General features: G+C 50.0%; 64 protein-coding genes, 2 tRNA genes and 1 other annotated feature (1 of these 67 only partly in view). Of the genes, 65 read left to right on the top strand and 1 reads right to left on the bottom strand.

Annotated features, from left to right (window positions below):
• The 49 genes from B2633_RS02745 to disA form a co-directional block, all read left to right on the top strand.
• Positions 1 to 388 carry the end of a lipid II:glycine glycyltransferase FemX gene (locus B2633_RS02745; protein WP_483169004.1) on the top strand. Its footprint begins 689 nt before the window's first position, so 388 of the gene's 1,077 nt are visible here — the last part of the coding sequence; its start codon lies beyond the left edge, outside the window; it ends in the stop codon at positions 386 to 388.
• A 7-nt stretch (positions 389 to 395) separates the two neighbouring features.
• On the top strand, positions 396 to 1,550 hold the full coding sequence (gene alr, locus B2633_RS02740; RefSeq protein WP_483169002.1) for an alanine racemase: 1,155 nt from the start codon (positions 396 to 398) through the stop codon (positions 1,548 to 1,550).
• 16 nt (positions 1,551 to 1,566) lie between these two features.
• Complete coding sequence (sppA, locus tag B2633_RS02735) at positions 1,567 to 2,457, top strand: signal peptide peptidase SppA (RefSeq protein ID WP_481041743.1); 891 nt, start codon at positions 1,567 to 1,569, stop codon at positions 2,455 to 2,457.
• Between the two features lie 15 nt (positions 2,458 to 2,472).
• On the top strand, positions 2,473 to 3,054 hold the full coding sequence (locus B2633_RS02730; RefSeq protein WP_481041741.1) for a YIP1 family protein: 582 nt from the start codon (positions 2,473 to 2,475) through the stop codon (positions 3,052 to 3,054).
• 64 nt (positions 3,055 to 3,118) lie between these two features.
• A complete protein-coding gene (locus tag B2633_RS02725; protein WP_481041739.1) occupies positions 3,119 to 3,493 on the top strand; it encodes a response regulator in 375 nt (124 codons plus the stop codon).
• Positions 3,494 to 3,513: 20 nt separating this feature from the next.
• Positions 3,514 to 4,368 carry a class II fructose-1,6-bisphosphate aldolase gene (locus B2633_RS02720; RefSeq protein ID WP_483169101.1) on the top strand — a complete coding sequence of 285 codons (855 nt, stop codon included), beginning with the start codon at positions 3,514 to 3,516 and terminating at the stop codon, positions 4,366 to 4,368.
• 15 nt (positions 4,369 to 4,383) lie between these two features.
• Positions 4,384 to 5,025, top strand: coding sequence for a fructose-6-phosphate aldolase (gene fsa, locus B2633_RS02715; protein ID WP_483168999.1), 642 nt, complete (start codon positions 4,384 to 4,386; stop codon positions 5,023 to 5,025).
• A gap of 24 nt (positions 5,026 to 5,049) precedes the next feature.
• On the top strand, positions 5,050 to 6,045 hold the full coding sequence (glpX, locus tag B2633_RS02710) for a class II fructose-bisphosphatase (RefSeq protein WP_483168997.1): 996 nt from the start codon (positions 5,050 to 5,052) through the stop codon (positions 6,043 to 6,045).
• A 274-nt stretch (positions 6,046 to 6,319) separates the two neighbouring features.
• A complete protein-coding gene (rho, locus tag B2633_RS02705) occupies positions 6,320 to 7,624 on the top strand; it encodes a transcription termination factor Rho (RefSeq protein WP_483168996.1) in 1,305 nt (434 codons plus the stop codon).
• A 117-nt stretch (positions 7,625 to 7,741) separates the two neighbouring features.
• Positions 7,742 to 8,599 (top strand): peptidoglycan DD-metalloendopeptidase family protein, encoded by an 858-nt coding sequence (locus B2633_RS02700; protein WP_483168995.1) that lies wholly within the window; start codon positions 7,742 to 7,744, stop codon positions 8,597 to 8,599.
• A gap of 115 nt (positions 8,600 to 8,714) precedes the next feature.
• Entirely contained in the window at positions 8,715 to 9,962 is a 1,248-nt protein-coding gene (locus B2633_RS02695; RefSeq protein ID WP_483168994.1) for a radical SAM family protein, read from the top strand.
• Between the two features lie 3 nt (positions 9,963 to 9,965).
• Entirely contained in the window at positions 9,966 to 10,991 is a 1,026-nt protein-coding gene (locus B2633_RS02690; RefSeq protein WP_483168992.1) for a 3'-5' exoribonuclease YhaM family protein, read from the top strand.
• 103 nt (positions 10,992 to 11,094) lie between these two features.
• Entirely contained in the window at positions 11,095 to 11,298 is a 204-nt protein-coding gene (gene rpmE / locus B2633_RS02685) for a 50S ribosomal protein L31 (protein WP_481041725.1), read from the top strand.
• A 99-nt stretch (positions 11,299 to 11,397) separates the two neighbouring features.
• Positions 11,398 to 12,309: a DUF1385 domain-containing protein gene (locus tag B2633_RS02680; protein WP_481041723.1), complete on the top strand. Its 912-nt coding sequence runs from the start codon at positions 11,398 to 11,400 to the stop codon at positions 12,307 to 12,309.
• Positions 12,310 to 12,529: 220 nt separating this feature from the next.
• Positions 12,530 to 13,597, top strand: a complete 1,068-nt coding sequence (prfA, locus tag B2633_RS02675) for a peptide chain release factor 1 (RefSeq protein WP_483168989.1) — start codon at positions 12,530 to 12,532, stop codon at positions 13,595 to 13,597.
• Positions 13,598 to 14,476, top strand: coding sequence for a peptide chain release factor N(5)-glutamine methyltransferase (prmC, locus tag B2633_RS02670; protein WP_483168987.1), 879 nt, complete (start codon positions 13,598 to 13,600; stop codon positions 14,474 to 14,476).
• The gene (locus B2633_RS02665; protein WP_483168986.1) at positions 14,448 to 15,422 is read left to right on the top strand and encodes an L-threonylcarbamoyladenylate synthase; all 975 of its coding nucleotides are present in this window, start codon (positions 14,448 to 14,450) and stop codon (positions 15,420 to 15,422) included. Before prmC ends, B2633_RS02665 begins: the two co-directional genes overlap by 29 nt.
• Positions 15,423 to 15,452: 30 nt before the next feature.
• Positions 15,453 to 16,034, top strand: coding sequence for a manganese efflux pump MntP (locus B2633_RS02660; protein WP_483168985.1), 582 nt, complete (start codon positions 15,453 to 15,455; stop codon positions 16,032 to 16,034).
• A gap of 13 nt (positions 16,035 to 16,047) precedes the next feature.
• Positions 16,048 to 16,518, top strand: a complete 471-nt coding sequence (locus B2633_RS02655) for a low molecular weight protein arginine phosphatase (RefSeq protein WP_483168984.1) — start codon at positions 16,048 to 16,050, stop codon at positions 16,516 to 16,518.
• 19 nt (positions 16,519 to 16,537) lie between these two features.
• A complete protein-coding gene (rpiB, locus tag B2633_RS02650) occupies positions 16,538 to 16,990 on the top strand; it encodes a ribose 5-phosphate isomerase B (protein ID WP_483168983.1) in 453 nt (150 codons plus the stop codon).
• 6 nt (positions 16,991 to 16,996) lie between these two features.
• The gene (locus B2633_RS02645; RefSeq protein ID WP_483168982.1) at positions 16,997 to 18,244 is read left to right on the top strand and encodes a serine hydroxymethyltransferase; all 1,248 of its coding nucleotides are present in this window, start codon (positions 16,997 to 16,999) and stop codon (positions 18,242 to 18,244) included.
• Between the two features lie 17 nt (positions 18,245 to 18,261).
• On the top strand, positions 18,262 to 18,573 hold the full coding sequence (locus B2633_RS02640) for a MazG-like family protein (RefSeq protein WP_481041707.1): 312 nt from the start codon (positions 18,262 to 18,264) through the stop codon (positions 18,571 to 18,573).
• A gap of 258 nt (positions 18,574 to 18,831) precedes the next feature.
• Positions 18,832 to 19,092, top strand: coding sequence for an AtpZ/AtpI family protein (locus B2633_RS02635; protein ID WP_483168981.1), 261 nt, complete (start codon positions 18,832 to 18,834; stop codon positions 19,090 to 19,092).
• A gap of 193 nt (positions 19,093 to 19,285) precedes the next feature.
• Complete coding sequence (gene atpB / locus B2633_RS02630) at positions 19,286 to 19,969, top strand: F0F1 ATP synthase subunit A (RefSeq protein WP_483168980.1); 684 nt, start codon at positions 19,286 to 19,288, stop codon at positions 19,967 to 19,969.
• Positions 19,970 to 20,018: 49 nt separating this feature from the next.
• Positions 20,019 to 20,243: an ATP synthase F0 subunit C gene (gene atpE, locus B2633_RS02625; protein WP_481041701.1), complete on the top strand. Its 225-nt coding sequence runs from the start codon at positions 20,019 to 20,021 to the stop codon at positions 20,241 to 20,243.
• Positions 20,244 to 20,350: 107 nt separating this feature from the next.
• Positions 20,351 to 20,974, top strand: coding sequence for a F0F1 ATP synthase subunit B (gene atpF, locus B2633_RS02620; RefSeq protein WP_483168979.1), 624 nt, complete (start codon positions 20,351 to 20,353; stop codon positions 20,972 to 20,974).
• Positions 20,968 to 21,516: a F0F1 ATP synthase subunit delta gene (locus tag B2633_RS02615; protein WP_483168978.1), complete on the top strand. Its 549-nt coding sequence runs from the start codon at positions 20,968 to 20,970 to the stop codon at positions 21,514 to 21,516. Before atpF ends, B2633_RS02615 begins: the two co-directional genes overlap by 7 nt.
• Before the next feature lie 21 nt (positions 21,517 to 21,537).
• Positions 21,538 to 23,052, top strand: coding sequence for a F0F1 ATP synthase subunit alpha (gene atpA / locus B2633_RS02610; RefSeq protein WP_483168977.1), 1,515 nt, complete (start codon positions 21,538 to 21,540; stop codon positions 23,050 to 23,052).
• 13 nt (positions 23,053 to 23,065) lie between these two features.
• Positions 23,066 to 23,950: an ATP synthase F1 subunit gamma gene (gene atpG / locus B2633_RS02605; protein ID WP_483168976.1), complete on the top strand. Its 885-nt coding sequence runs from the start codon at positions 23,066 to 23,068 to the stop codon at positions 23,948 to 23,950.
• 3 nt (positions 23,951 to 23,953) lie between these two features.
• A complete protein-coding gene (gene atpD / locus B2633_RS02600; RefSeq protein WP_483168975.1) occupies positions 23,954 to 25,384 on the top strand; it encodes a F0F1 ATP synthase subunit beta in 1,431 nt (476 codons plus the stop codon).
• A gap of 3 nt (positions 25,385 to 25,387) precedes the next feature.
• Positions 25,388 to 25,804, top strand: a complete 417-nt coding sequence (locus B2633_RS02595) for a F0F1 ATP synthase subunit epsilon (protein ID WP_483168974.1) — start codon at positions 25,388 to 25,390, stop codon at positions 25,802 to 25,804.
• A gap of 149 nt (positions 25,805 to 25,953) precedes the next feature.
• A complete protein-coding gene (locus B2633_RS02590) occupies positions 25,954 to 26,145 on the top strand; it encodes a hypothetical protein (protein WP_481041687.1) in 192 nt (63 codons plus the stop codon).
• Between the two features lie 39 nt (positions 26,146 to 26,184).
• Positions 26,185 to 26,418 carry a hypothetical protein gene (locus B2633_RS02585; protein WP_483168973.1) on the top strand — a complete coding sequence of 78 codons (234 nt, stop codon included), beginning with the start codon at positions 26,185 to 26,187 and terminating at the stop codon, positions 26,416 to 26,418.
• Between the two features lie 91 nt (positions 26,419 to 26,509).
• The gene (locus B2633_RS02580; RefSeq protein ID WP_483168972.1) at positions 26,510 to 27,259 is read left to right on the top strand and encodes a hypothetical protein; all 750 of its coding nucleotides are present in this window, start codon (positions 26,510 to 26,512) and stop codon (positions 27,257 to 27,259) included.
• A 40-nt stretch (positions 27,260 to 27,299) separates the two neighbouring features.
• Positions 27,300 to 27,701, top strand: coding sequence for a secondary thiamine-phosphate synthase enzyme YjbQ (locus tag B2633_RS02575; protein ID WP_483168971.1), 402 nt, complete (start codon positions 27,300 to 27,302; stop codon positions 27,699 to 27,701).
• Between the two features lie 308 nt (positions 27,702 to 28,009).
• A complete protein-coding gene (locus tag B2633_RS02570; protein ID WP_483168970.1) occupies positions 28,010 to 28,744 on the top strand; it encodes a YwmB family TATA-box binding protein in 735 nt (244 codons plus the stop codon).
• A 33-nt stretch (positions 28,745 to 28,777) separates the two neighbouring features.
• Positions 28,778 to 30,019, top strand: a complete 1,242-nt coding sequence (gene murA, locus B2633_RS02565) for a UDP-N-acetylglucosamine 1-carboxyvinyltransferase (protein ID WP_481041677.1) — start codon at positions 28,778 to 28,780, stop codon at positions 30,017 to 30,019.
• 176 nt (positions 30,020 to 30,195) lie between these two features.
• Positions 30,196 to 31,056, top strand: a complete 861-nt coding sequence (gene spoIID, locus B2633_RS02560; protein WP_483168969.1) for a stage II sporulation protein D — start codon at positions 30,196 to 30,198, stop codon at positions 31,054 to 31,056.
• Between the two features lie 87 nt (positions 31,057 to 31,143).
• Positions 31,144 to 31,404, top strand: a complete 261-nt coding sequence (gene spoIIID / locus B2633_RS02555) for a sporulation transcriptional regulator SpoIIID (protein WP_481041673.1) — start codon at positions 31,144 to 31,146, stop codon at positions 31,402 to 31,404.
• A gap of 82 nt (positions 31,405 to 31,486) precedes the next feature.
• Positions 31,487 to 32,518, top strand: a complete 1,032-nt coding sequence (gene mreB, locus B2633_RS02550) for a rod shape-determining protein MreB (protein WP_481041671.1) — start codon at positions 31,487 to 31,489, stop codon at positions 32,516 to 32,518.
• Between the two features lie 81 nt (positions 32,519 to 32,599).
• Complete coding sequence (gene flgF / locus B2633_RS02545; RefSeq protein WP_483168968.1) at positions 32,600 to 33,352, top strand: flagellar basal-body rod protein FlgF; 753 nt, start codon at positions 32,600 to 32,602, stop codon at positions 33,350 to 33,352.
• A gap of 115 nt (positions 33,353 to 33,467) precedes the next feature.
• Positions 33,468 to 34,217 carry a WecB/TagA/CpsF family glycosyltransferase gene (locus B2633_RS02540; protein WP_483168967.1) on the top strand — a complete coding sequence of 250 codons (750 nt, stop codon included), beginning with the start codon at positions 33,468 to 33,470 and terminating at the stop codon, positions 34,215 to 34,217.
• 24 nt (positions 34,218 to 34,241) lie between these two features.
• Positions 34,242 to 36,377, top strand: a complete 2,136-nt coding sequence (gene pilM / locus B2633_RS02535; RefSeq protein ID WP_483168966.1) for a pilus assembly protein PilM — start codon at positions 34,242 to 34,244, stop codon at positions 36,375 to 36,377.
• Positions 36,378 to 36,816: 439 nt separating this feature from the next.
• Positions 36,817 to 37,254, top strand: a complete 438-nt coding sequence (locus B2633_RS02530) for a CtsR family transcriptional regulator (protein WP_483168965.1) — start codon at positions 36,817 to 36,819, stop codon at positions 37,252 to 37,254.
• Positions 37,255 to 37,267: 13 nt separating this feature from the next.
• Positions 37,268 to 37,780 carry a UvrB/UvrC motif-containing protein gene (locus B2633_RS02525; RefSeq protein WP_483168964.1) on the top strand — a complete coding sequence of 171 codons (513 nt, stop codon included), beginning with the start codon at positions 37,268 to 37,270 and terminating at the stop codon, positions 37,778 to 37,780.
• Positions 37,761 to 38,861 (top strand): protein arginine kinase, encoded by a 1,101-nt coding sequence (locus B2633_RS02520; protein WP_483168963.1) that lies wholly within the window; start codon positions 37,761 to 37,763, stop codon positions 38,859 to 38,861. Before B2633_RS02525 ends, B2633_RS02520 begins: the two co-directional genes overlap by 20 nt.
• Before the next feature lie 39 nt (positions 38,862 to 38,900).
• Positions 38,901 to 41,444 (top strand): ATP-dependent Clp protease ATP-binding subunit, encoded by a 2,544-nt coding sequence (locus B2633_RS02515; protein WP_483168962.1) that lies wholly within the window; start codon positions 38,901 to 38,903, stop codon positions 41,442 to 41,444.
• A gap of 314 nt (positions 41,445 to 41,758) precedes the next feature.
• A complete protein-coding gene (gene radA, locus B2633_RS02510; protein ID WP_483168961.1) occupies positions 41,759 to 43,105 on the top strand; it encodes a DNA repair protein RadA in 1,347 nt (448 codons plus the stop codon).
• Positions 43,102 to 44,181 carry a DNA integrity scanning diadenylate cyclase DisA gene (gene disA, locus B2633_RS02505; protein ID WP_483168960.1) on the top strand — a complete coding sequence of 360 codons (1,080 nt, stop codon included), beginning with the start codon at positions 43,102 to 43,104 and terminating at the stop codon, positions 44,179 to 44,181. Before radA ends, disA begins: the two co-directional genes overlap by 4 nt.
• 143 nt (positions 44,182 to 44,324) lie before the next feature.
• Here disA and B2633_RS02500 read toward each other — a convergent pair whose 3' ends face one another.
• Positions 44,325 to 44,723 (bottom strand): nucleoside triphosphate pyrophosphohydrolase family protein, encoded by a 399-nt coding sequence (locus B2633_RS02500; protein WP_481041649.1) that lies wholly within the window; start codon positions 44,721 to 44,723, stop codon positions 44,325 to 44,327.
• A 172-nt stretch (positions 44,724 to 44,895) separates the two neighbouring features.
• Between B2633_RS02500 and B2633_RS02495 the strand changes: the two genes are divergently transcribed.
• From B2633_RS02495 to B2633_RS02420, 16 genes are all read left to right on the top strand, one after another.
• A complete protein-coding gene (locus B2633_RS02495; RefSeq protein ID WP_483168959.1) occupies positions 44,896 to 46,011 on the top strand; it encodes a PIN/TRAM domain-containing protein in 1,116 nt (371 codons plus the stop codon).
• Positions 46,004 to 46,702 (top strand): 2-C-methyl-D-erythritol 4-phosphate cytidylyltransferase, encoded by a 699-nt coding sequence (ispD, locus tag B2633_RS02490; protein WP_483168958.1) that lies wholly within the window; start codon positions 46,004 to 46,006, stop codon positions 46,700 to 46,702. The genes B2633_RS02495 and ispD overlap by 8 nt, the downstream gene beginning before the upstream one ends.
• A 20-nt stretch (positions 46,703 to 46,722) precedes the next feature.
• Positions 46,723 to 47,196, top strand: a complete 474-nt coding sequence (ispF, locus tag B2633_RS02485; protein ID WP_483168956.1) for a 2-C-methyl-D-erythritol 2,4-cyclodiphosphate synthase — start codon at positions 46,723 to 46,725, stop codon at positions 47,194 to 47,196.
• Positions 47,197 to 47,248: 52 nt separating this feature from the next.
• The gene (locus tag B2633_RS02480) at positions 47,249 to 48,154 is read left to right on the top strand and encodes a DUF1002 domain-containing protein (RefSeq protein ID WP_483168954.1); all 906 of its coding nucleotides are present in this window, start codon (positions 47,249 to 47,251) and stop codon (positions 48,152 to 48,154) included.
• 40 nt (positions 48,155 to 48,194) lie between these two features.
• Positions 48,195 to 49,646, top strand: coding sequence for a glutamate--tRNA ligase (gltX, locus tag B2633_RS02475; RefSeq protein ID WP_483168953.1), 1,452 nt, complete (start codon positions 48,195 to 48,197; stop codon positions 49,644 to 49,646).
• A gap of 72 nt (positions 49,647 to 49,718) precedes the next feature.
• Positions 49,719 to 49,941 (top strand) — a binding site (T-box leader).
• A 35-nt stretch (positions 49,942 to 49,976) separates the two neighbouring features.
• Positions 49,977 to 50,684, top strand: a complete 708-nt coding sequence (cysE, locus tag B2633_RS02470; protein WP_483168952.1) for a serine O-acetyltransferase — start codon at positions 49,977 to 49,979, stop codon at positions 50,682 to 50,684.
• Entirely contained in the window at positions 50,623 to 52,215 is a 1,593-nt protein-coding gene (cysS, locus tag B2633_RS02465) for a cysteine--tRNA ligase (RefSeq protein WP_483168951.1), read from the top strand. The genes cysE and cysS overlap by 62 nt, the downstream gene beginning before the upstream one ends.
• Complete coding sequence (locus tag B2633_RS02460) at positions 52,208 to 52,609, top strand: Mini-ribonuclease 3 (protein ID WP_483168949.1); 402 nt, start codon at positions 52,208 to 52,210, stop codon at positions 52,607 to 52,609. The genes cysS and B2633_RS02460 overlap by 8 nt, the downstream gene beginning before the upstream one ends.
• 85 nt (positions 52,610 to 52,694) lie before the next feature.
• Positions 52,695 to 53,396 (top strand): FAD-dependent thymidylate synthase, encoded by a 702-nt coding sequence (gene thyX / locus B2633_RS02455; protein WP_483168948.1) that lies wholly within the window; start codon positions 52,695 to 52,697, stop codon positions 53,394 to 53,396.
• A 175-nt stretch (positions 53,397 to 53,571) separates the two neighbouring features.
• Positions 53,572 to 54,090: a CBO0543 family protein gene (locus B2633_RS02450; RefSeq protein WP_483168947.1), complete on the top strand. Its 519-nt coding sequence runs from the start codon at positions 53,572 to 53,574 to the stop codon at positions 54,088 to 54,090.
• A gap of 21 nt (positions 54,091 to 54,111) precedes the next feature.
• A complete protein-coding gene (locus tag B2633_RS02445) occupies positions 54,112 to 54,924 on the top strand; it encodes a phosphate ABC transporter substrate-binding protein (RefSeq protein ID WP_483168945.1) in 813 nt (270 codons plus the stop codon).
• A 28-nt stretch (positions 54,925 to 54,952) separates the two neighbouring features.
• Positions 54,953 to 55,471 (top strand): CBO0543 family protein, encoded by a 519-nt coding sequence (locus B2633_RS02440; RefSeq protein WP_481041625.1) that lies wholly within the window; start codon positions 54,953 to 54,955, stop codon positions 55,469 to 55,471.
• Positions 55,472 to 55,504: 33 nt separating this feature from the next.
• Positions 55,505 to 56,272 carry a 23S rRNA (guanosine(2251)-2'-O)-methyltransferase RlmB gene (gene rlmB, locus B2633_RS02435; RefSeq protein WP_483168944.1) on the top strand — a complete coding sequence of 256 codons (768 nt, stop codon included), beginning with the start codon at positions 55,505 to 55,507 and terminating at the stop codon, positions 56,270 to 56,272.
• 129 nt (positions 56,273 to 56,401) lie between these two features.
• Positions 56,402 to 57,052: an RNA polymerase sporulation sigma factor SigH gene (gene sigH, locus B2633_RS02430; RefSeq protein ID WP_481041621.1), complete on the top strand. Its 651-nt coding sequence runs from the start codon at positions 56,402 to 56,404 to the stop codon at positions 57,050 to 57,052.
• 109 nt (positions 57,053 to 57,161) lie between these two features.
• Positions 57,162 to 57,236: transfer RNA gene (locus tag B2633_RS02425), tRNA-Thr, on the top strand.
• A 14-nt stretch (positions 57,237 to 57,250) separates the two neighbouring features.
• Positions 57,251 to 57,335, top strand: a tRNA-Tyr gene (locus B2633_RS02420).
• Positions 57,336 to 57,351: the final 16 nt, after the last annotated feature.

Here is a 57,351-nt window from a genome sequence, read left to right as displayed (position 1 = left end):
CCGCATATTTCTGGCCCATTATCAGGGGGAAATCGTGGCCGGAACCCTGGCCTTTATTCTGGGCGACAAGGCCTGGTATCTTTATGGCGCGTCCAGCAACCGCCACCGCAATGTAATGCCAAATTACCTTTTGCAGTGGGAAATGATCCGCTGGGCCAAAGCGCAAGGATGCACAGTGTATGATTTTCGAGGGGTATCCGGCGATTTGGATGAAGAGAACCCCTTATACGGCCTGTATCGTTTTAAAAAAGGATTTAACGGGGTATTAACTGAATTTGTAGGTGAATGGGATTTCGTCTACCGGCCTGTTTGGTATTGGCTGTGGACCCGGATGCTGCCGGTTTATTTAGGGCGCAGACGCGGTCTTGCAGGCCAGGGGGGCGACTGATACAGCTATGCACGACAAATGGGTAGAGATTGATGATGATGCCATACTCCATAATCTAACCGGAGTGCGATCGCTGCTGTCAGAACAGACCAGACTGATTGCAGTGGTAAAAGCCAATGCTTACGGGCATGGCATGGTGGAAACCGCCAGCCTCCTGGCAGATAACGGGGTTGAGTATTTTGCGGTCACCTTTTTGGATGAAGCCCTGCAGTTGCGTGAAGCTGGATTAGAGGAAGCCATATTGCTGCTCAGTCCGCTGGCGGACCAGGTCTCACTGCAAAAGGCTATCAGGGCACAGATTACGGTGATGATTTCCGGCCCGGATGACGCTGTCCTGGCCGATCAGGTCAGCCAGACTGAACAAATCATGCTGTCGGTTCACCTTAAGCTTGAAACCGGTCTGAACCGTTTTGGCCTGTCTCATGAGGAGGTCATTAAGGTTTGTGAGGCATTAAGTCGCAATCCCTACATATACATTGAAGGGATATATACTCACATGGCTCACGCAGGTGCCAGCGACCCTAGTTTTACTTTAAAGCAGTATGAGTGTTTTATGCAAACCGTCAGAAGCCTGGAGGAAAGGGGTTATAATATTCCCATAAAGCATTGTGCCAACAGTGCGGCAACACTGCGATTTCCGGAGATGCACCTGGACGCGGTGCGCATTGGAACACTGCTCTCGGGACAGTATCCGGTCGGTAAGATGCCTAAACCGATCACGCTCCGGGATCCGTTTCAGTACAAGACCCGCATCATTTCCCTCAATGAGCGCCCGGCGGGCAGTTATATGGGATACTTCAGAACTTATCGCCTGCGGAGAGCGGCCCGTATTGCAGTTTTGCCGGCAGGATTCATTGACGGGGTGGCGGTAGATGTGTCCAATCCGCCGGCAGGGGGGCTAGACGCCTTAAAAAGAGCCATAAAGATGCTGTTGGCCTGGCTGCGTTTCTCCAGGTTCACCGCCCGGGTGTATATACAGGGCCATCCCTGTGCGGTGGCCGGCAAAGTATTCATGCAGCTTACGCTGGTGGAACTGCCCGCTGATCTGGAAGCCGGGGTGGGAACGGAAGTATCCCTGCCGGCCAAAAAATCCCTGGTTTCACCGGCAATTAAACGCATTCATAGCAGAGTACAGTATAAGGCTACAGTCAACGGTCATTGAGAAGAGGAGGTTGACGGTGAAGAAGAGGATTGTGATAGGATTAATACTGGTTTTTCTGCTTATCCTGTTGATTATGGCAGTTCAGAGCATCAGCCAGCCCCAGGCCGGTTTAAAAAGCATTGGCAAAATCGGGGTTATTGAGGTTTCCGGCACCATTACCGGTACCAGCACGTCAAATCTCCTGCAGGGCACTACTGCCAGCGCCCGAGACATTATGGCTATCATCCGCCAGGCAGCAGCCCGTCAGGATATCAAAGCGGTAGTGCTTAGAGTCGACAGCCCCGGAGGAACCTCTGTAGCCTCACAAGAAATCGGGGTGGAGCTTGATAAGCTCAGGGCGACCGGAAAACCGGTTATAACCTCGATGGGGGATGTGTGCGCCTCTGGCGGTTATTGGATCGCCTGCAGCACGGACCATATCATGGCCAACCCCGCCACTTTGACAGGCAGCATCGGGGTTATTATGCAGATGCAGAACATCGAAGGACTGTACGAAAAGCTTGGGGTTAAAGAGGTGGTCATCAAAAGCGGCCAGCATAAGGATATCGGATCTCCTTTCCGCGATCTTTCTCCAGAAGAACAACAAATATTGCAGGGTATTGTACAGGACTCCTATCAGCAGTTTATTGATCAAGTGGTGAAAGGCCGCGAGGGCAAAATTACCCGTGAACAATTGATGCCCCTGGCCGACGGGAGGATTTTCACCGGAGCCCAGGCCAGAGATTTGGGGTTAGTAGACAGTTTGGGAGATTACTATGATGCGATCGAGCAGGCCAAAGTCATGGCAGGTATACAGGGAGAAGTTCCTATTGAGGTGCTCAACCAGCAGGACATGTGGAAGCGCCTGGTTACCAGCCTGGAGAGCACCTTCCTGGGTAATCAGCCAACTACCAGGTTATATTATTAACTAGGGGGACTGGGTTTGACCATATTGGATGTGCTTTACGGATTAATCTTTCAACCGCAGGGCACCATGCGGGAATTAGCCCGCACACGGCCTTTGTTGGCGGGCTTCCTGGTTTTTATAGGGGTATATTTCGCCAATTATCTTTTGCAGGAGGCCAGCAGCGCCATCAGTCAGAACGGATTAGGATTGCCAGGATACGCTTCATGGATGCTGGCGAGCCTGGGGGCCGTTACGGCAGTTGTGATATGGTTTGTTTCCGCAGGTCTGTTTTCCCTGCTGGCAGAGATTATTTACGGGTACGGCAATGGCAAAGCGGTTTTGAGCTGCCTGGGCTTTGCGGTTTTTCCCGGCATTTTGGGCCCGGCTTTATATTATGCCGCAATTTTATTGGACCTGCCCGGCGTGGGCGCATTGTTGTATCTCCTGTCCGGTTTATGGGTGATAGGATTGCAGGTTCTGGCAGTGCGTGAGGCCTTAACCTTGACTACCGGGCAGGCGGTCTTGATATATTTGTTGCCGATGGCATCATTTCTCTTGATCGGGGCGTTATTGCTGATCATCGGCGGCCTGGCTTTGAGTTCTTTACCTCTGCTTTAGAAGGATGTTCATCATCGATGCAGAATTGTAAATATATGTTCATGTAGGGGGAGGGGTAGCTGAAATGCGCCATGAAATATTGATCGTGGATGACCAAAAGGGAGTGCGCCGCTTATTAGAAGAACTATTCAAGAAGGACGACTGGATTGTCCATACGGCCTCCGATGGGTTAGAAGCCATTGCCAAGATTGACAGTATAACACCCCATATTATCTTAATGGATATGAAAATGCCTAATATGAACGGCCTGGAAGCCTCGCAAAAAATCCTTGAAAATCACCCTGAATTGACCATCGTTATGATGACCGCCTACGGGGAGATGGACGTTATTAAAAAAGCTCTTGATGCCGGGGTAAAAAGGTGTATTACCAAGCCTTTTGACATAATGAATCTACGTCAGGTAGTGCAGCAAATGGTAAGTGCAGAACAGGTTCAATAATTTACAACGAGGTGATTAATATGCCGCTGGTGGGGGTTGATACCCTGTTGGAGCATGCCCAGAAGGAAGGCTATGCGGTAGGTGCTTTTAATGCCAATAACATGGAGATCGTTCAAGCCATAATCCAGGCTGCGGAGCTGGAGAGATCTCCGGTAATCATGCAGGCCAGCCAGGGCGCCATCAAGTATGCCGGCCTGGATTATATTACCGGAATGGTCAAAATTGCCGCCGAGAAGAGTCCGGTTCCGGTAGCCCTGCACCTTGATCACGGCACCGACTTCGATCAGGTAATAAGATGCATCCGCAGCGGGTTCAGTTCGGTGATGTATGACGGCTCCAAGTTGAGCCTTGAGGATAATATCGCTACCACCAAAAAAATACTGGAGATCGCCAACCCCATAGGGGTATCCGTAGAGGCTGAATTGGGGAAAATAGGCGGAACCGAGGATGACATTCATGTAAGCATGCGTGAAGCCGCCTACACCGATCCCGAGGAAGCCCGCTATTTTGTAGAACAGACCGGCGTAAAAAGCCTGGCTATAGCCATCGGCACCGCTCATGGGCAATACAAAGGCGAGCCCAAGCTTGATTTTGAGCGCCTGGTCACCATTCAAGGCCTGGTGAACATCCCCATAGTCTTGCACGGGTCTTCCGGGGTGCCGGATGAGGCAGTGCGCCAGGCCATCTCATTGGGGGTGCGCAAGGTTAACATCGATACCAATATCCGAGAAGCCTTCGTAGGGGCGATGAGAAAGGTTATCGAAAATAAACCGGATGAAATCGATCCCCGCCAGATCCTGGGCCCGGCTCGCGAAGCGGCTGTAAACATTATCCGCGATAAAATGAGGGTCTTTGGAAGCAGTGGCAGGATCTAGAAAAAGGAGGCGCAAGTGCGAATATTTATCGATTCAGCGAATATCGCCGAAATACGCGAAATACATTCCCTGGGATTTCTTGATGGAGTCACCACCAATCCAACCCTGGTAGCCAAGGAAGGACGCGATTACCATCAGGTGATCAGCGAGATCTGTAATCTGGTGGATGGTCCCATCAGCGCCGAGGTCATCGCTCTGGACTATCCGGGCATGATGCAGGAAGCGCGGCAGTTGGCTGAGATACATCCCAATGTGGTGGTGAAGATCCCTCTCACTGAAGCTGGGCTCAGGGCCATATCCAGCCTGAACAAAGAAGGGATTAACACCAACGCCACCCTGGTCTTTTCGTGCAACCAGGCCATACTGGCGGCTCGTGCCGGGGCCAGTTATGTGAGCCCGTTTATAGGGCGGGTCGATGATATCAGTTATGATGGGATGGCATTGCTGAAGGACTTGATCGAGATTCTGGATCAATACATGTTAGACACCGAGGTTATAGCAGCCAGTATCAGGCATCCCATGCATGTTACCGCTTCAGCCCGCGCCGGCTGCCATATAGCAACGGTTCCTTATGCGGTGATCAAACAGATGATCAGGCACCCGCTGACCGATGCCGGTATTGAAAAGTTTATGAACGATTGGAAACAGGTTTTTTAGAACCTGAGGCAGGGGGTAAAGATTGTGGAGAGGGAATTAGCATTGGAATTTGCCCGGGTCACCGAGGCTGCCGCCCTGGCAGCTTCCCGCTGGGTGGGCAAAGGCAATAAAGAAGCCGCTGATGATGCTGCAGTAACCGCTATGCGGGTTATGTTTGATACTGTTGCTATTGACGGCATTGTCAAGATCGGCGAAGGGGAGATGGACGAGGCTCCCATGCTGTACATAGGCGAGCGGGTAGGAATGGGTGTGCCTCCTGAAGTTGACATAGCCGTGGATCCCCTGGAAGGGACAACTATCGTAGCCAAAGGCGGCGTCGGAGCGATTGCAGTCCTGGCGGCGGCTCCCCGGGGATCTTTATTGCACGCCCCTGACATGTATATGGACAAAATAGCGGTGGGACCGGAATGCAAAGGTCGAGTTCACCTGGACGCGCCGGTCAAGGAGAATCTGAAAGAAGTGGCCCGGGCACTGCATAAACTGATCAGCGAAGTAACCGTGGTTATTCTGGACCGTCCCCGTCATGAACACATCGTAGAACAGGTTCGCCAGGCCGGAGCCCGCATTCGCCTGATCACCGACGGTGATATCTCGCCGGCTGTAGCTGCGGCCTATGAAGATTCCGGAGTCGATATCCTGCTGGGCATCGGCGGAGCGCCGGAAGGGGTGATCAGCGCGGCCGCGCTCAAGTGTCTGGGCGGCGATTTTCAGGCCCGCTTAACGCCTGAGGGCCCCGAAGCCGCTGAAGAGATCCGGCGCTGCAAGGAAATGGGCATAGAGGATATCAACACCGTGTTTACCATTGACGACCTGGTCAAATCAGAGGACGTTATTTTTGTAGCCACCGGTATAACCGGATCGTTTTTGCTCAAAGGAGTGCGCTACCACAAGCGGCGGGCCACTACCGATACGCTGGTGATGAGGAGCCTGTCAGGAACCATTCGCCGTATTATTGCCGAGCATCATCTTGATAAAAAACCATTATTCAGAGATAATCGTATTAAGCTGAGGATGGACTAAGCCGGTAAATTTTGCGATTTATTGGATTATCCGTTTAAATTTATGGGATAATATCTGGCAGAGGCTTATCAAAAGTGCTATCTTAACCTTCGCCCAGTGTGACGTGCTGGGGCTTCAATCTGATGAACAAACCCTCATAATATCATGTCGGTTGGTCCAACTGTAGATAATCAGATCGGAACATTTACTTGTGATGGCTATAATTGAGTTTTCAGGGACTTATTATTGGTGTTGACCGATAAGTAGTAGATTATGTAAATGAAAGGATGTTGGTATGAAGGGAGGACAACGGGAAGAAAAGGTGAATATCTCCGAACTGGACAACAAAAATATGTTGGAGTTATACCAGATTGCCCGGGATTTGAACCTGGCCGGATATTCCAAGCTGCGTAAGAAGGAATTGGTATTCGAAATTACCAAAGCCTTAACCCATTCCGACCAGCTCTTGCAGGCCCAGGGAATTCTGGAGATCATGCCCGATGGATATGGATTCCTGAGGCCTTTTGGGTACTTGCCCAGTCAGGACGATATTTATGTTTCACCTTCCCAGATAAGGAAATTTGAATTGCGTACCGGCGACCATGTAAGTGGTCAGGTACGATCTCCCAAAGACAATGAGCGGTTTTTTGCCTTGCTCAAGGTGGAGGGTGTTAACGGCTTTCCTCCAGAGGAATCTATCAAAAGAATCCATTTTGATGCCTTAACCCCCCTGTATCCGACCGAAAAGCTGAACCTGGAGACCGTACAGCGCGAGCTGTCCACCCGCATCATCGACCTGATTGCGCCAATCGGCAAGGGACAGCGCGGTCTGATTGTGGCTCCTCCTAAAGCCGGCAAGACCATCCTGCTGCAGAAAATTGCCCAGGGCATCAGCGAAAATCATCCTGATGTCGTATTGATCATACTGCTGGTAGATGAACGCCCTGAGGAAGTTACGGATATGCAGCGCTCAACCAAAGCGGAGGTGGTGTCCTCCACCTTTGACGAGCCTCCGGAAAACCACGTGAAAGTAACCGACATGGTTCTGGAACGGGCCAAACGGCTGGTGGAACATAAAAAAGACGTGGTTATTCTCATGGACAGTGTCACCAGGCTGGCACGAGCCCACAACCTGGTGGTGCCTCCCAGCGGCCGGACACTATCCGGCGGCATTGACCCGGCCTCGCTTGATAAGCCCAAACGCTTCTTCGGGGCGGCGCGCAATATCGAAGAGGGAGGCAGCCTGACCATCTGCGCCACTGCTCTGGTTGAAACCGGTTCGAGGATGGATGAGGTCATTTTTGAGGAATTTAAGGGACGGGGCAATATGGAGCTGGTACTGGAAAGAAAGCTGGCCGAGAGGCGTATATTCCCGGCCATCGATGTCAAACGATCCGGCACCAGAAAAGAAGAGCTCTTGCTGAGCGGCGAAGAATTAGAACTGATGTGGAATCTGCGCAACATGTTCAGTGATTATAATCCAGTTGAAACCATGCAGATGATATTAGATACCATGAAGAAAACCAAGACCAATAAGGACTTGTTGCGAGCGGCTCCGTTGGTTTTTGGAAAAACCGACCATGCCCGAAAATCCTACTAAAATAAGGAAAAAATCCCATCTGAGTAGTTGTTTCTCAAATATGGATGAATAAATGCCTGCGCTTATGTGGAGACTATGGTATATGTTGACTATTGGTCTTCAAAAGCGAGGTGTACTATGAAAAGGAAATGGATTAGCTCACTGCTGGTTGGCATTATCTTTCTGGGCAGTGTAGTGGGCCCGGTTGCGGCTGCACTCTGTCCGGGGGATTTCCTACCGTGGATGTCTGCAGCTACCGCAGAGCCTGAAACCGGGCTCAGTACCGGCAGGGATCATGTGGTAAGAAATGGCGATACCCTGTGGGCATTATCCAGGGAATATCATGTTGATTTAGATGCGCTCTTATTGATGAACAATCTTGATGAGAATGATTTGCTGACTGTAGGCAGAACCTTGAAGATACCGATTTCGACCTGCACAGTGAAGAAAGGGGACACCTTATCTTCGCTGGCCTCCAGGTATCAGGTGAGTGTAGAGGCTCTAGCCATGGCCAACCAGGGCAAAGATCCTTACCAGCTAGAGGTCGGAGATGTATTGATTATCCCCGGCTTCGAGGCAGACAGCATTGCTGCCAGCAGTACTCCCTCCCGGGGCTATAGCATCGATCTTGCCGCCTTTGGATGGCCGGTAAGCGGTGCGGTCACTTCAGCGTATGGTTGGAGAAAATCAGGATTTCATCATGGCGTGGATATTGCTCAGGAAACCGGCGCCCCCATCAAAGCGGCTGCTGATGGAATCGTTATTTTCAGCGGCGCCAAACCCATCTACGGAAAAACCGTGATTATCAGCCATAATGATGGCAGGGAGACCCTCTATGCACATGCTCAGAGTATTCTGGTTCATAAAAATCAGAGGGTTCGCAAAGGACAGATTATTGCCCTGGTAGGCACCACCGGACGAACTACCGGACCCCATGTGCATTTTGAGGTTAAACTTAACGGAAAAACGGTTAATCCGCTGAGCCAACTGCGTTAACTGCGTTAAATATCACGCCCCCATATGGGGGCTTTTTTTATGGGTAGATTTGAGATAGGCTATTACTAGTTATAGTCAGCCGGAGAGGAAATTCGCAACCAATATGTATTATGTAATGTACAGCAATGAGAATGGGGAATGGATGGAGCACCCTGATTTGGCCATGTTAGGGCGGAGCGGAAACAGCTGGGTGATTCCGGAGCAGAGTGAAATGATTCCGCTTCCTTCCGGGTCATCCCTGGTAAATATACCCGGTTATTTCCCGGTGGGCCTGGAAAATGACAACCAGGCCATGTGCCTTAACAGTGATCCCGGCTGCCCCGGGAAAAGAGCAGGCGTTGTGGCCGCATTGCTCCCGCAAGGCTTCACCCGCACCCTGCTGCCGGCCTGTATACCCCGGGCCCAAGGAGGAGGCATTCCTCTTCTGGGGTATACTGCCGTAGGTTTTCGGGGTGATAAGGTCTATGCGGCGGCAGTGCAGAGCGACCGCCATCATTCCTGGCACCCGCGGTATTATAACACCGAACAGCTCAGCCAGCGTATCCACCGCATGCTGAGGAGATTTCCCCATAATCGCATCCTGCGTCAATTGGCCAAATGTTCCCTGCAATATGGATGCTTCACCGCACAGAATATGTTTTACCAGCGTTGGGAGGCGGGCATTCCGAGCACCCCGGCCTGCAATGCCAATTGCCTGGGCTGCATATCGGAGCAGCATGGTGAGGCCGATTCGCCTCAGCATCGCCTGGGTTTTGTGCCCACCGTTGATGAGATTGTGGAACTGGGAGTCAATCACCTCAAAAACGCGCCCCGGGCCATAATCAGCTTTGGGCAGGGGTGCGAAGGCGAACCCTCCCTCAATGCCGACTTGATAGCCCCGGCCATTGGCCGCATGCGTCTCCAAACCCCGGGTGGCACCATTAATATCAATTCACATGGCGGCAATCATAAACAGCTCCAGAAGATATTTAAGGCCGGCCTGGATGCCATCAGGGTGACCATATTCTCCCTGGTGGAAGAAAACTATAATCTTTACCATCGCCCCCAGAACTATAAACTGGGGCAGGTGTTCAACTCCATTAAAGCCGCCCTGGATCAAAACATTCAGGTTTCGCTTAATCTTTTGGTCCTGCCGGGGTTTACCGATCAGCCTCAGGAAGTTGAGGCCTTGCTTGGTTTTCTGGAGGAGAATCCGGTTGACATGATTCAAATGCGCAACCTCAATATCGACCCGGACGTGATCGATCAGCATATGGGGTTTAAGAGCGCCGGAATAGGCATAACCTCTATGATTGCGACCTTGCAAAGGGAAGCCCCTGCAGTAAGGCTGGGATCTTATACCCATGAGGTTGACAAATATTAGAAATTGAAAGCGAGGGATTACTGCATGAGCATCCCCGGGCCATATACCAGCAAAGAGGTCACCAGTTTAGCATCCGGAGCGCAGTTCTGGGGCAAATACATGGTTGCCGAGAAAAATCAGCGTAAAACCAGAAACGGCCGGGATATTATCAACCTGCGGCTGGCGGACAGCTCGGGCTCGATCGAGGTGGTGGTGTGGGACAATTGCCAGGTGCAAGGAGATTTGCATAAAGGAGTGGTGATCGGTATGCAAGCCGATACCAGCCTGTACAACAACCGTCAGCAGATTACCGCCAAACGCATCAAGATTCTCGATGAGAATCCTTCCGCTTACCTTTTGGCGGCCCCCGTTCCCCGTGAAACCTTGATGGCAGAATTGGAACAGGCGGTGGAATCTATTGCCGACCCGCATTTATCCTTTTTGCTTCAGACGATATTAACCCCGCAATGCATCGCCGACTTCAGCACCACGCCAGCGGCCAAACGCATCCATCACAACTATATGGGCGGACTGTTGGAACACACTCTGGCTGTGGTCAAGCTGTGTCAGCACGCCGCTCAACTCTATCCAGAACTGAATCGGGATCTGCTGGTTGCCGGCGCCATTCTTCACGACATCGGCAAGATGAAAGAGTATGAGCTGCAGGTGGTGCCGGAATATACCCTGGAGGGTAAACTGCTGGGACATATCGTCATGGGATATCAACTGGTAGACCAGGCCGTTCAAAAGATTCGAGCAGAGGGTTATGATTTTCCGCTTATGCTGGAAAACATGATCAAGCACCTCGTCCTCAGTCACCATGGCAGCCTGGAATATGGCTCCCCGGTCAAACCGCTCTTCCCGGAAGCCTTCCTGCTGCATGTTATGGATAACTTGGACGCCAAGATGTTCGTCTATTTCGAAAAGATGGCTCAAACCGAAAATGTGGAGCAATATGTCACCCCTTATGACAGCTTCCATCAGCAGCAGTTCTTCACTTATCGCTATAGACAGGAAATGCCGCCCGACCGTGACGGCAAGCCGGAATGAGCATTTAGTTGCCGCTTGTGTTTTACAATCAGAATTGATATAATCGTTACTGCAGCTATTATGGCTGCAATTATCAGGAAGCAACCCGAAGCGAGGTGAAACCATGAAAGAAAAGATTCATCCCCAGTATTCCAAAACCACGGCTAGGTGTGCTTGTGGCAATGAATTCGAAGTAGGCTCCACCAAATCCGGCATTCGCGTGGAGATTTGCTCCAAGTGCCATCCTTTTTATACTGGCAATAAGAGCCGGGTGGTTGATACCACCGGCAGAGTGGATAAATTTAAAAAGAAGTATGGTTTAGGGTAATAACAAGCAGCAGAGACGGGGTTCTCTGCTCTTTTCTATGCAACATCAGAGCCGTTTTCAGGCTCTGATTCTGTTCTCGGCATTGCCAGGTGGTGAAAAATGCAAAAAAAATTCCCTTATGGGGGTATGGCGGTAATCGAAGGTGTCATGATGCGCGGTCCCGCCAGAACCTCTATTGCTGTAAGGAAAAGCGACGGCACCATACAGGTGGACGAACAGCCCAACAATGATTGGGCCAAGCGATTTCCATTTCTTAAATGGCCATTTATTCGCGGCACCTTCGTCTTAATCGAATCGCTGGTGGTCGGGATAAAAATGCTCAATCATTCGGCTAACCTGGCTTTGGATGAGGATGAGGATGAACTCAGTTTTTGGGAAATCCTGATCACTATGGTGGTCGCTTTTGGACTGGCCATACTGTTGTTTATGGTCCTGCCAACTGCCATTGTACACTACTTGCAGGACTTTTTGGCCGGGCCCTGGGCGCAGAACCTGGTCGAGGGGTTTATTCGTATCGCCTTTTTCTTTCTGTATGTGATCGCAATCTCACGCATGCCCGATATAGCACGGGTCTTCATGTATCATGGGGCCGAACATAAAACCATTTTCGCCTATGAAGCGGGCGAACCGCTCACTGTGGATAATGTGAAGCGGCATTCATCCTTGCACCCCCGGTGCGGCACCTCTTTTTTATTGATAGTGATGATTATATCGATTGTGGTTTTTGCCCTGCTGGGTGAAGGCAGCCTGTGGTACCGGATATGGTCCCGCCTGGCTGTGCTTCCCATTGTAGCAGGATTGGGATATGAATTCTTAAAACTGAGCGGGCGATACTATGGAAAGGGCTGGCTGAATTTTTTAATAGCCCCCGGATTATGGATGCAGCGTTTAACCACCCGGGAACCCGACCATGATCAAATGGAGGTGGCCATTGCGGCCTTGCAGCGCCTCCTGGATGATGAAACCAAAAACCCGCCGGCAGAGCCCCAGGTCGAGCAGGCCACCGGATAATCTGCCCAGAGCTTTATTAAACGCCCCTAAGACCCCGACCTCTGTAGGTGGATGGGATAAACATAATTGTCTTCAGTAGTGAGTCGGATCTCCTACTGAAGGGGCGTTTGATAAAACGCTCGCAGCGCGATGTACACGCAATGCGTAAGGAAGGCGGCTATGCCGCCCGCATTTCGGCGCACAATTCGCGCAAGCGCTCATTGAATCAGGAGGGATATCAGTGCTTTCCAAGCTGGACAACCTGGAAGACAAATATAATGAGCTGACCGAGCTTTTGAGCCGCCCGGAGACCATTTCCGACCAGCAAAAATATCAAAAGGTCGCCAAAGCACATGCAGATCTAACCGAGATTGTTGCTCAATACCGGCGCTATAAAACCATCAACTCACAGCTCCAGGAGGTTCAGGAGCTATTGAAAGAAGAACACGACCAGGAATTTCAGTCTCTGCTCGAGACTGAACTGGAGGATCTTAAAGCCGCCCGCGATGAACTGGAAGCTGTATTGAGGGTATTGCTCCTGCCCCGGGACCCCAATGATGACAAAAGCGTTATCATGGAAATCCGCGCCGGTACCGGCGGGGATGAGGCCGCGTTATTCGCTAACGACCTCTTCCGCATGTACAGCCGCTACGCTGAGGAGCAGGGCTGGAAGATAGACATTATGGATTCGCATTATACCGACATCGGCGGTATCAAAGAATTGATCTTCGTCATCGACGGGCAGGGGGCCTACAGCAAATTGAAATATGAATCCGGAGTGCATCGCGTACAAAGGGTTCCCACCACCGAATCGGGAGGCCGGATTCATACTTCGGCCGCTACTGTAGCCGTGCTTCCTGAGGCTGAAGAGGTTGAGGTTAACATCGACCCGGCCGAGATCAGAGTGGACGTCTATTGTTCCAGCGGACCAGGCGGGCAATCGGTCAACACCACCCAATCCGCGGTGCGCCTCACCCATCTTCCCACCGGGCTGGTGGTGACCTGTCAGGATGAAAAATCACAACACAAGAACAAAGCCAAGGCTTTGCGAGTCCTGCGGGCCAGGCTGAAAGAAATGCTGGAAGAAGAGAAAAACGCCGAATACGCCGGCACCCGCAAGAACCAAGTGGGGAGCGGGGATCGCAGTGAACGTATTCGCACCTATAATTTCCCTCAGGGCAGGGTAACTGATCATCGTATTAACCTGACCCTGCATAAGCTGGATGTTATTCTGCAAGGACAGCTTAAAGAGATTATTGAGGCCTTGATCGCTCACGACCAGGCAGAACGCTTGAAACAGGTGGAGTAAGTGGCCCAGGATTGGACGATAAAGGAATTAATATCTTGGACGACCCGGTATTTTCAGGACCGAGGCATCGCCGCAGCTCGCCTGGAGGCGGAGATAATGCTGGCCTATGCCCTGGAGGAAGACCGGGTTTTTTTGTACACTTATTTCGATAAGCCGGTTAATCAGCAGGAGAGGGCAAGATTCCGCGGCCTTATCCAGAGAAGGGCCAGGCAGGAGCCGTTAGCCTACATCACCGGTGAGAAAGAGTTTATGTCCCTGAGCTTTGAGGTCAGCCCCCAGGTATTAATCCCCCGGCCGGAGACCGAACTCCTGGTAGAGACGGCTCTGGATTTGTGTCTTGCCAGGAAACTCCGCATTTGTGATATGGGGACCGGAAGCGGGGCTATTGCAGTCAGTTTAGCCTATTATTCAGCCGGGGGAAAGGTCACCGCCGTAGACGTATCCCTGCCGGCTATCGAGGTTGCCAGGCGCAATGCCGAGCGGCATGGAGTGCAGATAGAGTTTTGCCAGAGCGACCTTTTCGCCGAGGTCGATCCGGCTCAGGAGTACGATCTCATCACAGCCAACCTGCCGTATATAACGGCGGCAGAGTATGAGACCCTGGATGCGGGTATCCGCCGATATGAGCCCGAGCTAGCCCTGCTGGCCGGCGGAGACGGCCTGGATGTTTATAGAAGGTTCTTGCCAGAAGCGATGAAACGGCTCAGTCCGGGCGGACATCTGCTGCTGGAGATCGGGGCTGGGCAGGGCCAGGCCGCTCTGGATATGGCCCGCCCGTATGGCTGCAGCCAGTTAGTGTCTGATCTGGCAGGCAAAGACCGCTTGATTGTCATCAGGGAGGAAAGCCAGGATGAGTACCGTCCGCTGGAAGATCGATAGAGAAAAGCCGCAAAAAGAACTGATCGAAGAGGCCGCAGCCTTGCTGAAGCGCGGTGAACTGGTGGCTTTTCCTACCGAAACGGTTTACGGCCTGGGGGCTGATGTTTATAGTCCCGAGGCGGTGCAGAGGATTTTCGAGGTAAAAGGACGCATATCCCAGAGCCCGCTCCTGGTCCATGTCAGCGATCTCGATCAGGTTAATCGGCTGGTCACGGTTATTTCCCCCCTGGCCCGGCTGTTGATGGAGAGCTTCTGGCCGGGTCCCCTGGCTTTGATCTTGCCAGCCTCACCCCGGGTCCCCAAAGTTGTTTTAGGGGGAAAAGACAGTGTGGGCTTGCGAATGCCGGCTCATCCCGTAGCCCTGGCCTTGATAGAAAAATCCGGCCCTATAGCGGCCCCCAGCGCCAATCTGAGCGGTCGCCCCAGCCCGGTATCGGCCGGGCATGTAATGGATGATTTGGATGGGCAGATTGCTGCCATACTGGATGCAGGACCAACCGATGTCGGCCTGGAGTCAACCATCGTGGATCTGAGCCGGGAAAAGCCCGAAATCCTGCGCCAGGGAGGCGTGCCTTTAGAGGAATTGGAAGCGATTCTGGGCTGTCGCCTGGAAGCCTTCACAAGGCCTAAACAGGCTTATAAAACCGGGGACTTAAGCATCGAACTCTATGAGGATCGGGGACAGCTTCTGACTGCTCTTTCGGCCTGTCCGCATGGCACGGCAGCCCTGGTTCATTATGGGGAGCATCCCGCTCCGGGTATGGTTGATAGTCTTAAAGCATATACATTGAACTTAAAGGTGCAAGGCGGGGATTTATTCTCAATCATTCGCGAGGCCGAAACACAGGGTTTGCAGAGACTGATTTTTGCCCCGCTGCCGGCTGATTTGACCGGTTGGGGCCGGTCGCTGGCAGACCGCATCAGACGGGCCGCAGGGGTCAGTTGAATTATTTTACATAAGGAATCTTTTATCATTATGGGTGAACAATTTGTCACAGTAGCTATAATTGCAGTAGTCCTGGGAATGGATGCCTTTTCCCTGGCTCTTGGATTGGGCCTGAAAGGGGTATCCTATCGTTATGAAATAAAATTTTCCGGCCTGGTTGCCTTATTTCATGTTTTTATGCCCTTGATGGGCCTGTATCTAGGGGTCGTGTCGGGGAGGTTTTTAGGGGTATGGGCACAGCGGCTGGGTGCGGTTGTGCTGATATATATCGGGGTTAGCTTTTTGTTAAAAGGCTTGAAGGATATCCGCCCCCGCAGCTATTCATTTGCTGAAGCAGCTCAGCGGCGGGCTGCGTCAAGACCCCAGACCCTGAACAATATCTGGCTCTTGAGCTGTTCGGTGAGTATGGATGCTCTGGCGGTAGGATTTGGACTGGGTACTTTTCAGATGCCCCTTTTAGTCACAGTATTGACTATGGGGACTATAGCCGGTTTGTTGACCTGGTTCGGCTTCTTGGGAGGCCGCCTGTTGAACCGGCTGGTGGGCAGTTACGCGCAGATGATCGGAGGCCTGGTGTTGATTGCACTGGCTGTGAAACTGTTATGGTTCTAGAGGTGATCAATCTATGAAAATCCTTTTGGTTTGCACCGGCAATACCTGCAGAAGCCCTATGGCTGCAGCCATGTTGAGCAAAATCCTGCAGGACAAAGGGGCTGATTTCGAGCAATACCATATTGTCAGCGCTGGTCTTGCGGCCGGTTCGGGCTGGCCGGCCTCCCCCGGGGCGGTATACGCTATGCAGCTGCAAGGCCTGGACATCAGCGGGCATCGTTCCCAACCCTTACATCAGGATCTGGTGGAGAAAGCGGATATAATATTGACAATGACAGCGACGCAGCGTGAGTACATGTTGGACAAATATCCGGACCACATGCGAAAAATTGATACCCTGGCGGGTATGGCCGGAGAAATCGGCCGGGATATACTCGACCCTTTTGGAATGGATGCGGTAAAATATGTGGAGAGTGCCAGTGAAATTAAGAGACTGATGATCAGGGTAGCAGATAAGCTGATTAGCAGGCTTGATGAGCAATGATTTTACAGGAGATGAAGTCATGAAGGTTGTTATAGGCAGCGACCACGCCGGAGTGGATTTGAAAGCTGATCTGATGGACATGCTCGGCGCCGGCGGGGTTGAAACATATGACTGCGGCACTTACAGCGGCGCATCAGTGGATTATCCCGACATTGCCGAGCTGGCAGCCGCCAAAGTGCTTGATTTAAAATGTCCGGGAATACTGATTTGCGGAACCGGGATCGGGATTGCCATTGCCGCCAATAAAATACCTGGAATAAGGGCCGCTGTTTGCCTCACCCCGGAAATGGCCCGATTGGCTCGTGAGCATAATGACGCTAATATCGTATCCATCGGGGCTCGTCTGCTGAAAGAAGAAACCGCCCGGGAAATAGTGAAAACATTTTTGTATACCGAATTTCTAGCAGGTAGACACCAGGCCCGGGTAGAAAAATTAAAGATGCTAGAAAAAAAATGTCGAGAGAGGGGTTAATTAAAATTGGATTATATCGAGCAGTACGTTAGAGAAGTCGACCCTGAGATCGCGGAAGCCATAGCCCTGGAAGAAAACCGCCAGGATCAGAAACTGGAGTTAATAGCATCTGAGAATTTTGTTTCGCGAGCAGTTATGGCAGCGCAAGGCTGCGTCATGACAAATAAATACGCTGAGGGTTACCCCGGCAAGAGATATTACGGGGGATGTGAATTTGTCGATGTAGCTGAGAATCTGGCCAGGGAGAGACTAAAAACACTACTCGGCTGTGAGCACGCCAATGTACAGCCCCATTCAGGAGCACAGGCCAACACCGCCGTCTATTTCGCAGCGTTAAAACCCGGAGACACGGTGATGGGTATGAACCTCAACCATGGCGGGCATCTGACCCATGGCAGTCCGGTCAATCTTTCCGGGAAATATTTCCGTTTCGTGGATTACGGTGTATCTCCGCAAACTGAGACCATCGATTATGATCAGGTGAGAGATGTAGCCAAAGAATGCCAGCCCAAAATGATTGTAGCCGGCGCCAGTGCGTACCCGCGCTTCCTTGATTTCGCCAAATTCCGCGAAATCGCCGACGAAGTGGGGGCATTTCTTTTTGTGGATATGGCTCACATCGCCGGCCTGGTTGCGGCAGGGCTGCACCCCTCTCCCGTCCCTTACGCTCATTTCGTAACTACCACCACGCATAAAACCCTGCGCGGCCCCCGGGGCGGTGTCATTTTGTGCGGAAAGGATTGGGCACAGAAGGTGGATAGCGCGGTATTTCCCGGAATTCAGGGGGGGCCTTTGATGCATGTTATCGCTGCCAAAGCAGTATGTTTTAAGGAAGCCCTGAGCGATGATTTCAAAAAATATCAGGAGCAGATTGTTAAGAACGCGGCAGTTCTGGCCGCTGCCCTTTCCGAGCATGGGCTGCGCTTGGTTTCCGGTGGCACCGACAACCATTTAATGCTGGTTGATGTACGCCCCAAACAGTTGACCGGCAAGGCCGCCCAAGCCATTTTGGAAACAGTGAACATTACCGTGAACAAGAACACCATACCTTTCGACCCGGAAAAACCGATGGTGACCAGCGGGATCCGCATAGGCACGCCGGCTGTTACCAGCCGCGGGATGAACAGTGATGATATGAAACTGGTCGCCAGGGCCATCGCCATGGCCCTGGAAAACCCGGAAAAAGAAACAACACTGAACGAGGCTCGAGAAATAGTAGCTGGATTATGCAATAAATATCCGCTATACAAATAAACCGGGGAGCTAAACAGATGGATGCCAAAACATTATCCTTGCCAAAACTCAATCAGCTCAAGCCGACCCTGGAATCCACCGCATTGAAACTGATGGAGGAAGCCGGAGAACTGGCGCAGGTTATCGGTAAGTACCGGGGTTTGTCGGGGGAACAGGTTCACCTTGATGAGAAGACCATCGTCAACCAGATCGCCAAAGAGCTTTTAGACGTGGCTCAGACAGCAGTAACCATGATGTTTGTAATGGAGGAGCAATTCGGTCTCAACATCGAAACCCTCCTCCAGGAACACTGGCAGAAGATGGAAGATAAGGGCTACTTGATGCGCTGAATCGGGAAAAAATTTTAATAAATCAGAAAGATAATATATTGGGGAGGATTTTGTATTAAGCTTCTCGAATTAAATGCGTACCTACCCAATACACAGATAGATTAAAAGATGTTAAAAAGTCCATTTCTGCTGATATAACTGTATAAAATCGAGTTGGCTATCCATCTGGATAAAATTAAAAATGAAAAAGGAATTTGCCTGTTTATGACGAATAGAGAAAAGGGATAGTTCGTCTATGTAGGCGATAGAGGAAAGCAGATGACAGACAAACCCAAGCTTGGATGGGTCCGCGGACTTAGTGACGCGGTCAACCTGGCGACTACAGCGGCAGCTTCAGTTGGCATTTGCCTGTTTGCCGGATGGTGGCTGGACCGGCGCTTTGATACCGAGCCCTGGTTCATAGCCCTGGGAGCCCTGATAGGAATGGCAACTGCCATCAAAGCAATGTGGGACAAGATGATGGGACAATCGAAACGCCGCCAGAAGGTAGAGAAAAAAGATCCCGATAGAGAGAACTAAGACAGTTCATAGATATAGAGACTAGTCTTAGAAAAAGATTCCTCAATATATAGAGAGAGAAATAGAACTCCTCTGCAAGCCAACATACAGCTATCACTATATTTATATGAGTTTTAAGTTTTTGAACCTGGCTGATCAATTGAACGGCTGTCAAAAACTCGACAAATTAATAAGGGAAGGGGGGAAATAGAGAATGTTATTTGGAATGTGGGATAGTGTCTTTTTTCATCTCGGACCTATTCCGGTTGATCATCTGGTGGTAACCGAGTGGGCCATTATAGCCCTGGTCGGTATTATTTCCTTTTTAGCTACCAGGAAAATGCAGTTGATTCCGACTGGCCTGCAAAACGGCTTTGAAGCTGTCATATTGTTTACCTACGACTTTTTTACACAATTGATGGACGAAGAGCATGTGGCCAAGAAGTGGGCGCCTTTGCTTACTTCGTTTTTCCTGTTTATCCTGATCAGCAACTATAGCGGACTGATACCGGGCGCGGCTCATGTGGAAGGTTTTCAGCCGCCAACCAGTAACTGGAATGTTACCATGACCCTTGCTATTATCACCTTCTTTTCTGTTCATATCGCCGGGTTCTCCGAACATGGAGGACATTATCTTCACCACTTCGTCAGTCCAAGCCCATTAATGCTGCCGTTAAACCTTGTCGAAGAGGTAGCTCATCCGTTATCCCTGACAGTCCGTCTTTTCGGCAATATATTTGGGGAAGAAATGGTTATAGCTTTCCTGTTATTCATGGCGCCATTTATAATCCCAACGGCCATTATGGGTTTGAGCCTGCTGCTGGGAGCAATCCAAGCAGTGGTTTTCACTCTGCTGTCAGCCAGTTACATAGGGGCGGCAGCAGGCAAAGGGCACTAAAAATGCTCAAATGTAAATATCATTAGAGCTCGAAAGGAGGGAAAATGTAATGGATATGTTAGCATTAGGTGCTGGTCTTGCCGTATCAATCTCCGGTATCGGTGGTGGTATTGGTATGGGTATCGCCGGTGGCAAAGCGTTCGAAGCTATTGCACGGCAGCCCGAGGTAGGTGGGGACGTAAGAACTCTGCTCTTCATCACCTTGGCCTTTATTGAAACCCTGACCATTTACGGTCTACTGATTGCATTCATGTTAGTTAGTAAAATTCAGTAATTATACGGTGGACTCAGATTTGCGGGCGGTGGAGCTTCATTAATTAAATACAATGGCTTCATCGCCCCAAAAACTATTTGCTCTAAGAGATTGGAGGTAGCACATCCGTGATTAGGAACAGAAGGTATACGTCATTAATCCTCCTTTTTGCCATTTTTATGGTAATGGGATTTGCCACCTTCTGCATGGCCTCTAGTGAAGGACCGGCAGTGCCGGTTCCGGCACCGACCGGAACGACGCCTGAGTTTGGAAAGTGGTATGTTATTGGCTGGACAGCAGTCAACTTCTTGATTCTGCTGTCTTTGCTCTATAAATTCGGTTACGGTCCTATTAATGCCATGCTAGAAGAACGTTCAGCAACCATTGAAGGCTCCCTCAAACATGCCGAGGAAGTTAAAACCGAAGTAGAACAAATGCGTAAAGAAGCCCAGGCCAATTTGCAGGAGTCCCGCAAAGAATCACAGGAAATCGTGGCCCGGGCCACCAAAGCGGCTGAAGATGTCAAGAATGAGATGATGGCCAAGGCCCAGGAAGAAGCCACCAATGTGAAGAACAAAGCTCACGCCGAAATCGCAGCGGCTACCGAACAGGCCAAGGTACAGTTGAAAGACTCGGCGGTTGCTTTAGCCATTTCCGCAGCTGAAAAGGTTTTAGGCCGAGCCATCAATGAAGATGATCACAAGCGTATGGTTAAAGATTTTGTCAATGAGGCGGGCGATCTATTATGTTAAATAAGAGCGTCGCTAGGCGCTATGCTGAAGCATTTTTCAGTATTGCCCGGGAGGCTGGAAAGGTTGACGAGTATCAGCAGGAGTTAGAGCTGGTGGTACGTACCGTTGACGAGTCCGAACTCTTAAAAGAATATTTCGCTCATTTGCTAATCCCTGCCAAAGAGAAAAAAGAAGTTGCCCATAAGATATTTGCAGGGCAAATTTCTCAGACTACTCTCAATTTCGTATGCATGATTCTTGACAAGAAGCGTGAAACCTATCTGGCCTTGATTACCGAAGAATATACGGATATGGCCGATGAACAGAGGAATATTCTCAAGGCGGAGATGTACTCGGCTCGTGAGATCCCGGAAAGCGATGTCAATGATCTAGCTAAAAAGCTCTCTGCATCAACCGGGAAAACGGTGCAGTTGAAGCCTATGGTTGATCCGGGTCTATTAGGGGGAATAAAGGTCAGAATTGGCGACCAGATCGTTGACGCCACAGTCGCCAAAAAACTAGAGATGTTAAAAAGTTCCATGAAACAAACCAAGATAAGTTAAATCGATAGGGGTGACACATAAATGAGTATTAGACCGGAAGAGATTAGCGCAATTCTAAAGCAACAGATCGAGCGCTACCAATCCGAGGTCGAGGTCAGCAATGTGGGCTCTGTAATATTTGTCGGTGACGGTATCTCCCGTGTATACGGACTACAGGGCGCAATGGCTGGCGAGTTGTTGGAATTCCCGGGTGGGACCATGGGTATGGTTCTGAACCTTGAAGAAGATAATGTCGGCGCGGTGTTGCTGGGCGAATACAATCACATCAAAGAAGGCGACGTCGTTAAAGCCACCGGAAGAATCATGGAGGTTCCCGCAGGCAACGCTATGCTGGGCCGCGTAGTAAACGCTCTGGGACAGCCTATCGACGGCAAAGGGCCCATCGAGCCCGACGCTTACAGGCCTATGGAGAAGGTTGCCCACGGGGTTGTAACCCGTTCGCCGGTTGACACTCCCATGCAGACCGGGCTCAAGGCTATCGACTCCATGGTGCCCATCGGCCGCGGGCAGCGCGAATTGATCATCGGCGACCGCCAGGTGGGTAAGACCGCCATCGCTCTGGACGCCATCATCAACCAGAGAGACAAAAAAGACATGATCTGCATATATGTGGCTATCGGCCAGAAGCAGTCCAGTATTGCAGGCATTGCCGCCAAGTTTGAGGAAATGGGCGCTATGGATTACACCGTAATCGTAGCCGCAACTGCCGCCGAGCCGGCACCGCTGCTCTATATATCCCCCTATGCCGGTGTTGCCATAGCTGAAGAGTTCATGGAAGCACAGAACAAAGACGTTCTGATCATCTATGACGACCTGTCCAAGCACGCCGTAGCATACCGCGAAATGTCACTGCTGCTGCGCCGTCCTCCCGGACGTGAAGCATATCCCGGCGACGTTTTCTATCTGCACTCCCGCTTGCTGGAGAGGGCTTGCAAACTGAATAAGAAAATGGGCGGAGGTTCGATCACCGCGCTGCCTATCATTGAAACTCAGGCCGGCGACGTTTCCGCCTACATCCCCACCAACGTTATATCCATCACCGACGGCCAGATCTATCTGGAAACCGACCTGTTCTACGCTGGCCAACGCCCGGCCATAAACGCCGGTTTGTCAGTCAGCCGAGTCGGCGGTGCTGCTCAGACCAAAGCCATGAAGTCAGTTGCAGGGCAGCTGCGCCTGGATTTGGCGCAATATCGCGAACTGGCAGCTTTCGCACAGTTCGGTTCCGATTTGGATAAGGCTACCCTGGCACGTCTGATACGCGGCGAGCGGGTAACCGAGGTATTGAAACAGGGACAGTACAAACCAATGTCGATGGAAGAACAAGTTATTTCGATTTACAGCGGCGTAAACGGATATCTGGACGAACTGCCCAAAGACCGGGTCTTGGAATTTGAAGCCGATTTCCTGCAATATGTCCGCAGCAATTATAGTGAAATTCCGGCATCTATCAGAGATTCAGGCAAGATCGACAGTGCTATAGAAGAGAAACTGATCAAGGCGATAAATGAATTCAAGTCCACGTTTGCAGTTTAGGGTGGTGAAATAAATGGCAGGAGCAGGTATAAGAGAATTCAAGCGCAGAATTCGCAGCGTCAAAAACACCCAGCAAATCACCAAAGCGATGAAAATGGTTTCCGCTGCCAAACTGCGCCGGGCTCAAGAAGCCGCCGAAGCATCACGCCCTTATAATGAAACTTTAAGGGATACCCTGGCCAGACTGGCAGCAGTCACTTTCGATGTAAGGCATCCTCTCTTGGCAAAAAGGGAAGACGTCAAGAAAGTGGGCTATGTTGTTATAACTGCCGACCGGGGGTTATGTGGCGCATATAATACCAACATTATTCGCGCAGCTAATACAGCTATCGAGAACGACGAAAGAAAAATTGAGAATGGTATTGTGGCAGTAGGCAGAAAAGCCAGGGATTTCTATCGGAAACGTTCTGGCCTGGATGCCGAGTTTATCAACCTGGGAGACAATATCTCCTACGCAGATGCCAGAGAAATCGGCCAATATGTGGTTAATGCCTATGAGAACGAAGAAGTGGATGAAGTGTATCTGATTTACGCCAAATTCATCAACGTTCTCCGTCAGGTGCCTACGGTTACTCAATTGCTTCCTATCGAGCCTCCGGAAAAGGATGAGGAGGAAAAGGACATTGTGATTGACTACCTGTATGAACCCAGCGCCGATGAGATCCTTCTGGCCCTGTTGCCGAGATACATTGGAAGCCAGATATTCAACGCATTACTTGAAAGTAAAGCCAGTGAGCACGGAGCTAGAATGACAGCAATGGGCAACGCCACACAAAATGCGGGCGAGATCATTGATAGCCTTACTCTGGCCATGAACAAGGCCAGACAGGCTGCCATAACCGACGAAATACTGGATATCGTCGGCGGCGCCGAAGCTCTCAATAAAGGAGGAAAATAGAGGATGGCGAATGTAACATTTGGAGAGGTAACCCAGGTTATAGGCGCTGTTGTTGACGTTCGCTTTAAACCCGGTGAACTCCCTGACTTGATGAGTGCTATCACCATCAAAGCCTCAGAACAGGAGGCTAATTATAAGGGATCAGAACAGATCAATGTAACTATGGAAGCGATGCAGCACCTGGGCAATGATACTGTCAGATGCGTGGCCTTAAACCCCACTGACGGTGTTTCCCGGGGAATGAAAGCCGTCAACACTGGAGCCGCTATCAAAATACCGGTAGGCGACAATTGCCTGGGTAGAATACTCAACGTCTTGGGCGAACCGGTTGATGAAGCCGGTCCGGTCGATGCCGCCGACTATTGGGAAATCCATCGCAGACCCCCGGAACTGGTTGACCAGCTTCCGGCTACCACCATACTTGAAACCGGTATCAAGGTTACCGACCTGGTTTGCCCCTATGCTAAAGGTGGTAAGATCGGCCTGTTCGGTGGCGCCGGTGTTGGCAAGACCGTTATCATCCAGGAACTTATACGCAACATAGCATATGTCCATGGCGGATATTCAGTATTCACCGGTGTTGGTGAGAGAACCCGCGAAGGCAATGACCTCTGGGGTGAAATGGTGGAATCAGGCGTTATCGAAAAGTGCGCTCTGATTTTCGGCCAGATGAACGAACCTCCGGGAGCAAGGCTTAGGGTCGGTTTGACCGGACTGACGGTCGCTGAGTATTTCCGTGACATTGGAGGACAGGACGTTCTGATATTCATCGACAACATCTTCCGTTTTGCCCAGGCCGGCAACGAGGTGTCCGCACTCTTGGGCCGCATGCCTTCCGCGGTTGGTTATCAGCCTACACTGGCAACTGACATGGGTAATCTGCAGGAGCGCATCACCACCACCCGCAAAGGTTCGATTACCTCCGCACAGGCGGTATATGTCCCTGCTGACGACTTGACCGACCCTGCGCCGGCAACCACTTTCGCTCATTTGGATGCGACCCTGGTTCTGGCCCGGTCCATTGCTGAAAAGGGCATTTATCCTGCGGTGGACCCCCTGGATTCAACCTCCCGTATCTTGGATCCGCAGATCTTGGGTGATAAGCATTATTACACCGCCCGCGGGGTTCAGCAGATACTGCAAAGGTATAAAGAATTACAGGATATCATCGCCATACTGGGTATGGACGAACTGAGTGACGAGGATAAGATCATCGTTGCCCGGGCGAGAAAACTTGAAAGGTTCCTGTCTCAGCCCTTCCACGTGGCAGAGCAGTTTACAGGCCAGCCCGGTATCTATGTACCGGTTAAGGATACTGTAGCCTCTTTCGCTGAAGTGCTGGAAGGCAGACATGACAATCTACCTGAAGCAGCCTTCCTGATGGTGGGGAGCGTTGAAGGAGCGGTGGAAAAAGCTAGAAGACTGGAGGTTTAGTCTATGGCAGACAACACCTACATGCTGGAGGTAGTTACTCCTGAACGCGTGCTTCAATCCAATGAGGTTTCGTTTACAGTTGTTCCCGCCATTGATGGTGAGCTGGGTGTTATGAAAAACCATGCTCCCCTGGTGGCAGCGTTAAACATCGGGGTTTTGCGCTATGTGGATGCGGCTGGGAGCGAGAAAAGCATCGCTATTAGCGGCGGCTTTATTGAAGTCCTGGATAATGAAGGCCGGGTTCTTGCAGAAACCGCCGAGCACGGTCATGAAATTGACGTGCTCCGTGCTAAAGCGGCGCGCGAGAGGGCTGAAAGACGGCTTGAGCAGCGTGCTGAGAATATTAATTACACTCGCGCTGAACAGGCTTTAAAACGGGCTATTGCCCGCCTTAAAGCGGCAGGCGCATACTCTGACTAATACCAGTAAAATAGCGACTGGTAAAAGCCGGAAGGCATTATTTAGTGCTTTCCGGCTTATATCTTAATATTCGCTAAAGATATTAGTAAGCATTTTGTATAAAATAGAATTATATAGCTGTAAGGGGTTTCAGTATTGAGGGTGCCGTCATGAACGAGATGATCAGGATATTAATCATAATAGTTTTGATTTACTATCTGGTGAAGGGCTTACTATATCTTTTGTTCTGGCAGGCTGCTGTCCGGTCGGAAGCCCGTGGCCTGGAAATGAAAAGGAAACGTATGGAAATGAGAGAGCGTAAAAAACAGCGGCGGGCCCAGGAAAGAAATAAGGAAGAATAACTCATCCCCAATGGTGGTTTGCAAAAAGGGGGTGTCAGGGTGTATAAGGCACTGCTAATTATTATTATCATAGTTTTTGTGTTAACCATCGCGTTTGCTTTCCTGATATGGTTTCAATTGGGAAGGTTTGCAGAGAAAGCCTTGGCCGCAAAAAGGCGGCAGGAAGAGTATTTGGCAGAGTTGACCGCCAAAGATCCATCTCATCCGGCAGTCATCAGAACGGAAACAGGGGGGGATGACCCTGATGATGACGACCGCTACAGTTGGATTTAACGGATCGCAAATCGAAAGGAAGCCTGATCGGCTTCCTTTTAAAATAAAATCGACATCATCAACCACGGCAATGACCGGTAACAGGGATATTATGAAGGATATTATCTTGACCACGTACCCCTGCGGGGAAATCAAAAGAAAAAGAGAGCAGGTGCGAAGCTTTCTGCTGCAGAGATCAACTGTTATAAAAGGCGTCGATTTGGCGCAGCTCAGCAGTAATGATCTGGAATTAATGTTCGAGCTTTATGATCAAGTCTTTTTTGAAGGCTGGATTCAACGGAATTATTCGGGCAGAATGCAATTCTCCATATCCCGGAAAATGACCAATAGTGCCGGGAAAACCGTATGTTTAAGGAACGATTCCTCTAAACCGGACAGTACTGTCATCGAGGTGAGAATCAGCCAGCAGATTCTCTCCAATTATGGCATGGTTGAGGGCGCCGATATGGTCGGAGGGATCAAGACCGGGAGCAGACTCGAAGCCCTGCAGTTAATTTTCGAACACGAGCTGATCCATGTGATAGAATTCATCTGTTTTGGGGAATCAAGTTGCAAACAAAGCCGTTTTAAGACTATGGCTGATAATCTGTTCGGACATAAGGAAAACTACCATCAACTGCCTACCAACAAGCAAATAGCCCAACAAAGGCTGGGGCTGTCACCGGGCTCCGCGGTCGCCTTTCCCTACCAGGACCGCAAGCTGGAAGGTATTTTATGCAGTATCAGAAAAAGGGCCAGCGTCATGGTTAGTGATAAAAATGGTCGTTACTGTGATAAAGAGGGCCAGAGGTATAGCAAATATCTGGTGCCTTTACAGCTATTGGAAGCACCCCGCAAATAATCCGGCGGTAAACCGCCGATTCAGTGTATGAGGTGATAATATGCTCTACAAAATGGATCTGCATACCCGGCAGCACACCCAGATGATTGATATTTCAGCCCAATTAAAAGAGCTCTTAAACAAATCCGGGATAAAGGACGGACTGCTCCTGGTGTACTGCCCGCATACCACCGCAGGCGTGACCATCAATGAAAATGCTGACCCAAAGGTTATTCATGATGTTCTAATGCGGCTGGAGGAAATGGCGCCCTGGGAGCACAAGCGCGACCGTCATGGAGAGGGCAATTCCGCTGCCCACCTCAAGGCGAGCCTGATAGGCTTCTCCCAGTATATCCCGGTCTGCGGAGGCCGTTTGCTTCTGGGAACCTGGCAAGGCGTCTACTTCTGCGAATTTGACGGCCCCAGGCAACGCTCTTATTACGTTTACATCAAGAGTGACTGAAAATACAGATTTGCTCCCGCAAATATACTATGGTAGAGCACAATTTATTTATAGCCTAAAAATGGTCCAGGTTTTGACTGATATCAGTGACCTGGGCTTTTTATGTTGGTATGAAAATCACCGCAATTGCTGTTTGTCCAGGAATAACCTGGGGAAATCCCGTTATGTCCGAAGTCCCTAAAAAACATGGACATCTTTCAGGCATGTCAGTAAATCGAAGACCCTCCTTATCCTGGATAAAGGAATAAAAGCCAGGTTGGGAGGCAAGAATCATGATACCGGACATCATTCCTGGTGAGGTGAGATGAATGAAAAAAATTTTGATGTATGTGATAATTTTTGCCTTATGTGTAGCTATTTGTGAGCAGCGTATCGATTATACCAATGGCAACGTAACCGCAGTGCATTCTCCAATTGCACTATCTTTTGCATCAATCGGTGCAATTTCCTTCGAATCTCGCCTGGACAGTTGGGCCAAAATAAATTCAGCAGCCACTCCTCAGGAACTCGACCAGATCGCTGAAACCGTCTTGGCCAGCCTTGATTTGACTGACATCCCGGTTAAAGGTGAGGCTTCTGAAGGGACAGCGCGCCGAGAATGCAAAATTGAACAAAAAAACAGCTATCTGAAAGTTGTAATCCAAGCAGACTATCAAACCGACAGCACTAACATCATCTTTACCTATTATACCAGGGAGGCAGAGACTGATACGGGAGATTGGGTGCATAAACTGGAAAACATAGCCGGTTGGGATTGGCATCATTACTATTTATTCAGTGCATATCTACCTGAACCAACCGACAGCGAAACGCAGGAGCAGCTGCTGCAGGCAGTTATGAAGGATTTGGAAGCTAAAACCAAAGAAGTGTATGTTGATGACCGGGTGATGAGTTTGTCGGGATACAGCCAAATCCTGAGTGATATGGTCATACCCGAATGGGTCGGGAATCATCACATAAATGTACAGACAGTAATCCGCAACCAAACTGACGGAAAGTCTGTAATCATGATCGGCAGCCCTTTTATTCTTGGAGATTATTAATCGCTATGACAAGCTAATTCGGAGGTTAATGCCTTGAAAATATTGGTTTCTGGATCAACTCGCCTGAAAGGCCAAATTATGGTTAACGCCTCGAAAAACGCCATACTCCCGATACTGGCCGCCAGCATATTGAGCAGCGGCACCGTTGTCATCAGGCAAGTACCTCTTATTCGCGATGTTCATATTATCTCGGCTTTGATACATCAGATGGGTCTTAAAGTGGAATACAGTCAGGATAAACTGATTATTAGCGGCATCCCGCAACATAATGTCCCTGATTACGAATTATCCCGGCAGATCAGGGCCTCATTTCTGCTCATGGGACCCTTGCTGGCCAGGCGCGGGCAGGTGCGAATATCTCTGCCGGGGGGCTGTGCGATAGGGACCCGTCCGATCGATCTTCATCTAAAGGGTTTCGAGGCTCTGGGCGCGTCGATAAAAATGACCGGCGGGTGTGTTATCGCTACCGCTCGCCGGCTTCAAGGGACGCATATCTATCTAGACTTTCCCAGTGTAGGAGCGACGGAAAATATTATGATGGCGGCCGCTTTAGCCAGGGGCACCACCTACATAGAAAATGCTGCCCTTGAACCAGAGGTAGTCGATCTGGCCGGTTTTATCAACTGCATGGGAGGCAGAGTCAGTTCCGCCGGCAGTAATGTCATAAAAGTGGAAGGAGTGGACTCCCTGGCAGGAACCACTTACACGCCAATCCCAGACCGCATTGAAGCCGGAACCTATATGGTGGCTGCAGCCGCCAGCGGCGGTGATGTCATAATCAATAATGTAATCCCGGAACACCTCAAGGCCACTACAGCTAAATTGATTGAGAGCGGCGCTCAGGTCGAAGAACAAGCCGATGCTATACATGTTTCCCGCTGGCAGGAAATAAGACCGGTTTATATTAAAACCCTGCCTTACCCGGGATTCCCCACCGATATGCAAGCCCAATTTATGGCTTATCTATGCGCAGCCCGGGGCAGCAGCATCGTGACCGAATCAGTATTTGAAAACCGCTTCATGCATGTCAATCAACTCCTGCGCATGGGAGCACAGATTACCACTGAAGGCAGGACCGCGGTAATAAGAGGAATACCGCAATTAAGCGGAGCTACCGTTAAAGCTACCGATCTGCGCGCCGGGGCGGCTTTACTCATAGCCGCTATGACTGCCAACGGTCAGACTATAATTGAAGAAAGTGAACACATAGACAGAGGCTACGAAAACATCGTGGTTAAACTCAACAGCCTGGGAGCAAACATATATCATATGTAAAACCTCTTAGGCATTGTCCCGCCATGGATCAAGCCACCTCGCCAAAATATAAGTGAAGTCATATCTTAGTTTTGATCCCATATAAATACAGTATGAGAATACGCAGTTTTAGGAACAAATCAAAACTAATTTTTTTTGCTGTCTTAATCCTGTCAGTTATTTTGGGATCAATCCTCATGATCCAAAAGTTCAAAACTCCCAAAATCACGCAAGAACCTGTAATAAAACTTTATTTATCAGGTGAGGATCGGGTGATCGAACTGGCCTTGGAAGAATATCTGGCGGGAACGGTGGCCGCGGAAATGCCGGCCGGATTTGGCCCGGAAGCACTTAAAGCTCAGGCAGTTTGCGCGCGAACTTATGCGGTCCGCAAGATCATCGAAGGACGCAGCTATCCCAGGGGGGCTCACTTATCTGACGATATCAACAGCTGTCAAGCCTACATCGGGGCTGAAGAGTTTGCCAGGCGAAATCCTTCTAATTATCGGGAGTTATGGTCCAAAATCGAGAAGGCGGTGGAAACTACCAGGGGAATTATCATGGTTTATGAAAATCAGCCCATAGACGCCCTATATCATTCCACTTGCGGCGGGAAAACCGAAAGCGCCCTGGCAACCACGGGGAGGGACATACCCTATCTAAGATCAGTTGAATGCAATTATTGTCAGGCCTCGCGCTATTACGAATCACAGCAGGTATTCAGCCCCCAGGATTTAAAAAACCTTATAAAGACATCCCCCAATAATAAAATAAGCTTAAAGATCACATCCCGCACTGAAGCCGGCCGGGTATTCCGATTGGAGTTGAATGGGCAGTCTCTTTATGCCGAGACTTTTCGCCGCTCGCTGGGTTTGCCGTCCACCTGGTGGAGCCTCTCTCTTGACAATGGCAGTTTAATTGTCAACAGCCGGGGATACGGGCATGGCTTGGGGCTGTGTCAGTATGGGGCCGGCGGAATGGCGGCTGCCAAAAAAGACTACAAACAAATTCTACAGCACTACTATCAACAAATTGAAGTCTTATCATTAAATTATTGACACGGTATCATTTTAACCGTTGTCCTTTGTTCTCGACCTCTGGACTAGTGAATATACTGTAACAATTCTCTAGTCGGGAGGTTTGAAATGCAAAACTACATTAGAAAGAGAGCGGTCAAGATAGCGCAATACATTCTCCAAACTTCCAGCACAGTCCGGCAAGCAGCAGAAGTGTTCGGGATTAGTAAAAGCACGGTGCATAAAGACGTAGCCGAAAGACTACCGCGGATTGACGAAAAGCTGGCTGATCAAGTGAAAGGAGTTCTCGACAAAAACAAGGCTGAAAGGCATATTCGCGGTGGAGAAGCCACCCGGCAAAAATATGCCTCGACGCATATAAGCAGCTGATTCTCCAAAACCATAGCAATCCCCCGGGATAACAGTTACAATGTTTATAATCAATATTTACCATAGGAGGGTCTTGCTTTTCATGCTGTTCGCCGGAGAGGATATCGGAATAGACTTGGGTACCGCCAGTGTTCTGGTTTTTAAAAAAGGTAAAGGGATCGTACTTCACGAGCCTTCAGTAGTAGCCATAGATAAAAACACCAATCGCATCATTGCCGTCGGAGAAGAAGCACGCCAGATGTTGGGCAGGACGCCTGGTCATATCGTCGCTATCCGGCCACTGAAAGATGGAGTTATCGCTGATTATGATACGACCGAAAAGATGCTTACTTATTTTATCCGCAAGGTTATCGGACGCAAGTTGTTCTTTAAACCTAGGGTAATCGTGTGCATCCCCACCGGGGCCACTGATGTGGAAGAACGTGCTGCCAGTCAGGCTACTCTGTCGGCAGGGGCCAAACAGGCCTATATCGTTGAGGAACCACTGGCCGCAGCCCTGGGAGCCGGGGTCAATATATCAGACGCCACCGGCAATATGGTAGTTGATATCGGAGGTGGCACCTCGGATATCGCGGTTTTGTCATTGGGCGGAATCGTTTGCGACACTTCCCTGCGGGTGGGAGGAGATAAGTTTGACGAGGCCATTATCCGTTTCGTCAGGCGTGAACACAACCTGCTCATTGGGGACCGCACCGCTGAAGACATCAAAATCCAGGTGGGAACTGCCTGCGTCACCCCGCAGAATCGGGAAAGGTCTATTGAAGTGCGGGGGCGCGACCTTTTGACCGGCCTGCCTAAAAATATTAAGATCACCTCAGCAGAATGTTTCAAAGCTTTACAGGAACCCATTGAGGCCATCGTCGACGGGGTTAAAAAGGTTTTGGAAATCACCCCGCCGGAACTGGCTGCGGATATAGTTAATAACGGCATAGTCATGACCGGGGGGGGCTCGCTCCTGGACGGTTTGGATGAACTCCTTACACGGGAAACCAATCTGCCCGTACATATCGCTGATGACGCCATATCCTGTGTGGCCCGCGGCACTGGCAAGGCTTTGGAAGAGATGTCTGCATTAAAAGGTTCCAAGAGAAAAGGACCAAAACGTTTGTTATAGTAAAGTTGCTTCCCCCCAATGCCGATACTATATTAAAGTGTGTCAATACATGGGACCAGTATGGGAGCGGAGGGATCATTTGTGGTTAAAGGGATGTATAATGCGGCCTCTGGAATGATGCTGCAGCTGACCAAACAGGATATCGTCGCCAACAACATCGCCAACAGCAACACCAACGGTTTTAAACGCCAATTGGCGGTATCCTCCGCCTACCCGGTAATGGAGATCACCCGGCAGGAAGGCGCGAACCCCCGCTCAATGCCGCAGAGCATTGGCCAACTCGGCAGCGGCGCGCTGATCAGCGGAGTATATACCGATTTCAGTACCGGCAGTATGACACAGACCGGTAATCCTTCTGATTTGGCCCTGGGTGAGGAGATTTATTTTGTGGTCGAAACCCCCCGGGGGGAACGCTTCACCCGCAACGGCAACTTCAAAGTCAATTTTGACGGTCTGCTTTCCACCAGCCAGGGATACCCGCTATTGGACCACAATGGGGACTACGTTTTTGTTGAATCCGGTTTTGCCGTGGATAGCCAGGGCAATGTAACTGTCAACGGCGCCACTCTCCATACCCTGCAGCTGGTCGTCTTTGACGATCCTGAAAGCCTGGCGAAAGACGGTGAAAACCTGTATTCTGCTGAAAGTGCCTATCGGGCTGCTGAGGATCCCCGGTTGATGCAGGGATATCTGGAGCAATCCAATGTCAATGCCGTCAAAGAAATGGTTACATTGCTGGAGGCAGTCAGGTCTTATGAAATGCTGCAGAAGGTAGTGCAGGCTGAAGATGAACTGACCCAGGCCGCCATTGATAAAGTCGGTGCTCTGGGATAGAAGCTGATGACATCCCGCCTTTTGAGGCGGGATTTTCTGTTTATATCCATAAGCAGGAGAATGTTTCACCTTTCGCTAAATACATTAATGGGTAAGATCATAATGGTGGTGAAGTATGACGCTTTCCCAGATTAATATATTAGGAAGCAAACTGCATCCGGTCAGTATGGCCCAATGCCTGGAGATAATTGCCCGGGGTATTCAAATCAACCAGGCTATGCATGTGATTACCCTAAATGCTGAGATTGTTTATCAGGCCAGAAAAAATCAGTATTTACAGCGGGTGATCAGCCAGGCCGACCTGGTTACCGCAGACGGCATCGGTGTGGTTTGGGGAGCCCGCTATCTGGGCTATCAGGTTCCGGAGCGTGTTACCGGGATTGACCTGATGCTGAAATTGACCGAAAAGGCCGCAAAGATGGGCTGGCCGATTTATCTTTTGGGAGCTGCTCCGGGGGTAGCCCTTGAAGCATCCCGGGCACTCGGCCAACGCTGTCCCGGCCTGAAAATAGCAGGCTGTCACGACGGGTATTTTACTGCACAGGAAGTTCCGGGCATTGTGGAGGATATAAACAGCTCTTCAGCCCGGATATTATTCGTAGCCCTGGGTGCGCCCAAACAGGAGTTTTGGATCAGGGAGCATTTTGGGGAACTCCAGATCCCGGTCAGGATCGGGGTTGGAGGCAGCCTGGACGTAATTGCGGGGATAAAAAAACGGGCTCCAGGGTTTTTCATCAGGTTTAACCTGGAATGGCTGTATCGTTTGCTTACTGAACCCAGCCGTTTCAAGCGGCAGTTGACCCTGCCCTTATTTGCTATCAGTATTCTGGTCGAAGGTTTAAAAAGAAACAGATTCTTGTCCTGATTGGTACGGATAAGGGGGTTTGAGGTGGAACATCAGACTATATATGCCCTGGACATTGGAACCAGAAAAATCGTGGGCCTGGTTATGCAAAAGCAAGAAGATCATTTGCAGGTTCTGGATAGTGAAATGATTGAACACAAGACCCGGGCCATGATGGATGGTCAGATTCATGATGTAGATGCAGTAGCGGAAACCATTCGCAGGATAACCAGGATCCTGGAGGAAAGACTGCAGATCCCGCTCACCGCTGCCGCGGTGGCAGCTGCGGGAAGGGCCCTCAAAACCTCGGTAGGCAAGGCCGAGGCCAAACGCGGCTTGCTGCACGAAATCAGCCTTGATGAAGTCCGGGCGCTGGAAATCGAAGCCGTACAGCAAGCCCGCATCGCATTGTTGCAGGATCAAACTCAGCAATCAGGAGACGCACAATATTTTTGCGCGGGATACAGCGTAGTCTATTACCGCCTTGAAGATCAATATATTCAAAACCTGGTGGGGCAAGTGGGCGGATTTATAGAAGTTGAGGCAATAGCAACCTTTCTGCCCCGGGTGGTGGTAGACAGTTTGTTTTCCGCCTTAAAGCGCGCCGGCCTGGAGCTGTTGAGCATGACCCTGGAACCAATCGCGGCCCTATCCGTAGCAATTCCCCCCGGTTTACGCCTGTTGAACCTGGCTCTGGTCGATATAGGAGCCGGCACCTCCGACATCGCTGTGGTGAAAGAAGGCAATATTACCGCATATGCCATGGTTCCGATGGGCGGAGATGAACTCACCGAAACCCTGGCCTCGCATTATCTGTTGGATTTTCATCATGCCGAAGATGTAAAGCGTCAAATAGCTCTTGGGGAAACCATAGAGATTAAAGATATACTCAAGAATAGCGGCATGGTAGACAGTAAGGCTATGCTGGCCCAACTGCAGCCAATGATCAACGATATTAGCGGCAAGATTGCAGGGCATATACTGGATTTAAACCAAAAACCACCGGATGCGGTGGTCTGTGTAGGTGGGGGCAGCCTGACCCCTTCGCTGATTGCGACCCTGGCGGATCAATTGGAACTGCCCCATAACAGAGTGGGAATACGTACTGCAGAGGGCTTCGAGGCCATTCGCTGTCAGCACCCCAACCTGCAGGGGCCTCAGGGGGTGACGCCGCTGGGTATTGCTTACCACTCCTTCATATTTCCCCCGCTGCCCTTCATTACTGTTACATTGAATCAGGCTAACCTGATGCTGTGGAATGTGGGGGAAATGACCGTAGGCAATGCCCTGCTGAGCTCGGGCACATCTTTAGCCAGCATATACGGCAGGCCAGGTTTGGGCAAGACAGTAACTATTAATGGCAAGATAAAGGCATTCCCGGGAACGCTAGGAACCGCGCCAATAGTGCAGGTCAATGGCCAGGCAGCAACTCTTGACACCCCTTTGAATCATGGCGATCAGATCGAATTCGTACCCGGCTGCAGCGGTCAGGATGCCCGGGTAGCCTTATCAGACCTGTTTGACCTTGGAGCCGGGGAGGTTAAGGTGAACGGCCGGCAATTGCGCATCAAACCGTTGATAACTGTTAATGGCCGGGAAGTTGCCAGTCCCGGATTCGAAATCCCCGACCGTGCCCGGGTGGATTTTCAACCAGCCAACTCCCTGAAATACATTTTGCAGGAAGCCGGGGTTCCAGAATACCAGCTGCAGTCGAGGTCTTATGCTTTTGTCCTGGGGAACGAAGATAAGCAAATAGTATGGCTTCCCATCAAGGTGGAAGTCAATGGTCAACCTGCTCAGCTCGATGATGTGGTTCCCTGGGAGGCTGAGGTGACGTACACTCTCTTACCGCCCCATCCGATTCTGCAAGAGATCCTGGAAGATACTGATGCATGCCGGTTGCGGGTTTACGTCAATGATGAGGAACTGGTGATAAACGCCCCGGGAGCCGGCATACTGATGGACGGAAAACCGGTCCCTACAACCGCGGAGTTGATCGACGGAAGCACCATCAGTCTGGATCACAGCATCAGCAGTGCCATTTTGAGCGATATATTTCAGGTTTATGGCTTGAATCCTAACCTCAACGCCAGGCTGGTGTTGAAAGTTAACGGGAGTGAGGCCGGTTTTACTACCCCCATCAAGGCTGGCGACCGCATCGAAGTATTCTGGGAAGAGTAGAACTTTTTATATACTCGTTCAGCTGCTTAAGGGAATCCTTTAATACAAGGACTCCCTTTCTTGTTTCTGCAAAAGCCAGCTTTGTACTGTCATACTGCCGGTAAAAACGGCTCTGCAGAGGCAGCCCGCCCGTTTATGGCTGATAGTCCGGCAAAGGACAGGGGCGTTTTTGCTATTTTGCCGTTCGAACGGCAACAATAGGTTTAGCACTAGCCACACCACCAGTTTGGAATGCTTAAGTATAAACGGCAATAACCGCTTTAACACCAAGGGACGCTCATACTTCAGGCCAGAGCCGGTTTTTAACTTAACGCTAAAAAGGGAGTTTGGCCGGAGCGAAAATTATCAGTCTTTCTAATAAAAGGATTTTCGTTTACTTTTCTCTATTTTATTATTAAAATAAACTTAAAGGTCAATAATAGTCAAAGGGGATCTGGCCTTGAGAAGAAGCATAACTGACCGAATCGAACAATATATTAAGGTGTTGATCAACCGCAGTGATCTTCAGCAGATAGAAATACAGCGGGCCGAGTTGGCTGAAACCTTTTCATGTGTGCCCTCGCAGGTGACTTATGTATTGTCCACCCGCTTCAGCTATAAAGACGGCTATATCACTGAAAGCAGACGCGGCGGCAAGGGCTTTGTGCGCATTACCCGCGTTAAATCAGATGCCGGTAGTTGCAGCCGGGTGCAGGCTGATATAAAGGATCTGATTGCTCATTTAAAGGAGGACCAGCATCTGGGAGAATCTGAAGCCCGCTTGCTCCAGGACTTATTGTTTACTCTTTTTATGGATCTTTCCAAAGAACAGCGACATCTGGTTTTATCCAAGCTGGTTGAGGCCATGGCCCGATATTCCGGCTTGCAGACCGACTAGGAGGCTATAGATTATGCAGTGCGATGAATGTAAACAGAAACCGGCTACAGTCCATTTAACCGAAATGTACAATGGGCAGAAGAGCGAAATGCATTTATGCCCATCGTGCGCAGCCAAAAAAGGCGCCTTGATGTTTGATCCCAACCAGTTCAACATCCCTAACCTGCTGGGAGGATTTTTGGGCGGAAATCAAGCCCTGCAAGGTGCGGGTTTGGCCAATCCCACCACACAGGCTACCTGCCAGAATTGCGGGGTCAGGTTTATGGATATACGCAACACTGGTAAACTGGGATGCCCGAACTGCTATCAGGCTTTTGAGGATGAGCTGGAATCAGCACTGAAGAGGATTCACGGCAATAGCCAGCATACCGGCAAAATACCGCTGCGCAGCGGAGAAAAGACCAGGATAAAACGGCAGGTTGAAGACTTAAAGGAGCAGCTGCAGTCCGCGATTTTGGCAGAAGATTATGAGAAAGCCGCTGAAATTAGGGATGCATTAAAAGAAATTGAAAAAAAGCTGGATTAGAGGTGATATCCAGATGGGTATTGATTCTTTATTGTATAGCACTCATGTTGGTTGGATGGACAGTTCCGCCGGACCCGAAACGGATGTAGCCATAAGCAGCCGGGTCAGGCTGGCTCGAAATCTCGATGCGGTCCCTTTTCCGCATCTGTTGAATGAACAAACCGGAAAAAAAGTCATAGATCTGGTAAAGCAGGCTTGCTCCCAGAGTGAATATGAGCCATTGCGGTCCCTGCAGGGGGTGACCTTTGATCAGCTCTCTGAACTGGACCGCCAGATACTGATGGAAAAGCACTTGATCAGTCCTCAGCACGCTCACTTCAATGACAGTTATCGGGGCTTGCTGGTTAATGAAGACGGTTCACGGTCCATAATGATCAATGAAGAGGATCACCTGAGAATACAGGGCCTGTTGCCGGGCTTTGACCTGGAAAAATGCAATGATGCAGTGCAGATGCTGGATGATGAACTGGAAAAGGTTCTAACCTACGCTTTTGACGGATACCGCGGTTATCTGACCGCCTGCCCCACTAATGTGGGCACCGGGATGAGGGCTTCGGTAATGCTGCATCTGCCAGGGATGGCCATGACGGCCCAAACCAACCGCATTTTTCACAATATCGGCCAGCTGGGGATGACTGTCAGGGGTCTATATGGCGAAGGCACTGAAATACTGGGCAATTTCTATCAGCTTTCCAATCAGGTGACACTGGGACTAAGTGAAGAAGAAATCTGCCATAACCTGACCCTGGTAACACGCCAGATTATTGAACAGGAGCGCAGGGTGAGGGACAGCTTGCAGAAGGGTATGGCCTACCAGCTGCAGGACAGGATCGGCCGGGCTTATGGGTTGTTGAGCCATGCGGGTATCATCAGTTCCAACGAGGCTTTAACTCTGCTGTCTGACCTGCGTCTGGGTGTAGACCTGGGACTCATCACTCATATTCAGGCAACTGCCATTAACGAACTCATTGTAGCCATCAGGCCGGCTCACCTGCAAAAAAGAGCCGGGCAGGAGATGGATGCATTTCAACGTGATATAAAGAGGGCTGAAGTCATCAAAGATATTTTGTTCAGAAAATAAACCATAAGCCTTCGGGCTTGAAAAGGAGGATATGCGACTATGTTCAGAAAGTTTACACAACGTGCCCGTAACGCGGTCCTACACGCTCAGGAAGAAGCTAAACAATTGAACCATCCCGCAATAGGCACCGAACATATACTGTTAGGCTTGCTGCGTGAAGGTGAAGGGGTGGGGGCCAAGGCCTTGCTCAGCCTGGGTGTGGATCTGGAGAAGCTGAGGGAAGAAGTTACCAAAGTAATGGGAGAAAGCAATACCGCCCGGGAACAGCAGGCCGGAGATCTGCCCATCACGCCGCGGGCTAAAAAAGTGTTCAATCTGGCATTTGACGAAGCCCGCCTGCAGGGGGTTAATTATGTAGGCACCGAGCACCTGCTTCTGGCCCTGTTGAGGGAAGAAGAAGGCGTAGCCGGACAGGTCTTGATATCTATGTCGCTCAAGCTGGATGAGGTCAGGGAACAGGTCATTATCCTCCTGGGAGGAGAGACCCCTTCAAACCATCAGGGCGGTCAGTCCTATAACGAACAGCCCCCTACTCCCGTGCCGCCTCAATCCAAAAGGAAAGGCAAGAGCAAAACCCCGACTTTAGACGCCTTCAGCCGGGACTTGACCCAGGATGCCACCGAAGGCCGCCTGGATCCTGTAATCGGCCGCAACCGGGAAATTGAGCGGGTTATACAAGTTTTATCCCGCCGCACCAAAAACAATCCGGTTTTGATCGGTGATCCCGGGGTAGGCAAAACCGCCATAGTGGAAGGATTGGCCCAGCGCATCATGGAAAACCGGGTCCCTGAGATTCTGGGAGGCAAAAGGGTGGTTACCCTGGATCTATCCTCCATGATCGCCGGGACCAAATACCGCGGTGAATTTGAAGATCGACTCACCAAAATCATCGCGGAGATCAAAGGGGCCGGGGATATCATTATCTTCATAGACGAATTGCACACTATTGTTGGGGCCGGTGCTGCCGAGGGTGCTATTGATGCCGCCAATATTCTGAAGCCCTCCCTGGCTCGGGGTGAGTTCCAATGTGTGGGGGCCACTACCCTGGACGAATATCGCAAGCACATTGAGAAGGATGCCGCTTTGGAACGGCGCTTCCAACCTATTCTGGTGGATGAGCCCAGTCAGGAGGAGAGCATTGAAATCCTCAAGGGCCTGCGCGATCGCTATGAAGCGCATCATGGGGTGAAAATCAGCGATGAGGCCATAGAAGCGGCGGTGCGTCTATCGGCGCGCTATATCAGCGACCGCTTTCTTCCCGACAAAGCCATCGATCTTATCGATGAGGCCTCATCAAAGGTACGACTGATCAATTATATTGTGCCTGATGAACTAAAAGCCAAAGAAGCCAAATTAGAGGAACTTATTAAAGAGAAAGAAGAGGCGATCAACGCCCAGGAATATGAAAAAGCTGCCTACATGCGCGATGAAGAGCAACGGCTCAAAACTGAGATTGAAAACGACCGCAAGGAATGGGTCAACCAGCGCAATCTCACCGTGGGTTCAGTAGGCGAAGAAGAGATCGCCAGCATCGTTTCCAACTGGACCGGAGTTCCGGTAAGCAAACTGGCAGCCGAGGAAAGTGAGCGCCTGGTGAATCTGGAAGAGGTCTTACACCAGAGGGTGATCGGACAGGAGGAGGCGGTACAGGCCATATCCAGGGCAGTGCGGCGCTCCCGGGCCGGTTTGAAGAATCCCAAACGGCCTATCGGCTCCTTTGTTTTCCTGGGCCCCACCGGGGTCGGTAAGACTGAATTGGCCCGAGCCCTGGCCGAGGCCATGTTTGGCACCGAAGAGGCCGTGATACGGCTTGATATGTCGGAATATATGGAGAAACACGCCGTATCCAGGATGATCGGATCTCCTCCCGGCTATGTCGGTTACGACGAAGGTGGCCAACTTACCGAGAAGGTGCGCCGTAAGCCTTACTCGGTCATTCTCCTGGATGAAATCGAAAAGGCTCATCCTGATGTGTTCAATATCCTCTTGCAGGTATTGGAAGATGGCAGGCTCACGGACGGGCAGGGAAGAACGGTTGATTTTCGTAATACCATCTTGATCATGACTTCCAACGTAGGAGCCCAGATGATCAAGAGCGGCAATAAAGTCGGCTTTAGCACCGCGATTGACGAAGCCGAAAACTACAACCGCATGAAGGACCGGATCATGGAACAGCTCAAGCATACCTTCCGGCCCGAGTTTATCAACCGGGTGGATGAGTTGATTGTTTTCCAGAGCCTGTCTGAAGACGAATTGCGTCAAATCGTGGAGTTGCTGCTTAAAGACTTCTTCAAGCGGGTGGAGGAAAACGGCTATGAGATGCGAATCAGCGATGCGGCCAAGGCCATCATCATGAAAGAAGGTTTCGAACCGGCCTATGGCGCCCGGCCTTTGAAAAGGGCCCTGCAAAGACTCATTGAAGATGCCGTATCCGAAGAGATCCTTAAGAAAACCGTGCAGCCCGGCGATACCATTTTGATAGATGGTCAGGATGGACAGATTGTAGTCAAAAAGAAAATCGTGCAGCCGGGCGACACTATGATCGACGGTCAGGACGGCCAGATGGCAGTCAAAGAGTTGTAATACAAGGAAAGGCCAGGAAGATCGCTTCCCGGCCTTTTAACATCAATGAGCGCTAGCGCGAATTGTGCGCCGAAATGCGGGCGGCATAGCCGCCTTCCTTACGCATTTCGTGTGCATCGCGCCGCGGGCGTTTTATCAAACGCCCCTTCAGTAGGAGACCCGCCTCACTACTGAAGACAAATGTGTTTATCCCATCCACCAGCAGAGGCCGAGGTCTTAGGGGCGTTTGATAAAGCCATTCATCGAGGTTTTTTAACAGCTCTTTTTCCTGGTACGATTTGGTATATAATATTTTTGTAAGGAGCCAATAAGCGTTGAAGATATCAAATCGTTACGTATGTAATAACTGTGCCTATGAGAACAGCAAATGGCTGGGCAAATGTCCGGCCTGCGGGATGTGGAATACTTTTCAGGAAGAGATCCGGGCCAGCAAACCGGCCGCACCGGGCAGACTGCGGGTGGAGGCGGTGTCTCTGCCGAGTATTCCTGCCGGGGATGTAAAGCGCTGCAGCAGCGGTGTTGACGAATTGGACCGGGTTCTGGGGGGAGGCATGGTGCCGGGCTCGGTGATACTCATAGGCGGCAATCCCGGAATCGGCAAATCAACCCTTTTGTTGCAGGTGGCTCAGTCTATTGCCGGGCAGGGTGGGCCTGTCATTTACCTGTGCGGAGAAGAATCTTTGCAGCAGATCCGGCTGCGCTCCATGCGCCTTAACGTAGACAGCGCTGCTATTTTTTTGCTGGCCGAACAGAACATTGACCTCTTGGCAGAATATATAGAAAAAATAAAACCGGCTACAGTGATCATCGATTCTATACAAGCGGTTTACTGCAGCGAAATCTCCTCAATCCCCGGCAGTATAGCGCAATTACGCGAGTGCACCGCCCGTATTACCGATATTGCCAAAAAAAGCGGCATTACCTTTTTCTTAATCGGCCATGTTACCAAGGAGGGTGTTATTGCCGGCCCCAAGGTCCTGGAACACATGGTGGATGTGGTGGTCTCTTTCGAAGGTGATAAGAGTTTCTCTTTCAGGATATTGCGGGCAGTCAAAAACCGATTTGGATCCACAGATGAGATCGGGTTACTGGAAATGGGACCGGACGGTTTGCATGAAGTCCTGGATCCAGCCAGCATATTCTTAAGCTCACAGGCGGTATTTACCTCAGGGAACGCTATCACCACCAGTGTGGAGGGCAGCCGTCCCTTATTGATCGAGGTTCAGGCTCTGGTTTGCCCTTCAGGACCCGGTTATCCCAAACGCATGGCAACCGGAATAGACCAAAACCGCCTGGCCCTGATAACCGCGGTTTTGGAGAAACGCCTGGGTTTCCACCTGTCGGCCTGTGATGTATTTTTAAAGGTTACCGGCGGGGTTTTTTTGAAAGATCCCTCAGTGGACTTCGGCATTGCGGCGGCCATTATTTCAAGCCATTTGGATATTATAATACCGGCTGATACCGTATTTATCGGGGAGCTGGGTCTTTCCGGACAGATAAGGCCGGTGCCCTATCTGGAACTGCGCTTAAAAGAGATCGCCAAAATGGGATATCAGCGAGTGGTAGTCCCTAAACAGGGCAAACTGCCAGTAATGGCCAACCTGGTTGGCATTGAGGTGCAGACTATAGACGAGATTCTAGAGTTGATAAGGGAAGGATGATGGGGTTGGAAGATATTTATCAGGGACCGTTCAAGAAATACCTGGAGATGCTGGCGCCAGGAACAGTGTTCCGGATCGGGGTAGAAAATATTCTGCAAGCCAATACCGGGGGATTGATCGTGGTGGGGGATTCGCCGGAGCTGATGGCCATTGTGAACGGCGGGTTTCATATTGACTGCGAGTTCAGCCCGGCCCGGCTTTACGAGCTGGCCAAAATGGACGGAGCCATTATCACCAACCATAATGCCACCAGGATCCTCAAAGCCAATGTGCAGCTTTCTCCAGATTCCGCTCTGCCTTCCAACGAAACCGGTATACGCCATCGCACCGCGCAGAGGGTAGCCCGGCAAACCGGTGAGCTGGCGGTAGCGATTTCACAGCGGCGCAAGCAAGTGACCCTCTATCAGGGCAACATCACCTTTCGCCTACGGGACTTAAACTCCATCCTGGTCAAGGCCAATCAAGCCCTGCAAACCCTGGAGAAACATCGCAACGTACTGGGGCGGGAATTACATAGGCTCAGCGGACTGGAATTTGAAGATATGGTTACGGTTTCGGAAGTATGCGAGGTTTTGAAACGCGCTATTAAAGTATTGCGCATTGCCAGAGAGATAGAATACTATATCGTTGAACTGGGAGTGGAAGGGCGCCTGGTAAAAATGCAGCTTGATGAGATGGTGGCCAATGTCAGTGAAGAAGCTGGTTATATAGTACAGGACTATTATCATCATCAGGGCAAGTTGCCGCGCGTCATAGTCAACGAGCTCCTGCGGGCTTTTGAAGAAGACCTCTCTGACACTTTATACATTGCCCGGGTATTGGCCCTGGGCAGTGCCAGCAGCCATCTCGAACAGCAGATTGCACCGCGCGGCTACCGCATGCTGCAGCGCTTGCCCCGCATTCCGGGCTCTATTATAGCCAACCTGGTTGAACGGTTCGGGCTGTTATCAAATATTTTGAGAGCCACCATCGCTGAATTGGATGACGTTGAAGGCATCGGCGAAGTGCGGGCCCGCTATATCAAGAACGGCTTGAAAAGGATGCAGGAACAGCTTTTAATGGAGTATATGGTATAAAAAACCGCCTTGCGACGGTTTTTTATACCGTCGACAAAAGCGAATCACTGCGTTGCTCGCTCTGCACAGCTTGTTGACAAAGTCAACAAGCTGAATAACCGCCTTACAGGCGGTTATTGGTTAGCAAATTATAAAGGCCGGCATCAGGTCATGTTAAAAACACCCAGGGTGCTGGCTTTTTTATATTCTTTGAGAAATACATCATACATGTTGATATTGAGGGTATTGCACAAGGCTGCGGAATAGAAGAACAGTTTGCCTAACTCGGTGGTGATAACGTCTTCACAATTGGCGCAAAGCTCACCGCGGAGATGATCGTCAAGGTAACCTTTCAATTCTTCGAAGGATTCAATGCTTTCCGGTACCTGAATTTTGTTGGCTTCGATAGATACACATCCACAATCTGTAACTGATTTAATAAGAGCCCGATTGACCCGGCATGACGACTCGGAGAGCTTAGAGAGGATATCGCATATGCTGCGGTGTCTGATCAACAAATCCCCCACAACATTCTGGAATTCATCACAAATCAAGTCCTTCACAATGAGACCTGCCCCCTTTTCTTTGTGATTTGTTTAATTATAGACTGGGGCTAAAATGTTTGTCAATGCGGCCAATTCAAAGGTCAGGCCGCTTCAGGATTTAGAAGAATTTTCTAAATACCGTATAAATCCTTCCCCACCATATCAGAATAAGGATATGGAGGTGAAGAATATGTATACCAGTCCAAGAATTTCCACTGCAGTCTTGCTGGCCGCCCTTCTGGGGGTGTACTGGGTCAGTCAGCTGGCAGGCCTGTGGAACCGGGGTACAACTATCGAGAAGATAGTCTTTATCGCTGGTGGAGTATTGGTCTCATATCTGATGTTGAATGGATTAGTGGGTTATTGCCGCAAAGGGGTACGACGTTTAAATGAAATATTGGAAACTACCTCTATTGACATTCTTTTAGGCGGTATCGCCGGGCTTTTGCTGGGCATCATGGTTGGCGTATTGAGTACCTACCCGCTGTCTATGTTGAGAGGTTGGGGTCATTATCTCATCATTGCGGTCTTTTTAATATGTGGAGCCCTGGGAGTAAAGATCGGCACCAGCAGGGCCAGTGAGTTGTTTAGCCTGCTGCCTTTCTGGGGCTCTCCAGCTCAATACCCGGCGGAAGAACCCGACGAAACCAAAGTACTTGATACCAGCGCTATTATCGATGGGCGCATTTATGACGTTTGCCAGAGCAATTTTCTGGACGGCAAGCTGATAGTACCTACCTTTGTTATCGAAGAGCTGCAGCACATTGCTGATTCCTCGGATAATCTGCGCCGCAACAAAGGCAGGAGAGGTTTGGAATTACTGTCCAAAATGCAAAAACATCCCCAGATAAAAATTGATATAATTGAAGCAGACATACTCGAGGAGAGAGATGTTGACGCCAAATTGGTCAAGCTCTGTAAGCGCCTCAATGCCAGCATCATCACCAATGATTTCAACCTGAACAAGGTTTCAGAATTACAGGGTATCAAGGTTTTGAATATCAATGAGCTGGCCAATGCGGTTAAGATGATTGTCTATCCCGGGGAAAACATGCATATCAGCATCATCAAAGAAGGCAAGGAGTCTGGCCAGGGAGTGGGATATCTGGAGGATGGAACCATGGTGGTTGTGGAGGATGCACAAAACGACATCGGACGTGATCTTGATGTGGTAGTAACCAGCGTGTTTCAAACCGCCGCGGGCCGTATGATTTTTACCCGCAAGAGCCGGGAAGATCACCAGCATCATGCTCATCATTTGGAGAGCCAGGTACAAGCTGTACGAGAGGTGAATTTGTATGGATAACAACCTCCGGGTTGTTATAGCAGCAGCAGGTGTTGGACGTAGGATGGGCGGCGAGATCAACAAGCAATACAGACTACTGTTATCCAGGCCGGTATTGGCCTATTCTATCGATGTTTTTGAAGCCCATCCGCAGGTGGATGAAATCGTGGTGGTAGCTCATCCCGATGAGGTCAATTACTGCCAGCGTGAGGTAATCGGGCGCTACGGCTACAAAAAGGTATCCCGGGTAATACCCGGCGGAGCGGAACGGCAGGACTCGGTATGGGCCGGTCTGCAGAGCCTGGGTACGGATACCGCTTATGTGGCAGTTCATGACGGGGCCCGTCCCCTCTTGAGCAAGCAGCTGATCGACCGCTTGCTGGAATCAGCGCGGGAATGGGGGGCAGCCATTCCCGGGGTCATGGCCAGGGACACCTTAAAGATGATCGACCGGGACGAATTTGTAGGCCATACCCTGGATCGTTCCGTAGTATCATTGATTCAGACCCCGCAAATCTTTCAATATCAAGAACTGATACGGGCTTACGAATGTGCTTACCGGGATGATCTGATGGGCACTGATGATGCCAGTCTGTTCGAGGTCTACATCGGAAGGGTCAAGGTCGTTCCCGGAGAAGCCAACAATATAAAAATGACCACCACTGAAGATCTTTTGGTGGCGGAAGCCCTGTTGCGGATGAACCGGTCATAATGGGCAGCAAGGAGGTATTCATGCGCATTGGCACCGGCTATGATGTTCACAGACTGGTAGAGGGCCGCCGGCTGGTTTTGGGCGGGGTCGATATCCCGCATCCCACCGGGTTATTGGGCCATTCGGATGCCGATGTTTTATTGCATGCCGTCTGCGATGCCTTGCTGGGGGCTGCCGCCCTGGGTGATATCGGCCGCCATTTCCCCCCCGGGGATAGCCGTTACAAAAATATCAGCAGCAAGCTGCTTCTGGCCGAGGTCGGCAACAAAATCCGCCAGGCGGGATTTAAGGTTATAAATGTCGACGCCACGGTGGTCGCTGAAGAACCTCATCTGTCGGGTTATATCGGAGAGATGTCAGCCAATATTGCCGGTTGTTTGGGTATTGATCCCGGACAGGTGAATGTAAAGGCTACTACTACCGAAAGACTGGGATTTGAAGGCCAGAAGTTGGGCATATCCGCCCAGGTGGTGGCATTGCTGGGAGAGCTATAATATTTCGCCCCTGAACGAGGCAAGCTATGAAAAAAATTCAGGGGGAAGTTATATGAACAAAGGAAAAACGGCGATATTGCTATCGCTGTTATTGCTTTTCGGTGTAGTATTGATAGGTGAGCTAATCACCAGACCTGTAGTTATGACCAGTGATGATCCCCGGGTAGTGATCAGCTTTGGCCGGGATCTCACCACCGCCCAGCGCCAGGAAGTAGAGGCATTTTTTAAAGACTGGCAGGGCAGCAAAGAGGCTCAGATAATCACGGTCAGCAATGAGGAAGAACACCGCTATCTGGAAGGGGTAGTTGATAAAAGCCTTATCGGCAGCAAAGCCATATCCAGTGCTTATTGCGAATTATTGGCCAAGGGGCAGGGGATTGAAGTCAAAACCAAAAATATAGAGGCCATAACCCCGTTTATGTATGCCAACGCCTTGGCTACAGCAGGCATAGAGGATGCGCGGGTTATCGCTGCCAGCCCGGTAAAGGTCAGTGGTACCGCGGCTTTGACCGGGATGATCAAGGCGTTTGAACAGGCCAAAGGCGAACCGTTGCAGGAGAAGGCCAAAGAGACTGCCCATGAAGAGGTGGCTAGAATCTCTGAACTTGGGGAAAAGGTAGGCAAGGGCAATGCTGAAACCATCATCTACGAGGTCAAGCGAGAGGTGGTAGGCAAAAATATCACCGATCCCGAAGAGATCAGGGCCATCATCCTTAGAGTCAGCGCGGACCTGCACATCGATCTCTCCGCAGAAGATGTGGACCGCCTGGTGCAGCTGATGCTGGATGTGCAGAGACTTAACCTTAATATAAATCAATTGTCCAACCAGCTGCAGAACCTGCATCGGGATGTCTCCGAAGTCAGGAGCACCGGCAGGATGTTCTGGAACCTGGTGCAGGAGTGGCTGCAGAAGATACGATCCGGCTTAAACGGACTGAGCAGTATTATGAGCAGATAAGTGTTTACCCATAGAATTAACCGCTTAGGAGGGAGAATTTTTGAGTCAGATTAAGGTTCGCTTTGCGCCAAGTCCTACCGGACCTTTGCATATAGGAGGTGCGCGCTCGGCCCTGTTCAACTACCTGTTTGCCCGGCATTACGGCGGGGAACTGGTATTGCGCATCGAGGATACCGACCTGGAGCGATCCAGCCGGGAATATGAAGAAGAAATAATCGCTTCATTGCGCTGGCTGGGCATACAATGGGATGAGGGCATCGACAATGCAGGGGAGAACGGCCCTTACCGGCAGACCGAAAGGCTGTCGATTTATGAGCGATATACCAGGATGCTGCTTGAACAGGGCGATGCCTATTATTGCTTCTGCAGCGAAGCAGCCCTGGAGGAAGAGCGGCAGGCCTTAATGGCTAAAGGAGAGACCCCGCGTTATCTGGGGCGCTGCCGCCATCTCAGTGAGGAAGAGCGGGCCTCTTACCTGAGACAGGGTATCAAGCCGGTGGTGCGCTTTCGGGTGCCGCCCCGGCAGATATACGTGGTTGATGACCTGGTCCGGGGGCGGGTCAGCTTCGAAAGCGACGGGATGGGAGACTTCATCATCGTAAAATCAGACGGGCTGCCTACCTATAATTTTGCGGTGGTCATCGATGATGTACTCATGGGGATTACCCATGTTATACGCGCTGAGGAACACCTATCCAACACCCCGCGCCAGCTGATGATTTACGAAGCCCTGCATTTTAAACGGCCGGAATTTGCACATATTTCCTTGATTCTGGGCAGCGACCGCCAGAAAATGAGCAAACGCCACGGGGCCACTTCTTTGATGCAGTACCGGGAGATGGGTTATCTTCCTGAAGCCCTGGTCAACTTTTTGAGCTTGCTGGGTTGGTCGCCTGAGGGTGAAGAGCAGATCCTGGATATGGGTCAGATCATTGAGGCCTTTACCCTGGAACGGGTGGCCAAGAGCCCGGCGGTTTTTGACCTGGAGAAGCTTAATTGGATGAATGGGCAGTATATCCGCAAGCTCGATATCGAAACACTGGCGGAACGGGTTAAACCATACCTCCTGGCTTCTCCTTACCGGAACCAGATTGAAGCCCTCCCCCTGCAGCAATACCTCTTGCTGATAGCAACGGTCAAAGATCATCTGGTCTGTTTGAGCGATATCGTAAAAGAAGTAGCGCTGCTGTTCGAGCCGGTTAGCTTTGCCCCGGAGGCCCTGGAGGTTTTACAAGGGGAAAATACCGGGCTGGTCTTGCAGGCTTTTATAGAATCTTTTCCTGACAGTCTGGAGCCGGAGGTTATTAAACAACACCTGAAGCTGATCACCAAGCAGAACAAATTGAAGCCTAAAGATGTATTCATGCCTTTGCGCTGCTCCCTGAGCGGACAGGTGCACGGACCTGATCTGCCCAGTCTGATAAGTCTGTGGGGGAAAGAAGAAAGCCTTAATCGGGTGCAGCAGAGCTTGAAGATGTTAACAGGTAAATAGAGGAAAGCGCTATTCTGTTCGGTTTGGTTGACATAAAATTTTGTCCTGCATATAATTTAACTAATGATAAATATAAATGCTGGGAATGGGAGAAGTAGAGCCTCGATCGCTGCCAGAGAGAAAAGGTCACCGGCTGAGAGCCTTTTTACAGTATGAAGTTGCTCGAATATGCGCCCGGGAGCAGATATGCCGAAATAGGAGTAGGCATATCCGGTTAAAGACCGTTACCATGAAGAGAGGGGCGTTTATCGCCCAATTGGAGTGGAACCGCGGAAGTCAGCCTTTCGTCTCTTGGAGACGAAAGGCTTTTATATTTAAGGAGGGGAAATAATGTTTGCCATGCGACAAGAGGTGAAAGTAGTTTTTGAAAGGGATCCAGCCGCCAAGAGTGTGTTGGAGGTTCTATTCTGTTATCCGGGCTTTCATGCCATTATTCATCACCGCATAGCCCATTTTTTCTACCGGCATCGGCTATTTTTCGTGGCGCGTATGATATCGCACCTCAACCGGTTCCTGACCGGAATCGAGATCCATCCCGGGGCTAAAATTGGAAAAGGCTTGTTCATCGATCATGGCAGCGGGGTGGTTATCGGAGAAACCACCGAGATAGGGGATAATGTCACCTTGTATCAAGGCGTTACCCTGGGCGGCACCGGCAAGGAAAAAGGCAAGCGCCATCCCACCATCGGGGATAATGTGACTATCAGTGTCGGCGCCAAAGTACTGGGGAATATTAAAATTGGCAACAATGTTAAAATCGGCGGGGGCTCGGTGGTCCTGAAAGATGTGCCTTCCAATTGTACGGTAGTAGGGGTTCCGGGGAGAATAGCAGTGCGTGACGGCGCCAAGGTGGATGAGGTGGATCTGGAGCATAATGTCCTGCCTGATCCTGTGGCAGATATGTTCACCGTTATGCAGGAAAGAATCGATATTTTGGAGAAAAGAATAGCTGATATGGAGAAAGGAGAACTCCCCGATGCGCCTTTACAACACGTTAGGAGGCAGAAAGGAAGATTTGCAAACTCTGGAACCGCATAGGGTGAAAATGTATGTATGCGGTCCCACCACCTATAACTTTATTCACCTGGGCAATGCGCGGCCCCTGGCGGTTTTTGATACAGTAAGGAGATATCTGGCTTACCGCGGTTATGAGGTAATGTATGTGCAGAACTTCACCGACGTAGATGACAAGATAATAAACCGTGCCAATGAGGAAGGGGCAAATGCCCTGGAGTTGGCACAGCGCTATATTGACGCTTATTTTACCGATGCAGATGCCTTAAACATCAAGCGGGCCGATGCGCACCCCCAGGTCAGCCAGCATATGAACGAAATCGTGGCGTCGGTGCAGGGACTTATCGAAAAAGGCTATGCCTATGAGATAGATGGGGATGTCTATTACCGGGTAGCCGCTTTTAAAGATTACGGCAAGCTGTCAGGCCGGTCGTTGGAGGATATGCTGGCAGGCGCCAGGGTGGGAATTGATGAGCGCAAAGAGAATGCGATGGATTTCGCCTTGTGGAAAAAGGCCAAAGCGGGAGAACCGTCCTGGCCAAGCCCCTGGGGGGCTGGCCGGCCCGGCTGGCATATCGAATGTTCGGTAATGTCCACCAAGTACCTGGGGGATAGCTTCGATATACACGGCGGAGGCAGCGACCTGATCTTCCCCCATCATGAAAACGAGATAGCCCAGGCGGAAGCCTTGACTGGTCAGCCTTTTGTGCGTTATTGGATGCACAATGGTTTCATTACCGTAAATAATGAGAAGATGTCAAAATCCCTGGGCAACTTCTTTGTCCTGCGGGATATACTGGCTCAATACCCGGCCGATGTGGTGCGCTTCTACCTAATCAGCACTCATTACCGCAGTCCCCTGGATTTTGACGACGGCAAACTGGAGGAGGCCCGCAAAGCCCTGGGAAGGCTTAAGACCACTCTGCTCCTGGCTGCGGAATTTATGGAAAACGGTGCCGCTGCTGGCCTGTTAGGCCCCCGGGAAGAGGAATTCATCAAATCATTAGAGGCTCAGCAGGGCTACTTCATCGAAGCCATGGATGACGATTTCAACACCGCCAGGGCACTGGGGCATCTCTTCGAGATGTCGCACTCTATCAATAGCTACGTGGCCGGGGCGGATAAAAACAATCCCGCCCATCAAGCCGCGGTACGGCAGGCCCATCAGCTTCTCTTTGAATTGGGAGACGTTTTGGGAATCTTTATCACCCCTCAAAACCAGGGCGGTGCAGTGGTAGAAGAGGTCCTGCAGGTGCTGGCCGGGCTGCGCAGCCAGGCCAGAGCCGAGAAGGATTATCAACTGGCTGATCAAATTCGTGATTTCTTTGCGCAGATAGAGGTCAGGGTGGAAGACACCCCGGACGGCAGCCGCTTCCGTTTCGAACAACCGCCCCGGCTCAAAACCCTGGTAGAACAGCTGATTGCTTTGCGCGCTGCCTTTAAGCAGAATAAGGCCTTTGACAAAGCCGACTTAATTCGCAACAGGCTCCAGGAAGCAGGAGTTGTTCTGGAGGATACCCGGGAAGGAGTACGCTGGAAGCTTGCTGATGCCTGAAGCAATCAATGAAAATGAGTTAAGACAATATTCCGCGGTGGTTTTGGCCTTTGTCGGCGATGCGGTTTTCGAGCTTCTGGTAAGGTCCCGCTTGGTCGCGCACGGCCAGCGCAAAGTCAAGGAACTGCATCTGGATACGGTATCCCGGGTGAAGGCCGCCAGCCAGGCCAAAATGGTGCAGGGACTATCTTCCCAGCTCACCGAGGTGGAACAGGAAATTTTCCGCCGGGGCCGTAATGCCAAAACCAGCCCGCCGCGCCATGCCGATATTTCCGACTACCGGTTAAGCACCGGATTTGAGGCGGTCCTGGGATATCTCTATTTAAAAGGGGATATGGAGCGTCTGCAGTATCTAGCCAACCTGGCCCTGGATAATGAAGACAAGCCCGTATAGGCGCCGGGGCAACGTGTACCGCCTCCGGACCTGCCCGTCACGGCTCAAAATTTAGATTATTTTAAAGCGGAGAGGATAGATCAGGTTGATTATAGTAAAACCACAGGTATTGGTCCCTGCGGACGCCTTCGACGGCCACATCGCGCAAAAGCTGGAAAGATACGCCCGGGTTTGTTATAAATCGGAGCAGCAAATGAACCCCGGGGGGGACCCTGATTTTCTCAGGCGTATTGTGAAAAGCGGGCATGAGTCCATTGTAGAGCATGAAAAAGTGACGGTCATGTTTGTAATCGACCGCGGGGTTTCCCATGAAATAGTGAGGCATCGGGTGGGAGCCGCCTATTCCCAGGAAAGCACCCGCTACTGTCGTTATAGCCACAGCAAATTTGGCAGCGAGATCACAGTTATCGAACCTTTTTTCTTTGCAGAAGATGAGTCCGCTAATCGATTGTGGTCTGAATCCTGTGCAGTAGCCGAAAAGAATTATATGGCTTTACTGGAGCTTGGTCGCAGCGCCCAGGAGGCCAGGTCGATTCTGCCCAATTCGCTCAAAACCGAAATCGTTGTGACTTACAACCTCCGCGAGTGGCGGCATTTTTTCCGCCTGCGCTGCGACAAAGCTGCACACCCACAAATGCGTCAGGTAGCTATACCGCTGCTGCTACATTTCAAAACCCACCTTCCGGTCTTATTTGATGATGTCCCCTATGATAAGGAATTCCCAGCCAGTCACTATGCAGCAATGATTACCACTGACGATTTGTTTCAACCTCTGATTCCAGAATGAAGATAGCTTAAAATTGTATTCGTTTATAAAAACGGCTGACGGAGAGACTCCGGGAGCCGTTTTTATGGTGATTTACAGCGGGTATGAGATTAAATAAGAATAAAAGATTGGGTAATTTGAAAAGATATCCTTAATTTATGGTATATCTAATCAATTCGAGGAGCAAATAATTGCTATGCATGTATTCACCGCAATTATTTCTATCATTGCCGCCTGGCGTTGGGGAGACTGGAGGAATTGGAAAAAATACCATTCAACCATGCTGTTCGTAGTTGTGGGAAATTTAACCTATAATTTTATTTGTGCCAATCACTTCTTGTGGAGATTAATTCCAGAATTTTTTAGTAATCATACTATTGCAGAACTAGGCTATACTTTTATTGTTTTTCCAGCCAATGCATTACTATTCTTATCAAATTATCCTGATAATACCCTCAAAAAAACAATCTACTATATAAAATGGATATTTATCTATATTATTGTCGAATATCTTTTCTTAATAAATAATGGTATCATTCATGATTATGGCTGGAATATCTGGTGGTCTCTAGCTTTCATAAGTATAATGTTTCCTTTGCTCAGGCTTCACCACACCAAACCGTTGTTAGCTTACTTATTTGCAACAGCAATGGGTAGTTTTATCATTTTTTATTTTGATGTGCCTGTTGAGATTCCAATGGAGTTTAGAAAGTAAAGATGCTTTGGTGGTGATCATGTGCGAAGAATAAGCATTATAACGGTTATTCTTATTATTCTCACCGCGGTGGGATGTCATAATGAAAATGAAATAATATATACAGGATCAAACAGTGTTAAAAAGCCTATGGAAGCTCTGGCAAAGGCTTATATGCAAAAGAACCCGCAAATTAAAATCAAAGTAATGGGCAGTGGCTCAGATTCTTTTCATATTTCAAATGAAGTTATTTATGGTCAGTCTAGAGAAATTAAACCGGAAGAAGAAAAATGGGCCAAGAAATATGGTCCTGTTCAACGAGAAAAATTTTGTTATGGAGCCATAGCAATATTTGTTCATCCTGAAAATCCCATAAATGGCCTGGATATGGAACAACTAAGAAAGATTTATAGTGGTCAGGTGAAGAACTGGAAAGAAGTGGGCGGAGAAGATAATCCTATAGCTGTTGTAGCCAGGGGCGGACGCTCCGGCTCCGAGGAGTTTTTCGAAAAAGAAGTTCTTAAAGAAGATAAAATCACTAATCGCAGATATAGTTTGGGCCTGAACAATGAAGTTGTTGAAATTGTGTCCAAGCACAAATTTGCTATAGGTTATGCCGAAGTGGCATACGTCGACAACACTGTTAAAACATTGACTCTGGCAGAGAATCCAAATACTCCCGGCGTATTGCCGGAGCTTAAAAACTTAAAGGACCAGACCTATCCTCTTACGCGTCCGCTTTATCTATTAATTAAAGAGGATGCTAAAGCGAATGTAAAAGATTTTTTGAATTTTATACTGAGTCCTGAGGGACAAACCGTACTGGAGGATATTCAATATGCTCCGATAACATAGTAAACTAAGATATAATGGGGTTGGGCTCATGGAATTTCTAAGAAACATAAATCCCGACGAAATTCAAATTGTTTTTTGGGCTGTTTTAATTTTACCCTGGGTTTTATTTTTTTCCCTGGTTGACTGGAACAAAATAAAGACCCTGAATAGTGTTGGATTACTTATTGGGTTATTAGCTATGATCGGGGATACAATCGGTACCAGTTTAAAACTGTGGATTTATCCGGTAGAATTATTGCCGGTGTTCCACAATTTTTTCCCGATAAACCTGTCTCTCCTACCGGTTGAAAGCATGTTAACTGTTCAGTTCATGCCTAAGAACCCGATAAAAAAGATAGCATTGATTCTCTGTGTGGGCTTGTTTAATGTTATAGCAGAATATTTATTTGAAGGAAATACCAGTGCGGTTTTTTATCCTTATTGGAAACCCATATATTCTTTGCCTTTTTATCTAGCTTTATTTTATTTTGGTTATATCTATCATAATTGGATCACGAGGGATAAAGCGAACCAGCCAATAGCAAGCGACAGCCAAACTGGAGATTGAGATAACATGACAGCAGAAGGCGGATAGACTTAAATGAGTGAAATATTAGTGGGCATAAACAGCATTATGGAGGCTCTTAAAGGCCGCCGCAAGATTCACAAAATCTATGTGCAGGAAGGGCGGCAGGGTAAACGCATCACCGATTTGCTGGGTCTAGCCCAGGTTAAAGGGGTTTTTGTGCAAACCGTTGAAAAGCGGCGCCTGGATCATATGTATACCCTGGGAAACCATCAAGGGATCATTGCCGCTGTAGACCAGTACCCTTACGCCAGTGTGGACGACATGCTCAACCTAGCGGGGGATAAGGGGCAGCAGCCCTTGTTGCTGGTATTGGATGGTATAGAAGACGCCCGCAATCTGGGAGCCGTAATCCGTACCGCGGAGTGTGCCGGCGTACATGGTATTATTATTCCCCGGCATAATTCCGCCGAGATAAATGAGTATGCGGTGCGCAGCTCGGCAGGGGCGCTTGAACATATGCTGATCGCCCGTGAAACCAACCTGGTCAATACCCTCAAAGACCTCAAGACCCGGGGGATGTGGGTGGTCGGTGCTGAAGCGCATGCCGATGCTTATTATTATCAGGCCGATATACCTCTGCCGGCCGTTGTGGTGACAGGGGGGGAAGGCAAGGGGATAAGGCGCTTGGTGCGCGAACAGTGTGACCTCTTGCTTAAGATCCCTATGTTCGGCGTCATTAACTCGCTGAATGCCTCGGTTGCTGCAGCCTTAATCCTTTATGAGATCGTACGCCAGCAACAACGCTCGGGCAAACCGGGCTCCCCAAACCCTATAAATTAATAACAAAATATGGGAAAAGTCCTATGCAGGTGTCTTGACGATACCAGTGGTACTGGCTATAATTAATTTGACGTTTAAAGACAAGCGTCAGTTTTGCGGGTGCCCACAACAATTAATGGAGGCGATAGGATGCCAAATTCCATCGCTGCGAAACAGTATTTTCTAACCTATGCCGAAATGCTTGACGAAGACATTGTGGAATTGGCCCAGCAAGGTGAACAATTTGCTGTTGAATTCCTGGTGGACAAGTATAAGAATTTCGTGCGAGCCAAGGCCCGGTCTTATTTCCTGATTGGCGCAGATAAGGAAGATATCATTCAGGAAGGTATGATCGGCCTTTTCAAAGCGATTCGGGACTATAAGCTGGACAAACTTACTTCATTCAGGGCTTTTGCTGAGTTATGCATAACCCGCCAGATAATAACAGCCATAAAAACGGCGACTAGACAGAAACACATTCCCCTCAATTCCTATGTATCTTTAAATAAACCGGTTTATGATGAGGAATCCGATCGAACCTTGATCGATATCCTTTCCACTACCCGGATCACCAATCCTGAGGAGATCATCATCAGCCGGGAAGAATTTGTCTTTATAGAAAAGAAAATGGGCGAGATATTGAGTTCCCTGGAGTGGAAAGTTTTAATGGCCTACCTGGAAGGTAAATCCTATCAAGAGATAGCAGTCGACTTAAAAAGGCATGTTAAGTCGATTGATAACGCCCTGCAGCGGGTGAAGCGCAAGCTGGAAAAATACCTGGAAGATCGGGGCGAACTATAACCTATCGAGTCCACTCGCCTTTTCACTATGGTACAAACTAACTGAATAAAAGGTTTCACGTGAAACTATTGACTTTGCTCGGTACAGCGTATAAAATATTATTTGCTGAGCCGAGCTAGCTCAAGGGTAGAGCAGCTGATTTGTAATCAGCAGGTTGCGGGTTCAAATCCTGTGCTCGGCTCCAGAAAAACAAAACATGGAGGGATACCCAAGCGGCCAAAGGGGGCAGACTGTAAATCTGTTGGTATTACCTTCGATGGTTCGAATCCATCTTCCCCCACCATAAAGAAAAACTGTCG

The organism is Syntrophomonas sp. UBA1041 (assembly GCF_002316705.1).
Lineage (GTDB): Bacteria > Bacillota > Syntrophomonadia > Syntrophomonadales > Syntrophomonadaceae > DTU019.
Note: the sequence above shows the minus strand (reverse complement) of the source record. Positions and strands in the feature narration are given on the sequence as shown.

What these genes read in the sequence shown, in the direction of transcription:
- spoIID (WP_483168969.1), top strand. Translation starts at nt 30,196, where the DNA reads ATGATCCAAAAGTTCAAAACTCCCAAAATCACGCAAGAACCTGTAATA.
- B2633_RS02495 (WP_483168959.1), top strand. Translation starts at nt 44,896, where the DNA reads ATGTATACCAGTCCAAGAATTTCCACTGCAGTCTTGCTGGCCGCCCTT.
- B2633_RS02580 (WP_483168972.1), top strand. Translation starts at nt 26,510, where the DNA reads ATGAAGGATATTATCTTGACCACGTACCCCTGCGGGGAAATCAAAAGA.
- B2633_RS02515 (WP_483168962.1), top strand. Translation starts at nt 38,901, where the DNA reads ATGTTCAGAAAGTTTACACAACGTGCCCGTAACGCGGTCCTACACGCT.
- B2633_RS02575 (WP_483168971.1), top strand. Translation starts at nt 27,300, where the DNA reads ATGCTCTACAAAATGGATCTGCATACCCGGCAGCACACCCAGATGATT.
- B2633_RS02720 (WP_483169101.1), top strand. Translation starts at nt 3,514, where the DNA reads ATGCCGCTGGTGGGGGTTGATACCCTGTTGGAGCATGCCCAGAAGGAA.
- spoIIID (WP_481041673.1), top strand. Translation starts at nt 31,144, where the DNA reads ATGCAAAACTACATTAGAAAGAGAGCGGTCAAGATAGCGCAATACATT.
- rlmB (WP_483168944.1), top strand. Translation starts at nt 55,505, where the DNA reads ATGAGTGAAATATTAGTGGGCATAAACAGCATTATGGAGGCTCTTAAA.
- B2633_RS02700 (WP_483168995.1), top strand. Translation starts at nt 7,742, where the DNA reads ATGAAAAGGAAATGGATTAGCTCACTGCTGGTTGGCATTATCTTTCTG.
- ispD (WP_483168958.1), top strand. Translation starts at nt 46,004, where the DNA reads ATGGATAACAACCTCCGGGTTGTTATAGCAGCAGCAGGTGTTGGACGT.
- atpG (WP_483168976.1), top strand. Translation starts at nt 23,066, where the DNA reads ATGGCAGGAGCAGGTATAAGAGAATTCAAGCGCAGAATTCGCAGCGTC.
- B2633_RS02595 (WP_483168974.1), top strand. Translation starts at nt 25,388, where the DNA reads ATGGCAGACAACACCTACATGCTGGAGGTAGTTACTCCTGAACGCGTG.
- B2633_RS02725 (WP_481041739.1), top strand. Translation starts at nt 3,119, where the DNA reads ATGCGCCATGAAATATTGATCGTGGATGACCAAAAGGGAGTGCGCCGC.
- B2633_RS02695 (WP_483168994.1), top strand. Translation starts at nt 8,715, where the DNA reads ATGTACAGCAATGAGAATGGGGAATGGATGGAGCACCCTGATTTGGCC.
- B2633_RS02480 (WP_483168954.1), top strand. Translation starts at nt 47,249, where the DNA reads ATGAACAAAGGAAAAACGGCGATATTGCTATCGCTGTTATTGCTTTTC.
- B2633_RS02525 (WP_483168964.1), top strand. Translation starts at nt 37,268, where the DNA reads ATGCAGTGCGATGAATGTAAACAGAAACCGGCTACAGTCCATTTAACC.
- disA (WP_483168960.1), top strand. Translation starts at nt 43,102, where the DNA reads ATGATGGGGTTGGAAGATATTTATCAGGGACCGTTCAAGAAATACCTG.
- B2633_RS02540 (WP_483168967.1), top strand. Translation starts at nt 33,468, where the DNA reads ATGACGCTTTCCCAGATTAATATATTAGGAAGCAAACTGCATCCGGTC.
- B2633_RS02635 (WP_483168981.1), top strand. Translation starts at nt 18,832, where the DNA reads ATGACAGACAAACCCAAGCTTGGATGGGTCCGCGGACTTAGTGACGCG.
- atpE (WP_481041701.1), top strand. Translation starts at nt 20,019, where the DNA reads ATGGATATGTTAGCATTAGGTGCTGGTCTTGCCGTATCAATCTCCGGT.
- B2633_RS02450 (WP_483168947.1), top strand. Translation starts at nt 53,572, where the DNA reads ATGCATGTATTCACCGCAATTATTTCTATCATTGCCGCCTGGCGTTGG.
- B2633_RS02655 (WP_483168984.1), top strand. Translation starts at nt 16,048, where the DNA reads ATGAAAATCCTTTTGGTTTGCACCGGCAATACCTGCAGAAGCCCTATG.
- ispF (WP_483168956.1), top strand. Translation starts at nt 46,723, where the DNA reads ATGCGCATTGGCACCGGCTATGATGTTCACAGACTGGTAGAGGGCCGC.
- B2633_RS02680 (WP_481041723.1), top strand. Translation starts at nt 11,398, where the DNA reads ATGCAAAAAAAATTCCCTTATGGGGGTATGGCGGTAATCGAAGGTGTC.
- alr (WP_483169002.1), top strand. Translation starts at nt 396, where the DNA reads ATGCACGACAAATGGGTAGAGATTGATGATGATGCCATACTCCATAAT.
- B2633_RS02440 (WP_481041625.1), top strand. Translation starts at nt 54,953, where the DNA reads ATGGAATTTCTAAGAAACATAAATCCCGACGAAATTCAAATTGTTTTT.
- B2633_RS02615 (WP_483168978.1), top strand. Translation starts at nt 20,968, where the DNA reads ATGTTAAATAAGAGCGTCGCTAGGCGCTATGCTGAAGCATTTTTCAGT.
- cysE (WP_483168952.1), top strand. Translation starts at nt 49,977, where the DNA reads ATGTTTGCCATGCGACAAGAGGTGAAAGTAGTTTTTGAAAGGGATCCA.
- rpmE (WP_481041725.1), top strand. Translation starts at nt 11,095, where the DNA reads ATGAAAGAAAAGATTCATCCCCAGTATTCCAAAACCACGGCTAGGTGT.
- mreB (WP_481041671.1), top strand. Translation starts at nt 31,487, where the DNA reads ATGCTGTTCGCCGGAGAGGATATCGGAATAGACTTGGGTACCGCCAGT.
- sigH (WP_481041621.1), top strand. Translation starts at nt 56,402, where the DNA reads ATGCCAAATTCCATCGCTGCGAAACAGTATTTTCTAACCTATGCCGAA.
- B2633_RS02590 (WP_481041687.1), top strand. Translation starts at nt 25,954, where the DNA reads ATGAACGAGATGATCAGGATATTAATCATAATAGTTTTGATTTACTAT.
- B2633_RS02570 (WP_483168970.1), top strand. Translation starts at nt 28,010, where the DNA reads ATGAAAAAAATTTTGATGTATGTGATAATTTTTGCCTTATGTGTAGCT.
- atpD (WP_483168975.1), top strand. Translation starts at nt 23,954, where the DNA reads ATGGCGAATGTAACATTTGGAGAGGTAACCCAGGTTATAGGCGCTGTT.
- B2633_RS02665 (WP_483168986.1), top strand. Translation starts at nt 14,448, where the DNA reads ATGAGTACCGTCCGCTGGAAGATCGATAGAGAAAAGCCGCAAAAAGAA.
- cysS (WP_483168951.1), top strand. Translation starts at nt 50,623, where the DNA reads ATGCGCCTTTACAACACGTTAGGAGGCAGAAAGGAAGATTTGCAAACT.
- rho (WP_483168996.1), top strand. Translation starts at nt 6,320, where the DNA reads ATGAAGGGAGGACAACGGGAAGAAAAGGTGAATATCTCCGAACTGGAC.
- B2633_RS02660 (WP_483168985.1), top strand. Translation starts at nt 15,453, where the DNA reads ATGGGTGAACAATTTGTCACAGTAGCTATAATTGCAGTAGTCCTGGGA.
- atpA (WP_483168977.1), top strand. Translation starts at nt 21,538, where the DNA reads ATGAGTATTAGACCGGAAGAGATTAGCGCAATTCTAAAGCAACAGATC.
- atpB (WP_483168980.1), top strand. Translation starts at nt 19,286, where the DNA reads ATGTTATTTGGAATGTGGGATAGTGTCTTTTTTCATCTCGGACCTATT.
- B2633_RS02640 (WP_481041707.1), top strand. Translation starts at nt 18,262, where the DNA reads ATGGATGCCAAAACATTATCCTTGCCAAAACTCAATCAGCTCAAGCCG.
- rpiB (WP_483168983.1), top strand. Translation starts at nt 16,538, where the DNA reads ATGAAGGTTGTTATAGGCAGCGACCACGCCGGAGTGGATTTGAAAGCT.
- B2633_RS02460 (WP_483168949.1), top strand. Translation starts at nt 52,208, where the DNA reads ATGCCTGAAGCAATCAATGAAAATGAGTTAAGACAATATTCCGCGGTG.